The following is a 56035-nucleotide window of genomic DNA, read 5'->3' on the forward strand; positions in this document are numbered from 1 at the left end:
CTGATAAAGAAGAAATTGAAATCCTCGTCCAGGTAGCGAATTTTGATTATGCTAGTGGTGGAGGAATCGTTGGTTCCATTTATTTTGGTAATCAAGAGGGAGTTGCTGCGGTTAGCAAAAGTTCTTTATTTTATGATTGGGTAACAATTATTGCCTTTTTAACAATGTTTGTTTATTTCCTTGGGACTTACCTGCATTTTCGAAAGGACATGGAAACATTATGTTTCTCTTTATTCTGCTTGGCTGTAGTTGTTTACTACGCGTCACATGGTGAGAAGCTAATGTTATCTGTCATTCCAAATATGAGCTATGAAATATTTGAAAGAATTCAAATGCTATCAAGTGTTTGTTTTGGCGTGTTCTTACTTCTATATTTTTATAACTCTTTCAAATATTTTTCGAATAAAAAAATGGTGAAAATCCTAACTGTGCTAGGTTTATTGTTAATGGCAACATCTCTTTTACCTGTTAGGGTAAATTCACAATTACAGATGGTATATTCATCCTTTTTGTTTGTGATCATACTTTATATCTTCATTATTCAACTAAAAGCGATTAAACACAAAGCTGTTGGAGCTGTGTATCTCGTTTTAAGTTCAGTGACGATATTTGTATACTTTATTGTAGCAACCCTGAATGTTATTAGCGATTTTCAATTAAACTTATTACCGCCTGTTATGCCATTCATTCTTTTATCTATGCTATCTCTATTTATTTCCAATCGTTTCACCCATTCCTATTTGAAAAAGGAAGAGCTCTCAAATGCGCTGATTCGAGTGGATAAATTAAAAGATGAATTTTTGGCAAAGACATCTCATGAATTTCGTACTCCACTTCACGGGATTATGGCGATTTCCCAAGCATTATTAGATAAAAATGAGACAAAGATGAGTTCACAAGAAAAAGAAAAGGTATCCCTTATAATGAATATCGCTAAACGATTATCCCATCTTGTTAACGATATTTTAGATTACTCAAAACTGCAGCAAGGGGAATTGAAATTATCGATGACTCCTGTTGATTTACACGCTTTATCTCATGTAATTACGGAGATCTTTACTTTTATGATTGAAAAAGATGTTAAGCTCCATAATCATGTTCCTCGTGGTCAATATGTTTTAGCTGATGAGGGAAGACTGAGGCAGATCCTTTATAATTTATTTGACAATGCAGTAAGGTACACAGATTCAGGAACGATAGAAATAAACTCCTTTATAAATGGGGGAAAGGTAACGATTGAAGTAAAGGATACTGGAATTGGAATTCCACCGGATCATATAGATATTTTATTCGACGCTTTTCAGCAGTTTGAAAATTCTATTGGTGGGACAGGATTGGGGCTAAGCATAACAAAGCAGCTTGTTGAAGTACAGGGGGGAGAAATTGCTGTTCATTCACAAGTGGGGAAAGGTACGACCTTTTCGATATCATTGCCTGCTGCTCAACCTATAGAAAAAGAGAATTCGTTGGCGATTCCCATTCATTATGAGAAAGATCCAATTACATTATCTCTCCCATACAGGAATGAAAAAGAAGGAAAAAGGATTCTAATTGTTGATGATGATCATGTGAATTTGAAGGTATTAATAGATACTCTAGACAATGAACCTTACTCTATTATTGCAGTGGATAATGGCATGGCGGTGTTTGATGAAATAAAGAAAAATCCATCAGTGGATTTGATTCTCTTGGATATTATGATGCCAGGAATTTCAGGATATGAAGTATGTCAAAAACTTAGAAAGTCTTATACTTTATCTGAATTACCCATTCTTATGTTAACAGCTGCTATCAATCCAGAGGATATGATTGCTGCTTTTCAAGCTGGAGCGAATGACTTTTTACATAAGCCGTTTGAGGCTTCGGAGTTGAAAACAAGGATCCGAAATTTATTATTAATGAAGGAATCATCAGAAATGATTACGAAAATAGAAGTGGCTTTTTTACAGGCTCAAATAAAGCCTCATTTTATTTATAATGTGCTTAATACGATTTTGTCCCTGAGTTATACTGATTTGGAGAAATCTCGCACAATGATCACGGATTTTGCTACTTTTTTAAGAGGAAGTTTTACCTTCGAGAATACGAGCCGCTTGGTTCCCCTTGAGAAGGAGCTTTCCTTAATTAAGTCGTATGTGAATATTCATCGGACAAGATTTCCTAACCAATTGGATTTAGAAATTGATATGGATGAAAGTTTTTACTGCATGATTCCACCTTTAATACTCCAGCCTCTTGTTGAGAATGCAATCATCCATGGACTAAGAAATAAATCTAAAGGTGGGAAAGTGAAGCTAATTATAAAGGAAAGCAATAAACAAGTGATGTTCCATATAATTGATAACGGCAAAGGGATTTCTAAGGAAAATCTAGAATCTATATGGGATATGGAGAAAAGGCAAGAGCGTGGAGTAGGTCTTTTAAATATCGCGAAGAGACTCAAGCACTACGAACATACCTCTATCCAAATTAATAGTGATGAACAAGGAACTTCGGTAGAAATTAAGTTTCCATTAGTAAGTGAATCTCTATTAATCTCTTGAAAAATAGAATAATGGAATTCGGAGAGAAGAAGTATTCATCCATTTCCAGTTAAACAAAAAGGATTGACTTGAATATTATTCAAGCAATCCTTTTTTTGTTTAAGGCCGGGAAACCTCTCTTTTTCTATCTTTATGCAGGATTTCCAGATGTATATCATGAAATTAGATGAGAGACAAACTATTTAATGAAAGAGGTGGACAATCATGCAAACGTATTCATTTCAGCCAACAGTAGAATATGCCCGTCAATTAGATCAAGAAGATGTCCTTGCACATTATCGTAATGAATTTTATATAAAGCCTGATTCCATCTACATGGATGGGAATTCATTAGGTTTGCTTTCAAAAAGGGCAGAAAAATCATTGCTGGAGGTGCTAGCAGATTGGAAGGAGCTCGGCATTGATGGCTGGATGGAGGGGAAACACCCATGGTTTTTTCTACCTGAGACGTTAGCTAAGCTTAGTGCTCCGCTTGTCGGTGCTTCTGCTGAGGAGGTCATTGTCACTGGTTCTACAACTGTGAACCTGCATCAGCTTGTTGCTTCTTTTTATAAGCCTGAAGGAAAGCGGACGAAAATCCTAGCTGATGAGCTCACTTTCCCATCTGATATTTATGCATTGCAGAGCCAGCTTCGCCTTCATGGGTTTAACCCAGAAACCCATTTAATTCGTGTAAAAAGCCGAGATGGCCGCTTGTTGGAAGAAGAGGATCTTATTGCTGCTATGACTGAAGAGATTGCATTAATTATTTTACCTACTGTGCTTTATCGAAGCGGACAAATTCTTGATATGAAACGACTAACAGATGAAGCGCATGCACGAGGAATCCTCATTGGCTTTGATGGCTGTCATTCTGTAGGAGCAATTCCGCATGCTTTCAGTGAATGGGATGTTGACTTTGCATTTTGGTGTAATTATAAGCATTTGAATGGCGGCCCTGGCAGTGTTGGGAGTCTTTATGTGAATCGGAAGCATTTTGGCACATTGCCAGGCCTTGCTGGCTGGTTTGGCTCCAAAAAAGACAAGCAATTTGATATGGAGCATTTGTTAATACCAGCAGACACAGCTGGCGCTTTTCAAATTGGGACACCACATATACTAAGTCTAGCCCCATTAATCGGATCATTTGAAATGTTTCAAGAAGCGGGGATCGAAAGGATTCGTGAAAAATCACTCCAGAGCACGCAATACTTAATGGATTTAATTGATTTCGAGTTGGAAGATTATGGTTTTATAATTGGGAATCCGAGAGAAGAGAAGCGACGCGGAGGACATGTCAGTCTTGAACATAAAGAAGCTGCTCGGATTTGTAAAGCATTGAAGGAGTATGGGGTCGTACCTGATTACCGTGCACCAAACATTATTCGCTTAGCACCAATTGCTTTATATAACACATATGAAGAAGTATGGAAGGTTGTCCAAATCCTCAAAAATATTATGGCAGAAAAACTGTATGAGCAATATTCTAACGAAAGAAATGTAGTAGCCTAAGGAGGGTGTGCAAAATGGAAAAGAATAATGAGAAGAAGCTCGTGTCTAATCTTGAAAAAGAAATCCAGACAGATTTTCACCAAGAAATGTCTTATGGTGACTACTTGCAGCTTGATAAAATCTTATCAAGTCAGCATCTTTTGTCCGATCATCATGATGAAATGCTCTTTGTCATCATCCATCAAGCGAGTGAGCTATGGATGAAGCTTATCATCCATGAGCTTTCGGCAGCAACCGAATGCATTAAACGCAATGATTTAGAGCCTTCATTTAAAATGCTTTCACGTGTTTCAAGAATTCAACAGCAATTGATTCAATCCTGGAGTGTATTATCTACATTGACACCTGCTGAATATTTGGAATTCCGTGATAAGCTTGGCCATTCATCTGGCTTTCAATCGTATCAAAATCGCTTAATTGAATTCGCGCTTGGCCAAAAAAATAAGCATACATTATTAGTCTATCAGCATGAAATCGAGCTTTATGAACTTTTGAATAAGGCCTTATATGAACCGAGCATTTATGATGCGGCCATTCAGGCACTTGCAGCTCGCGGACTGTCGATTGATGAAGAAGCACTTGAACGAGATTGGTCACAAACATATAATTCTAATAAGAGCGTAGAGGATGCATGGCTAACTGTTTATCGAAATGTAAATCAGTATTGGGATTTATATGAATTAGCTGAAAAACTAGTAGATATCGGCAGCCAGCAGCAGCTATGGCGGTTCAATCATATGAGTACAGTTGAAAGAATTATTGGTCATAAGAAGGGAACAGGGGGATCCTCAGGGGTTACCTATTTAAAAAGGGTACTTGATCACCAATTTTTCCCGGAATTATGGAGCTTAAGAACAAAGCTATAGTATGGAGGAGAACAAAGTGAGTAAATGGATTGATATTTCACAGCGTCTGGATAATAATATGGTTGTTTGGCCAGGGGATACACCCTTTTCCTATAAAGTAAGCTGGGGTATGGAAGAAAGTGGATCTGTGAATGTAGGGGAAATACGAATGAGTGCACATACAGGCACACATATCGATGCTCCCTTTCATTTTGATAATGATGGGAAAAGGGTAATTGATTTAGATATTAATTTATACATAGGTCCGGCAACCGTTATCCATCTTCCGATTAGTCGTAGCATTCGTGTAGAGGATTTCCAGGGATATAATATAGAAGGTACAACACGTCTATTAATCTATACAGGTGTTTGGAAGGATCGCTCGGTATTCCCTGATTCAATTCCACATATTGACCCTGGAGTAGCGGCCTATTTAGCAGAACAAGGAGTCCAGCTAATTGGGCTAGATCTTCCATCTGTCGACCCAATAGAAAGCAAGGAATTAACTGCACACCATGAACTGACAAGCCATGGACTTCATATATTAGAAGGACTTGTCCTCGATAACATAGCCCCAGGCGCATACGAACTAGCAGCACTCCCACTCCCACTCGTAGAAGGAGACGGCAGCCCAGTACGCGCCGTGTTGAGGAAAAAAGAATAGCTTCTAAAAGAATGTTGTTTTAAATAGGTTATGTGAATTTGTGAATGAAAACTGTACCAAAAAAAGTTAGGTTGATTGGAGCGGAAGGTGCGAGACTCCTGCGGGAGTAGTGGGACAGGTGAGACCCCGCAGGAGTGTAAGCTCCGAGGAGGCTCACCGCCCACCCCGCGGAAAGCGAGTACCTGGAGCGGAAATCAACCTCTACAAACTATGATTTATTTAGCATGTAATTACAGCCAAAGGAAAAACAACTCTGAAAGGTGGAAACACAATGGATTTAGGCTTAGGTGTGTCCATTATTGATTTAATGGATTTAGGAAAAGAAAAAAGAACAGGCAGCTATATTCTTCATGCAGAAGAATTAACAATTATTGAGACATCTGCAAGCCCATCGATTCCTTATTTGCTGGAAGGGTTTAAAAAGTTAAGCATTGACCCAAAAGATATAAAAAATATCATTGTCACACATATCCATCTCGACCATGCAGGTGGAGTCGGATTATTACTGGAAAGCTGCCCAAATGCAAAAGTGATCGTCCATCCGCGAGGCAAGCGTCATCTAGCAGACCCTTCTAAACTAATTCTTGGAGCAAAAGCTGTATATAGAGAGAAATTCGATGAACTGTTTGATCCGATTATACCCGTTCCAGAGGATCGTTTAATCGTTAAAGAAGATGGGGATACATTGCAAATTGGTGAGAAACGCATCTTAACATTCCTAGATACCCCTGGGCATGCCAATCATCATTTCTCCATTCATGATTCATTTAGCAACGGTATTTTCACAGGAGATACAATCGGTGTCTTTTATCCGCAGCTGTTTGAGAAGGGGGTTGAATTGTACCTGCCTTCCACTTCGCCTAATCAATTTGATCCAGATGCAATGCTGCAGTCTATGGAGAAAATTAAAGCACTTGAAGTTGATCGGATCTACTTTGGGCATTACGGAATGACTAAGAATCCCGCTCATGTCTATGAACAAATCACAAAGTGGCTTCCGTTATTTATGGAGGATGCAGGAGAAATATGGATGAACAAACAAGACGAATCGATTGAAACAAAAAGTGAACGATTATTCCAGGCTTTATTCGAAAGAGTAAGCACTTATCTATCGGAAAAAAATATCTCATTAGATGAAAACTTGAGCGAAATTATCCAGCTCGATTTAAGTGTTGGTTCAATGGGAATTGTTGATTATTTAGCAAAGAAGTCAAGATAATAATTTTGAAGTGGTCAGGCAATATTTTTGTCTGGCCCATTTATTTCATTTTTCAAAGTCATCCGTATTATAATGGTTTAAAGTGATGTTAGGATGAAATGAGGTGAGGCAATGCAGATTCAAGAAATCATGACAAAGCTAAGTAATCGGACACCAACCATTTTAGGAAAAGAAAGGTTCTCCAAATATTCCGTTCTAGTACCTCTCATTCAAGAGAAGGGGGAACTGCATGTCCTTTTCGAAATCCGTTCTCACCAGCTTAGAAGGCAGCCCGGTGAGGTTTGTTTTCCAGGAGGAAGGCTTGATGAAACGGATAGGGATGAGCTGCATACGGCTTTTCGTGAAACCTCTGAGGAACTTGGAATCAGTGAAAAAAACATTCAGCTGATTTCTCCCCTTGATTACATGATTTCTCCTTTTGGAACGATTATTTATCCGTTTGCAGGCTTTATTGAAAATCATGAAGAGATTAGGCCGAACGTAAGTGAAGTGGATCAAGTTTTTACTGTCCCTCTTTCCTTTCTAAAAGAAACAAAGCCAGAGATTTTTCAGGTGCATTTCAAGGCGGAGCCTGAGAAGGACTTTCCTCTAAATCAAATTCCAGGAGGAGAAAATTACAATTGGCAGACGAGAAAGATGGACGAGTGTTTTTATTATTATGAAGATAAGGTAATATGGGGAATGACCGCTAGGATTCTTAAGCATTTTATCGAGATTATTTGACAGATTTTTAAGGATGCATATTGTGAGATTAAATGTTACAAAGAAGCAAAAAACAAGAGGAGCAGACAAAAAGTCTGCTCCTCTTGTTTTTGGTTCCGCTAATTTTTTATTAAAGTTTGATTAAGTCCAGTATATAAATCTTTCATATGCACAGTAACGATTTTGGCACCAATCTGGACGTGAACCATGTTGTCAAAAACAGCAGTTACAAGGCCGTTTAATGAAACATTCATTCCAATATTTAAATCCTTTTTTACGTTCTTGTCTTTTTTGTTTTCTGCCATCTTTACACCATCCCATCCATATTTATAGACATATAATCATATAAAGAATATATCCTTTTAATTGTAAAATAAACATGATTAAAATAAAAGTCTAATCTTAGCACTTTTATCGACAAATATCCTTTTTGCAAACATAGTTGCTAATCAATATTAGTTGGTAGAGGTTGATTTCCGCTCCAGGTTACTCGCTTTCCGCGGGGTGGGCGGTGAGCCTCCTCGCCGCTAAAGCGCCTGTGGGGTCTCACCTGTCCCACTACTCCCGCAGGAGTCTCGCAACCTTCCGCTCCAATCAACAAGTTTTTTGAGAAATAGAAAATTTATTCAAAAACAGCAAGGTATTAGAAAGAACCTTTAGAAAAGATACTTAAACTTTCATATTAGATGAGTATAAATTTTATGATTGAAGCATATAACCTATAAATCCTGCAAATTGAAAGGGGGGGAGCCATTTTCTAATTCCTATTTAGTTGATGGGTATACAAGCATTAGTAAGGTAAATGAATAAAGAATGGGAGGGAAATGAATGAATATGTGGTTAGTTATATTGAATATTGCCATTTTGTTATTACTTCTTATTGGATTATTTTATATGCAGAAGAAACATATATCCTTTTCAAAACGAGTATTTGCTGCATTAGGTTTAGGAATTGTGTTTGGTTTTGCTTTACAGTTTATCTATGGACCTACTTCTGAAGTTGTATCTGAATCTGCGGGTTGGATTCATTTGGTTGGCGGCGGTTATGTTAAGTTTCTGCAAATGATTGTTATGCCGCTTGTTTTTATTTCTATTCTAGCTGCTTTTACAAAAATAAAATTAAAGCATAATATTGGAAAAATCAGTACCCTAATTCTTGGGCTGCTCGTCGGTACGACGGCGATCGCGGCTGCTGTCGGGATTGCTGCTGCGGTAGGATTTGATCTGGAAGCAGTGCAGATTACACAGGGAGAGGCAGAGTCGGCGAGGGGAGAACAGCTTGAACAAAGCTATCAAAATATAGAGGGAAGAACTTTTCCACAGCAAATCCTTGATTTAATACCTGCTAATCCATTTCTTGATTTTACAGGTCAACGGCCAACTTCAACAATTGCTGTAGTTATCTTTGCAGCATTTCTAGGGATCGCCTATTTGGGTGTTAGGAGAAAAACACCGGAGCAAGCCGAAATGTTTTCGAAGATTGTTGATGCCATTTACGCCGTTATTATGCGGGTAGTGATGCTTATTTTGCGCTTAACGCCATATGGAGTACTTGCCATTATGACTCGTACAGTGGCAATGAGTGATGTGGATTCAATTTTGAAGCTGGGCAAATTTGTAATAGCGTCCTATGTTGCACTGACCGTGATGTTCATTATTCATTTAGTATTGCTTGCTTTTGCTGGGCTCAATCCAGTAACGTACATGAAAAAGGCATTTCCTGTATTAACCTTTGCCTTCACCTCTCGTACAAGTGCAGGTGCACTTCCGTTAAATATTAAGACACAAAAATCACTTGGTGTACCGGATGGGATTGCTAATTTCTCAGGTTCGTTTGGATTATCCATTGGTCAAAATGGCTGTGCTGGGATTTACCCTGCTATGCTTGCTGTCATGATTGCGCCAACAGTCGGCATTAATCCTTTAACACCTTCCTTTATTCTTACTGTTATTGCGATTGTGGCAATTAGCTCATTTGGCGTTGCTGGTGTTGGTGGCGGGGCAACATTTGCAGCGATCATCGTTCTTGCGGCTTTAGATCTTCCGGTTGCATTAGCGGGATTACTCATTTCTATTGAGCCATTAATTGACATGGGACGTACAGCAGTAAATGTGAGCGGTGCGATGACTTCGGGAATCCTGACAAGTCGGATAACTGGTGAAATTGACAGCAGCGTTTACAATGATATGAACGAGAAAATTGAAGCAGAAGTATAAAAAAGAATCGACAGGTACAAAAGTACCTGTCGATTTTTGTTAAAATATAAGAAAGTTAACATTTGAGTCAGAGAATTGTCTAGCTCCAGCGCCTATCGCCTATCAAACTTCAGGTCTCCTCCGCAACGATTGCGTCAACATCGGTTCGCTAGCGCAAACCGTGTTTCCTTTATCGAAAGGAAGAGCCCTTCCAGTTTGTACGGCGATGATCAAGGCGCTTGCGCTTTTCTTATTCCATCATTTGAACAAGTTTTTTCGAAATGGCTAGTAATATTAATCCGAGAACAATAGCCATTAAACCAATGATGCTAAAGATTTCGAAATAACCTAGTGTTTGTGTAAAGGCAGCAAGCTGTCCAGCTAAAATGTTAGCTACACCCGAACTTGCAAGCCATACACCCATTAATAATGATGCTAGCTTGACAGGAGCAATTTTACTTACAAGAGAAAGTCCAACAGGTGATAGCATTAATTCACCCATTGTATGCATGAGATAAGTTAAAACAATAAACATAATGTTTGCCTTCATTTGAATATTTGCTTCAACACTACCTGTCTGGAATACAGCAATGAGAAGGATCATATATCCAAGACCGAGAAGAATCATCCCTAAGCCCATTTTCGTTGGAACTTTAATATCTCCTCTTTTCGATGAACCTAGCTTAATCCAAAACATTGAGAAAATTGGTGCTAGAATAACGATAAATACAGGGTTGATTGATTGGAACCAAGCAGTTGGAACTTCCCAACCGAATATTTGTCTGTCCACAAAGCGTTCTGTATAAAGTGTTAATGAGCTTCCAGCTTGTTCAAAACCAGCCCAGAAGAAAATAACGAAACAAGTTAAGATAATGATAACTGTTGTTCTTTGTTTTTCTTTCTTCGTAAGTGGTTTCGTTTTTGCATTAGCATCAACGGATTTGTCAGGAGCACCAGTTGGTTTCTTACCGATATCTCCAAGATAGCGGTTACCAAGGAGATTAAAAATTAATTGACCAATAACCATTCCAATTGCCGCTGCTAAAAATCCGTATTTAAATCCATATTGAATGATTCCATCAATTGTTGTTGTTTTGAAAAGATCATTGTATAAGTAACCGATTAATAGTGGGGAGAAAAAGGCCCCAACGTTAATTCCCATATAGAAAATGGTAAAGGCAGCATCTCTGCGTGGGTCATTCGTTCCATACAATTCACCAACAATAGTTGAGATATTTGGTTTGAAGAAACCATTTCCAATAATTAATAAGACTAAACCTAAGTATAAAGCACCTGCACTTTGATGCGCGAACAATACGAGGTTACCAATAACCATCGTAACACCACCGATGGTGACTGCACGGCGCTGACCTAAGAACCGGTCTGATAAATACCCGCCGATCATTGGAGTGATATACACGGCACCAGTGAAGAATCCGTATAACATCATGGCATAACTGTCACTAAACCCTAGACCACCACTTACAAAAGAGGTTGTTAAGTAAAGGACAAGAATAGCCCGCATTCCATAATAACTAAAACGTTCCCACATTTCAGTTAAGAATAGTAAGTATAAACCAGGGGGATGCTTTTTACTGGTTTTGCCTTGTTGATTGTTATCCATTGTTGCATCCATATTCTAAGCCTCCATTTACTAAAAATAAAGTTAACTTTATTATTGTAGATTAATGATATTTATGTGGCAATAGAATCAAAAAAAGTGGTAAAACTTAATATATTAGCAATTCATCAAATATTATTATTTGTTTTATTAAAGATATACATACAGGAAAGTTTTTTTAAAATAATTTTTGGCGGAGGATTTAGAAGTGGGAAGATAAATGTTTAAAAATTGAACCAAGTAATAAATAGCCATTACTTGGTTCAACCTCTGATTTTTAATGTGGCAGAAATGCCAATTGATAGAAGAATAACACGGCAAATAGATACACAAGCGGATGAACCTCACGCCATTTTCCTTTGACAACTTTAAGGATTGGGTAGGAGATAAAACCAAGTGCAATCCCAGTTGCAATACTTGAAGTTAGCGGCATGCTTAAAATAATTAAGAAAGCAGGGAATGACTCATCAAGTTCTCCCCATTTAATATGTGAAATACTGCTCATCATTAAGCTTCCTACAATAATTAGTGCAGGTGCAGTAATGGCAGAAAGTCCTGAAACAGCACTGACTAAAGGGCCAAAGAAAGCAGCTAGGATGAATAGGCCAGCAACAGTCAAGGAAGTTAATCCCGTCCGGCCGCCTGCCGCAACGCCTGCTGTAGATTCAATATATGCAGTAGTTGGACTTGTACCAAACATGGCCCCAACAGTAGTAGCAATGGAATCAGATAGTAATGCTTCCTTCGCACGCGGCATCGTCTTTCCTTTCATTAAACCAGCCTGCTCAGCAACACCGATCATTGTACCAGTCGTATCAAAGATGGTTACAAGTAAGAAGGAAAAAACGACTGCATATAGGCTATGTTGAATTACTTGCCCAATAGCATCAAGTGGGTTAAAAATAATCAATCCATCAGGAAGGGAAGGGAATGACATAAACCCTTGATCGAAAGCAAGATTTCCAGTGAAAAAGGCAATGAGTCCAGTAATAATCATTCCAAAAAATAAAGCGCCATTGATGTTTAAGACCATCAAAATTAATGTGATGGCTAGACCAACTAAAGCTAAGATAGCAGAAGGCTGGTGTAAATCACCTAGTGCTACTAGATTTGTTGGATGACTTGTAATTAAACCCGTTAAACGCAAGCCAATAAATGCAATGAATAAGCCAATACCTGCTGTAATACCGTGTTTTAGATTCTCTGGAATAGCTTCAATTAATTTTTTACGAAAAGAGGTAAGTGACAAGATAATGAAAATAAGTCCAGCAACAAGAACAGCTGCAAAGGCTGTTTGATAATCGATATTTCCATGTGTTCCTACAACTGAATAGGCAAAATATGCATTAAGCCCCATGCCGGGTGCAATGGCAATTGGATAGTTAGCGAATAAAGCCATCCAGAGTGTTCCGACAACAGAAGCAATAATTGTAGCGGTGAATACTTGCTCAAAAGGCATGCCAGCATCAGCTAAAATCACTGGATTGACGACAACAATATAAACCATTGTTAAAAAGGTTGTAATCCCAGCAATTACTTCTGTTTTGGCATTTGTTTGATTTTCTTTTAATTTAAACATAAATAAGTCCCCCAAATACGAACATTAAAAAGCACATCTTATATAATATTCGTTTATAAAACAAAATACAAGTACTTATTAGCTAGTATTCAACGTTAAAATCGAAATCATGCATTTAGAACCTTTAAGTACAAAAGAAATAAGGCCCCAATAGCTGGCGCCTTAAAGTATTCAAGCTTATCATAGGTATTTGTTCAATTTAGGTTCTAGAATATTGCATTTAATAGCAAATAGATAAGTCCTGCTATCGTTGCCGAGATTGGCAGTGTAATGACCCATGTAATGAGCATTCTTTGTGCGGTTCCCCACTTAACACCTTTGAGACGATGTGCTGAACCAACACCAAGAATAGAAGATGAAATTACATGTGTTGTACTAACAGGTAAATGAATTAATGTTGATCCAAAAATAATCATTGCACCCGTCAGGTCAGCTGCTACGCCATTGACAGGTCTAATTTTCATAATTTTCCCACCAACGGTTTTAATGATTTTCCATCCGCCCACAGATGTACCTAGTCCCATTGCAAGTGCACAGGAGAATTGTACCCAGAAAGGAATATCCGTATCTGTTACATAGTTATTTGCGATGAGAGCCATTGTAATAATTCCCATTGCTTTTTGTGCATCATTTGTACCATGTGTGTAAGACTGCAGGGCAGCTGTGAAAATTTGAATGATCCGGAAGTTTCGGTTGGTTTTTGTTAAATTATTATGTTTAAATACGACCTTAAAGATACTGTATACAATAAATCCAACAGTAAAGGCAATTAAAGGTGAAAATATAAGCGCCTGAATGATTTTCAAAAAGCCTTGGTAATTAAGGGCTGCAAATCCAGCAGCAGCGATAGCAGCACCGGCAATTGAACCAATAATTGCATGCGATGAACTGCTTGGAATGCCATAATACCAAGTAAGTAAATTCCAGAAAACAGCAGAGATGAGTGCAGCCAAGATAACAAGTGACCCATTTTCCAATGTGAAGGGGTCAACGATATCCTTTGTAATCGTCTTTGCAACGCCAGTAAAGGTCATTGCACCAACAAAGTTCATCACGGCTGCAAGTATGATTGCATGTCTAGGCTTTAAAGCTTTCGTTGATACAGCGGTTGCAATCGCGTTTGCGGTATCATGGAAGCCGTTGATAAAGTCGAAAGTCAAAGCCATAACTACAATTAAGATCGTTATTATTAAAAATCCATCCATTTGTTAAGGCTCCTTACGCATTTTTCATAATAATGGTTTCCAGAGTATTTGCTACACCTTGGCAGCTGTCAGCAATTTCCTCTAGGTTCTCGTAGATTTCTTTAAATTGGATAATACGTACAGGATCCTTTTCAACAGTGAAAAGATGTTTAATGGATTGGCGAAGTACACCATCACATTGAGATTCATAATCCTTTATTTTGATCGCATGTTCACGAATTTGAAGCAACTTTTTGTTTGAAAGAAGTTCGATTGATTTTTCAATTTCGTAAGCACAATTTTTAATAGCATCCACAAACTTAAGCATATAGTCATCTGCTTGTGTGATGGAGTACATTTCAAAAAGTGCTGCACAATGCTCAATTCCGTCAATAACATCATCTAAACTCATGGCAAGTGCAAGAATATCTTCACGCTCGATTGGGGTAATAAAGGCATTATTTAATTCCTTTATTACTTCATGAACAAAGGTGTCCCCTTTTGATTCATACTCTTTCATTGTTTCTGCAAATATTTTAAGATCACTAATATTCTTAAGTTTATAATCTGCAAAGTAGTTTGCGCCCTCTTTCACATTCAATGCGATACTGTTGAGCAAAGTGTTGAATTTGTCCTTCTTTTTAAAAACCATTTTTTTACCTCCAAGGGAAAAATATCTTCCAAACGAACTAATTTTATACGAAAAATGGCGAATTAGAAAGGTTTATGCTGAAAAAAGTTGAAAAAAGTAATGGTTATAACAAATTTCTTATATTATTAGCTGTTTTTCGAAGAATTATGTTTTCAATATAAGGAGTAGGTAAAACTTAGTTTGTGATTAATGTCACAAACTTTTCGAAAATGATACGTAAATAAGAATAAATTTAATTATATAATTACTATAAAGTTAATTGGAAGAATTGGTTTCAATTTCCACTATCTTCCCTTAACTTACAAAATAAATAGGGGGAGCTATTTATGAAGAAAATGGGATTAGTTATGATGCTGATTTTTGTACTATCCATTCTTGGTGCATGTAGTGAGAAAGAGGATGCATCAGCACCTGTTGCAAACAATGAAAATGAACCAGAAAATGAAGTGAAAATTGATCAAGAATTAGAAGATGCAAAAGCCAAATTTGAACCACTTGGTGAAATTCCAGTACCAGCAGATAATCCAATGACAGATGAAAAAGTAGAATTAGGAAAGACTCTATACTTTGATCCACGTCTTTCAGGGAATAATGTTCAAAGCTGTATGTCATGCCATGCACCTGGAGCAGGGTTTGGGGATGGAATGGCGAAGTTTATAGGATTTGAAGGCTTTAATGGTCCAAGAAATAGTCCAACAATCATTAATTCTGGCTATTACCCAACAAATTTCTGGGATGGCCGAGCAGGAAGTTTAGAGGAGCAAGCATTAGGACCTATTCAATCAGAAGCTGAAATGAATCAAAGTTTAGATGAATTAGTCATCGAGTTGAATGGTGTTCCTACATATGTTGAGCAGTTTAACACCATTTTTAATGATCAAATTTCTGCTGACAATATTGCAAAAGCAATTGCAGCTTTTGAAAGAACCATTGTTATAGCTGATACTGCTTTTGACCGGTATCTTCAAGGAGATGAAGATGCAATCAGTGCAGATGCAAAAGACGGCATGAAGTTATTCGCAGGGAAGGCCGGCTGTATATCTTGTCATGCAGGTCCACTTTTATCTGATTACAGTTATCATAACTTAGGGATGAGTGGAGATGACGGACGTTTTGGTGTGACTGGTAAGGAAGAAGATAAAGGGAAATTTAGAACAGCTGGTTTAAGAGGTGTAGCACATACAGCGCCATTTATGCATGATGGCAGTCTAGAAACATTAAAAGATGTTGTTATGTACTATAATGAAGGCGGCGGCGATCATGGTAATAAGAGCGTCTTAGTAAAGCCGCTTAATTTAACTGATAAAGAAATCAATTCTTTAGTCGCTTTTCTTGATAGCTTAAGCGGAGAACTGCCAGTAATAGAAACACCAGAAATACCTAAGAATTAATAATTAAATCTTAAATGAACATGCCTGTTGGGGATGTATGCAAGAATGTTGATTCACGATGTGGATCACACTCTGCATACATTTCCACAGGCTTTTTTTGTTTAGGACAGTTTTGAAGGGGGTAGAAAATCATTAACAACTCCGGCATTGGCCGTCTATATAGATAGCGATTGCAATCACTTGCAATCGCTTTTACTCTAATACATGCCATTACATAACAAATCCTATAATTTGGAAAATGGCTTTTTGTATTAAATCATGTGAAATGAAGAAAACTATTTCAAAACAGCAAGGAGTGATATAATGTTTACCTTTTTATGGGCATTAATTATTGGCGGAATCATTGGGTGGATTGCAGGTATGGTTGTAGGAAAAGACATTCCTGGTGGAGTGTTTGGCAATATTATTGCGGGGTTTGTTGGAGCTTGGTTAGGTTCATTGATTTTTGGAAATTGGGGACCAGTAATTGCTGATTTTGCAATCATTCCTGCATTGATAGGTTCAGTATTACTTGTATTCCTGCTAAGCCTAGTAATGAGAGCATTTAGAAAATCGACTGATTGATTAATTAAGTATAATCGAAAGACCTTCCGGCATTTGGAAGGTCTTTCGATATTTCAATCCTACACTTTCACCATTTATCCTGTTCAAGAAATGGAAACGTAGGAGAGGCAGTTATACATAATTTTTCGTTTGTAAAAGGATGAAGAAATTCCAGTTTTGCAGCATGCAGGGCTTGCCTATCGAATACAGGCTGTCCACCATATATGCTGTCACCTGCTAGTGGGTGGCCAATATGGCTTAAATGAACACGGATTTGATGTGTTCTTCCTGTATCAAGCTGACATTTAATTAGAGATAAGTCTTGTTTTGGATCGTATTCAATTAATTCATAATGGGTGATGGCTGACTGTCCTGTTGGGGACACACGTCTTCTTGTAGGGTGATGACGGTCACGTCCAATTGGTTCTTGAATCGTATTTTTCTTTGAGCGAATCTTGCCATGAACAAGCGCTAGATAGGTTCGTTTAATGAGTCTCTCTTCAAGCATTCGATCGAGAATGGAGCCCGCGAGTGAATGCTTGGCAAATAGTACAACTCCAGTCGTATCACGATCTAGACGATGAATATGCTTCACTTTACGCTGTTCACCTTTTGCTTGAAGATAAAAGGCGGCTGCATTAGCCAATGTATTCACTTGTTCGGGTGAATTTGGATGCGTATCCATATGAGCTGGTTTATTAAAGACAATTAGATGATCATCCTCATATGCGACGTCTACTTCGAAATAGGTTGGAATAACATTGAATTCTTCTTCTATAAAAAGGCGTAATTGTAAGCGATCTCCTGCTTTTAACGGATGATTCCAGCTGATTAGCTCTCCATTAACCTTCACCTGTTTCTCCATTCTCATGGTATGAACTTGTTTTTTGGGTGCTTTCCATATTTGTTTAAATATATCATCAATAGTCAATCCTACCCATTCAGAAGGGAGAGTTATTTCGTACCATTCACCAAATTTTTTCGTATATACCATCATTTTCTCCTTCTCTAACAGCCAATTTTTCACAATAGGGTTATTTTCTTAGAATAACTGTATTTTAACCGGATCTTGGTTTTAATTACCACCCTAAAATAAGCAGTAAGTATGATATTCTTGTTTTATATATTACGAACTGGTTACAGGGATTATAGAGGTGGGTTAGCGGTGAAGGTTGTATTTGCATCAACTCCTGAACAAGAAGAGAAGATTAGAGAACTTATTCAAAAAATGTATACGCATATTTTTCCGCTTTATTTTCCAGATGAGGATATTATGGAATTTGAGCAAATGAATGTGTTACATACTTCAACTAGGCATTTTGAATATTTTGGCACATTAAAGGAAGCATATCAAGTCATTGTCAGTCTTCAAACAATCTCTGCTATTCTGGAGTTATCGAAGCTTGAAGACAGCTATGAACAGATTTTCAATAAAAATGTCGAAATTATACAAGGATTCGGATTGTTCTTTCCATTTGTATTTAGTAATTTCTATCAAGGGAAAATGATGAAGAACGATCTATTCAGCATGTATACGAAAGCGGCAAATGAATTACTTATTTAATTAGAAAACGCCTGTTATTAAATGCAGGCGTTTTTTGTGTTGAAAAGACTATGCTTTTTTTATTTGCTATTTTCATTAAACCACTTTTCAAAAACTTCTTTCTCTCTATAACCGGAAATACGATTGACTTCTTCGCCCTTTTTATACTGAACAATAGTAGGGGTCTGCTCAATGCCATATTGATCCCAGCCTTCTTCATATTCTAGCAGGTTGAATTGAAGCAGATCAAGATTCATCTCTTTTGCTAAAGGTGAAACGACTGGTGTTGTTCGTTGACAGTGGGAGCATGTTGGACTGTAAAAGTAAACAGTCACATCTTCCTTGCTAGCAATCATTTCTTCTAATTTCTCTGGAAGAACTAAATTTTGATAATTTGGATCATCAAGCTGAGAGATAGTCGCAGGATCGAGTGTGTCTTTATCGTATGGGTTTCCTCCTGCCATCTTTTTTTCATTTTGCATCTTAGAGACAAATGCTAAAGCTCCGAATAAAATAATGATAACGGCTAGAAAAATGATAATCTTCTTCATTCTATGCAGCCTCCTTTGATTTTTTCCATAATAGATAACTACAGATGAAAATAATGATAAATGCGACTAATGCTAAAAAAGGAATCGTGATAAACCCAAACCAATTAATATACTGGCCAGTGCATGGTACTCTTCCGCAAGATGCTGCATGATCGGCTAAAACGGAAATCTTCTGAATGGAATAATGGTAAAGTGAGATGCATGTCCCAATCGCAGAAAGAACCATTGTATATATCCCAATTCGGTAATCCTTTTTAATGACTGCAATGCCTAAAATGATCACAAAAGGATACATAAGAATTCTTTGGTACCAGCAAAGCAAACACGGTTCATATTGACGAATTTCTGAAAAGTAGAGGCTTCCAAACATCGCAATAACGGATGCCGCCCATGAAACAAATAGCAAGGTCTCCCTCGAGTCTTTATTTGTATTCTCCATATTGTACTCCTTTTTTAGGTAATTACGATCAAATTATGACCTACTATTCCATGATTGTAAATTACTTAATGATAAAGTCCAAGTTTGTTCTAAGTTCTGTCATATTTTTGACATTCATTTGATTAGTAAGGAACATAAATATCTTATAGCAAAATAGAATCAAAAAACAACAGATAATAAGGGAGTATGTCCATTACAATATGAATTTTATGTAAGTTGTATATTTTGCGAAAAATTGTCAAAATAACACTAATGTTAATAAAAGGAGTATGATTATTTTTAGAGAAATGTTTTAATGTGATGGACTGCTTTGGGAGGGATAAACATGAATTGGAAGATAAAAGCTGATCGCTGGGTTCAATATGAGAACTTAGATCAACAATTAGCAAAAGAGCTAGAAAAATTACAATTGGATAAAACTAAGCTGGAAGATGCCTTTTATAAAGACTTAGAGTTTGGAACAGGTGGTATGCGTGGAGAAATTGGTGTAGGTACAAATCGAATGAATATTTATACAGTAAGAAAGGCTTCTGCTGGTTTAGCCGCATACATAGAAGAAGCTGGTTTGGAAGCGAAGAAGCAAGGTGTAGTTATTGCCTATGATTCTCGCCATATGTCTTTCGAGTTTGCCATGGAGGCGGCAAAAACATTAGCATCTAGAGGAATTCAGACTTATGTGTTCAAGGAATTAAGACCAACACCTGAGTTATCCTTTGCAGTTCGACATTTGCAAGCTTTTTCGGGGATCGTTGTAACGGCAAGCCATAATCCGCCGGAATATAACGGCTATAAGGTGTATGGTTCAGATGGTGCGCAGCTTCCGCCAGTAACGGCAGATGTCGTTATTTCGAAAGTGAATGAAATTGAAAATGAGTTATTGATTGATGTAATGGATGAAGAGACATTGAAAGAACAAGGATTAATACAAATGATTGGTGAAGAGGTGGATCGTCAATACATAGAAAAGCTTGTAACTATCTCTGAAAATCCACAATTAAGTTCCGAGGTCGATCTTTCCATTGTCTTTACCCCATTACATGGAACGGCAAATAAGCCTGTGATGGATGCTTTTCGGGCATTAAATTATACAAACGTTCAGGTAGTTAAAGAGCAGGAGCTGCCGGATCCTGAATTTTCAACGGTGAGCAGTCCAAATCCAGAGGAGAAATCTGCTTTTGAACTGGCGATTAAATTGGGAGAGAAAACAAATGCGGATTTATTGATTGCAACAGACCCTGATGCAGATCGATTAGGAATTGCTGTCAAAGATCAAGCAGGCGAATACATTCTCTTAACTGGTAATCAGACGGGTGCTTTACTGCTACACTATATTTTGTCACAGAAAAAGGAAAAAGGGACTCTTCCGGTAAACGGTATTGTACTAAAAACAATTGTGACTTCAGAGTTAGGAAGAAAGATTGCTTCGTCCTTTCAGGTAGAAACGGCAGATGTGTTAACTGGATTCAAATTTATTGCCGAGAAGATGAAGGGTTATGATGAAACAGGGAAATACGAGTTTTTATTTGGCTATGAGGAAAGCTATGGCTATTTGATCGGTGATTTTGCCCGTGATAAGGATGCTGTTCAAGCTGCCATTCTTGCAGCTGAAGTTGCTGCTTTTTATAAGAAAAAGGGCTTATCCCTATACGATGCTTTATTGTCACTATTTAATCAATATGGCTACTATGTTGAAGGTCTAAAATCGTTAACGTTGAAAGGAAAGGAAGGAGCGGAAAAGATTCAGAAGACATTGACTTCCTTCCGTACAAATCCGATTCAACAGCTTGGCCATTTGAAGATTGTAGCGGTAGAGGATTACTTAACAGGCATTCGAAAAGACAATAATGGTAAAGAACACGTAATTGATTTGCCTAAATCCAATGTGATTAAATATATTTTTGAAGATGGCACATGGATCTGTCTGCGTCCATCTGGAACAGAACCGAAAATCAAATTTTACTTTGGCATCCAAGGCAATTCATTAGAGGAAAGTAAGCAAAAGCTTGCTGATATTGAAAATGAATTCATGAAGATTATCGAGCAGACATTAAATTCTTTGTCAGTCAATTAGGGAGTTTCTAAGATACTCCCTTTCCAGTTATGGCATCATGATATACGAGAGGAAGAGATTATATGTTAAAAGGACAAGTTGCAATTGTAACTGGTGCATCAAGAGGAATAGGTAAAGAAATTGCAGCAAAGCTTGCCGAGCTAGGAATGAAGCTTGCGATTGTAGGAAGTTCAGCCGATATTCATGAGACAGCAAAAGAACTAAAAAAGAGTGGATTTGAAGATGTACTAGCGATTCAAGCGGATGTTTCCAGTGAGGGACAGGTCCAATCCATGATTGAAAAAACACTTCAACAATACAAACAAGTAGATCTTTTAGTAAATAATGCTGGACTAGGATTATTTAAATCGATTGAAGATACGACATTTGACGATTGGAAGAGACTATTTGAGGTGAATGTTCAAGGCGTATTTCTCGGTGTAAAGTCAGTACTTCCTCATATGAAGGAACGTAAGTCAGGCACAATCATTACGATTTCATCTGATGTGGCAAGGTATACCATTCCTAACGGATCAGCTTACACAGCAACGAAATATGCTGTACAAGGTTTTATCGGTTCGATCGCACAGGAAGTAAGAGAATACGGCATTAAGGTTGGAACAATTAACCCAGGTATGGTGGACACATATATTGCAGGTTCCCAACAAGGATTAGAGGAGAAGAAAGACTGGCTACAAGTTGAAGACGTTGCAAATGCAGTTGTCTACATGGCCTCTGCTCCAAAGCATATGCTGATTGATGAAATCATCCTTCATCCATTTGTCCAAAACTACCCAATCGCGTAAAGAGGCTGGGACATAACTAATTTAGCTGCGTCCAAAGCCGAATGATAAATTCTTTATTTTATTATCTAAATACAGAAAGCCGATCTATTGCAGAATGCTGTGTTAGCATTTCTAATAATGGTTCGGCTTTTTTAGTTGCTGAAAACCTTTTGTCCAGCCTCTTTTTTAGGTTGTTTGTCTAAAAGCTTGTTCTTTATAAATAAGTTTTCTACCGATAAAAAAATAAGTTGATTGGAGCGGAAGGCATGAGACTCCTGCGGGAGTAGTGGGACAGCTGAGACCCCGCAGGCGCTTTAGCGCCGAGGAGGCTCAGCGCCCACCCCGCGGAAAGCGAATGCCTGGAGCGGAAATCAACCTCTACCAACTATTTTTTTATGCCACAATGTTTGCGAAAAAACTTCCTTTTTAAAAGAGATACACCTGTTTGTATCACTATCAGGTGTATCTGCAACTTTAGTAGGAATTCGTCTCATCCTAATTCCTAAGGTTTGTTCTATAGAAAAGGATTATAATGGGGGGAGAGAAAAACCTTTGAGAGGTGAAATAGTGGAGAAACGTCATTCGGAAATTCGAATATTAAAAGAAATTGCAGAATTATTAAATGAAGGTACTGAAATAACAGGAATATTATCAGAGGTTCTCACTAAACTGCTTCATGTGACAGGCCTTTCTATTGGGTGGATTTTTATGATTGGGCCAGATGGAAAACATCTATTGGCTGCTAAGGAGAACTTGCCTCCCGCTCTTTCTCACAGTGATTACGAGCCGATGTGCAAGGGAGACTGCTGGTGCCTTGATCGCTATAATAATGGAAGACTGCAAAAAGCGATCAATATTATTGAATGCAAAAGAATTGAGGATGCACTTGCTGCAAGAAGAGAAGACACGAACGGTTTAACCCATCATGCAACGATTCCTCTTCGTGCAGGCAGCGAAAAGTTCGGTATTCTTAATGTAGGTGCACCAAATAAAACACATTTTGAACCTGAAGAGCTGGCATTATTGGAATCCATCGCTTTTCAAATAGGAACGGCACTAAAACGGATTAAATTAACAGAGCTAGAACAAGAAACAGCTCTAACAGCCGAAAGAAATCGTTTAGCAAGAGACTTGCATGATTCTGTCAATCAGCTTCTTTTCTCCTTAAGTTTAACAGCTAGAGGTGGAGCAGAAATGACTAAAGAAATTGACACGAAAGAAACCTTTACTTATATCCAAGATCTAGCTCAAGAAGCCTTAAGTGAAATGAGAGCATTGATATGGCAGCTGCGCCCCCGTGGTCTCGAGAACGGAATTATGAGCGCTTTAGTCGGCTATGGCCAGATGCTTGGTTTGCAAGTTCAATCAGAAGTAAATGGAGTTGTTTCTCTGCCGGGAAAAGTAGAAGAAGCATTATGGAGAATCGGACAGGAAGCATTGGCAAACTGCAAAAAGCATTCAGGGCAAACAAATGCTGCCATTCAACTTTCAATTGAGAAGCATAAAGTAATCATGATTATTTCTGACTGTGGTTCTGGCTTTCATTATAATGAGGAACTAGGGAGTATTCCTTCACTTGGTTTACAAAGTATGCGAAGTCGGACCGAGAACCTTAATGGACAGTTTTCCCTTCAAAGCTCTCCTCAAAACGGAACGGAAATTCAAATTATCATACCCATTTAAGGAGGACTAAAAATGGCTATTCGTATCCTCATAGCGGATGATCATCATGTAGTAAGACGTGGTCTAGTCTTTTTTCTCAAAACACAACCTGGCATTGAAATTGTTGGCGAAGCAAAGGATGGGAAAGAAGCCGTAGAACTAACACAAAAGATCCTGCCTGATATTGTATTAATGGATTTAGAAATGCCAATTATGAATGGAATTGAGGCAACTCGAGAGATAAAAGCCATTTGTCCAGAAGTGAAAGTCATGATGCTGACCAGCTTCTCTGACCAAGATCACGTCATTCCTGCTCTCGAAGCAGGTGCTTCTGGCTATCAGCTAAAAGATATTGAACCAGATGAGCTTGTCCGCGCAATTGTCCATTTGATGCAAGGGGAAAACCAGCTGCATCCAAAAGCTACTTCACAGCTTCTAACCCATTTATCGGGTAAAAACAATCTAGAAAGAAAGCCATTAGATGAACTGACCAAAAGGGAACTAGAAGTTTTGAAGGAAATTGCAAAAGGAAAAAGCAATAAAGAAATTGCCTCTGATCTATTTATATCAGAAAAAACAGTGAAAACGCATGTATCCAATCTTCTATCCAAACTGGAGCTGGCAGATCGAACACAAGCAGCACTTTATGCTGTGAAAAATGGTTTAATGGAATGAGGAGAATATCAAAAACACGACCCACTTTCTAAGTAGATCGTGCAATTATGAAGCACCTGTTTCTTTGCTTAGGGTAACTGATAAAGGGTTTCTGGCAGTTCATCCATCGCAAATTCATTGGCATGGTCGATGTATCTGAGTAAAGAATATAAATGTTTCTCTATGATGGAGTAGTCTTTTTCAAAGTTATACGCGTGAAGGAAATGTTCAATTTTTTTCGAAAGAAATTGATCTTCTGTTCTCACCATCAAAATCAACAAATTATCCCATTCAGAACGATGTGTATAGTATAACGCTCTGTCATAATCAAGCTTATTCATTTGTCCTTGCCTCCTCTTTCAGGAGTTGATAATAGTTTGTGTTCTCTTACAGAAAAATTTCACTGTAAATGTTGGTCATGTTGATTCTATTGAGTTTTCATCATTTACCTGTATAAAGTTCAGATGAATAAATATGAATCGTACCGTGGAAAATAGGGGTAGTACACTTACTATTTGGAGGGACATGATGAAAAAGCTCTTGTTCATTTTTATCATTATAAGTTTATTTTTGAATGTAGACATATTAGCCCCAGCCGCAAAGGAAAGACCGGATTATGAAAAATATGGGCGGATTGCAACAGCAGTTGTTAAAGAGGATTTTCCGGGTGAAGAGGTTGTTGAATACCAATATACGGGAAGACAAAAAATATCCGAAACTGATGTGGTTGATTCCTTTACGTTCCAAGTAAATGATGATGGCAAACAGTTAACCTTAGTCGTAAAAGTTTCCCACAGTCTTGACAATAAAAAGACACTTAGCTTGACTGTTGAGGAAAAGAAAGAGTAAAGCGAATGATAATAAATTGCTTAGCGGGAGTCACTGGCTCCCGTTTTTTGCTGTCTGCTGCTGCTTTTAAGGCCTTAAGATGATAAGTCGGTAAAGTCATTTCCCACATTTCAAGTTAAATCCTTGCAAGATTGACCCCATGATACATCATTCCCGAATTTTTCTCATAGATTGTGATAAGACGAAAAAGGGGGAGTAGTGAATGCGTGAGGATGAAAACAAGGCACTAAACTATGCCATTCAAGAAATTACGGAAATTGCTAACGGCTTCGGGTTAGATTATTATCCGATGCGTTATGAAATTTGTCCTGCTGATATCATTTATACATTCGGTGCGTACGGAATGCCAACGCGCTTTTCCCACTGGAGTTTCGGAAAACAGTTTCACAAAATGAAGCTCCACTACGATCTAGGCCTTTCAAAAATTTATGAACTAGTTATTAATTCAAATCCCTGCTATGCCTTTTTACTTGATTCCAATTCGTTAATTCAGAATAAATTAATCGTTGCCCATGTCTTGGCTCATTGTGATTTCTTTAAAAATAATGTGCGGTTTCAGAACACAAAACGGGATATGGTAGAAAGCATGGCTGCCACGGCTGAACGCATTAGGAAATACGAAATCGAGCATGGAAAAAAAGAGGTGGAAACGTTTCTTGATGCGGTGTTGGCGATTGAGGAGCATATCGATCCCTCTCTGATGAGACCAAAGCTACCTTGGAATTTGAGTGATATTGAATACGAAGAGGAAGAAGATATAGCAGCAACTTCCCCTTATGATGATCTATGGAATCTCGATGAAAGAAATAAACCAAAATCTGTGCAAAAAAAGAAAAAGAAATTTCCTCCGAAGCCAGAGAAAGACCTGCTTCTATTTATTGAGAGCTATAGCAGAGAATTAACTGACTGGCAGCGAGATATTCTAACGATGATGCGGGAGGAGATGCTCTATTTCTGGCCGCAGCTGGAAACAAAAATTATGAATGAAGGCTGGGCATCCTACTGGCATCAAAGAATTCTTAGGGAAATGGATTTAACGAGTGGAGAGGCACTTGAATTTGCGAAGTTAAATGCAGGAGTGGTTCAGCCATCGAAAACAAGTATTAACCCCTATTACCTAGGCTTGAAAATCTTCGAAGATATTGAAGAAAGATATGATCATCCAACTGAAGAAATGAAAAGGCGTGGGGTGGTGCCGGGATCTGGCCGGGAAAAAATGTTTGAGGTCCGTGAAATTGAGTCAGATATCTCCTTCTTAAGGAATTATTTAACAAAAGACCTTGTTATGAGGGAGGATATGTATTTATTCCAAAAACAAGGCAAGGACTATAAGGTCGTTGATAAGAAATGGGAAAATGTTCGTGATCAGTTAGTTAGTATGCGTGTTAATGGAGGGTTCCCTTATTTGACCGTGAATGACGGAGATTATCTGAAAAATGGCGAGCTATACTTAAAGCACTGGTTCGAAGGCATTGAACTTGACCTAAAGTATTTGGAGAAAGTTCTCCCATACGTCCAGCAGCTCTGGGGCAGAAGTGTCCATATAGAAACGATCGTTGAAGGGAAAAATATGCTGTTTACGTATGATGGGAAAAGCATTCATCGGAAGTATTTATAATTCTTGAGGAAGCCTTTTTCTTTTTGAATGGTTGCAGTAGGTTATTGAGATCAGTTTAAGCAAATATTGAAGGATTGCGGTAGCCAATAGAGGGTATTGAATCCCGAATAAGCAAATATTGAAGGATTGCAGTAGCCAATAGGAGGTATTGGATCCCGAATAAGCAAATATTGAAGGATTGCGGTAGCCAATAGGAGGTATTGGGTCCCGATTAGGCAAATATTGAAGGGCTTCGGTAGCCAATCGAAGGTATTAATCCAGTTTAAGCAATTTAAAGTGTTAGGGTCGTCAATAAGTAAAAAAAGCAATGGAGATTGTTTGCTCCATTGCTTTTTTACTTTTCGGAATCAGCATCAACTGGTTCCAGCCAAGTCTGTGACCATTTTTCAATATCTTTCATTAGTGGCTCTAATGATAATCCTTTTTCTGTTAATGAGTATTCAATTCGGACAGGGGTTTCAGGATATACCTCTCGTTTTACAATTCCTTCTTGCTCTAAATCCTTTAGCCGTTCAGAAAGCACTCTTCCGCTTATCCCGATTGCAGATTCAATCGTACTGAAGCGCTGCGGGCCAGTTAACAGCTGATAGATTACTAATCCGGTCCATCTTTGGCTAATAATACTCATTGCTTTTTCAAATCTAGGGCATATTTGAGATTTATTCATCTTGCATCACTCCTTCTTACATTATAACCTTCATTACAGCAAATAATAAAGTTACTTGACATATATAGTTTATAAAAATATAATTACTTACATAAAGTAACTAACTTACATTATTTCAAGGAGGAATACGACTATGAACTTTCACAGTGAGCCAAACGTTTTTGTTAGTCATGTTTATTTGAAGGTAGCGGACCTACAGCGATCGATAAATTTTTATCAACAAGTCATTGGATTTCAAGTAATAGAGCAAACAGAGAATAAAGCGAGTTTATCAGCAGATGGAAGAACACCATTATTAACAATTGAACAGCCTGAAAATATTCATCCGAAACAACCACGTACGACAGGCTTATATCATTTTGCCCTTTTGCTTCCTTCTCGCTCAGATTTAGCTAAAGTGATTGAACACTTTATTAAAATTGGCTATCCATTACAGGGGGCGTCAGATCATCTTGTCAGTGAAGCGCTATATTTAGCTGACCCAGATGGGAATGGAATAGAGATCTATGCAGATCGTCCAGCTTCAACATGGAAATGGAATCATGATGAAGTAGTTATGTCAACGGAACGTTTGGATATTGAAAGCATTCTTGCTGAAGGGGATGGCATGTCTTGGGGTGGATTGCCGGCAGGAACCTTAATGGGACATATTCATTTACATGTTTCAGATTTACAAAAAACAGAGGAATTTTATAGTAAAGGGCTTGGATTTGATATTGTAACGAGATATGGCGGACAGGCGCTGTTTATTTCTACTGGCCGCTATCACCACCATATCGGATTAAATACATGGAATGGAACAGGTGCTCCTGCACCATCTGAGAACAGTGTCGGTTTGAAGAATTATACTCTTGTTTACCCTAATGAAGAAGCTAGAAAGGGTACTGTTGCAAATTTAAATCAAATAGGTGCAGCTGTGACTCAAGAAAATGGTCAATTTATTGTGAAAGATCCCTCTGGAAATCAGATATTGCTGAGTATCTAGATTGAAATCAGATAAATAAAGGTTCATTTTACACAATCTCTTCAAAATGTTATTTTAACAAATGGGGGGAATTAAAATGAACATTACAAATGAAGCTCGGGATTTGCTAAAGCAAGTGTTGCTGGATCAAAACTCTACGGGCATAAGAATATACTTTGCAGGCTTTGGCTGAGGCGGACCACAAATGGGAATGGCTCTGGATGAGCCTGAGGCAGATGACTTAGTTTTAATGATAAATGAAATTCAAGTTGCCATTGAACCACAATTGGAAGCTGATGTGGAGGAACTTGTCATTGAGTATGATCGTGGAAGACATGCGTTTGTTCTTAGAGGCAATGAAGGGGAATGCACCTAATTAAAAGGAACACACCCTTAAATAGTAAAATTTGAATAGTAATAAAAAACAGTCCAATTTCGTAAAAATTGGACTGTTTTTTATTATTACCTTGAGCTAAATAAATTAAGGAAACTGTCCTATAGAAGAAGTCTATGGGACAGTTCTGTATGGTGGAAAAAGAAAACAGTCTCATAGAAAAGTTTAATGGGACAAAATAAGCTGATGAGCAAGGAATTTGTTCCATAGTAGTCGGGGAATTACGATTCTTATCCCAATTGGTGATGGGATGTCCATGTCAAAAGTAAAGAAATAATGGTTAAAAAAATGCTCAGAGTAAGAACTCTAAGCATTTTTGTGTTCCAAACTTTAGTGTATTGCTGATTTAAACTTACTTCCATGTGCTTCTTGTGTATCCATAATCGTTGTAAAGGCATTTTCATCAATTTCATTAACGATCGTTTTTAGTTTAGATATTTCTAATCGAGTAATAACGACATAAATGACTTCCTTTTCGTTATCTTTAAATCCGCCTTTGCCTTTAAGCTTTGTAACGGTTCGTCCTAAGCGATCAATAATAGCATCGGAAATTTCCTCATAATGGTCAGAAACGATAATGACTGCCTTTGTATCACCCTCTAAGCCTTGGACGACAGAATCAATCATTTTGGAAGCAATATAATACGTAATGATGGAATACATCGCTTGCTCCCAGCCCAAAACAAAGCCTGCCCAGCCGAATACGAATACATTAAAGAACATGACAAATTCCCCGATTGAAAAAGGAAGCTTCTTCGTCAATAAAATCCCTAGTATTTCAGTTCCATCTAAAGCACCGCCATGACGGATAACTAATCCGACCCCAGTTCCTAATAATAGTCCTCCGAAAACAGTCGCTAATAATGGTTCAGTTGTAAAAGGAGAAATATGGTGTAATTGAGGCTCAATGATAGCTAATGCCACAATACCGAAAAGGGAGGAAAAGGCAAAATTCTTTCCGATATTTTTATATCCTGAATAGATAAAAGGGATATTAAATACAAACACAAGAATACCAAAGCTAATATCTGTCAGATGATTAATAAGTAGTGAGATCCCGATAATTCCGCCATCAATAATTTGATTGGGGATTAAAAAAAGTTCAATTGCTAATGCTGCAAGCGTTGCTCCGATTAGTAACATGATGTAACGATAAATAATATGTAGCTTACTTTCAGATCGATGTTTCTTTTCCATCTTTCACCATCCTAGTTTTTGACTCGAAAAAAATCATACCGTTTTGGGAAATAAATTTCAAATGATAACTACTAATGACAAGAGATTCTTTTCATCTCGTACGTATAGTTTTCCAATTCCAGCATTTAAAAATCGATAAATCCGAATATTAAATGCGTATACTGGAAAAATACAGCCGAGGTGATTTTTTGAAAAAAAATTGGTGCGTATCCATTCTAACCATGTTTTTCTTAATTCTTGCGAATGTCAGTGTAGTCTATGGAGTAGAAGAAAAAAATGAAAAAGTGGAATGTGAGCGAAAAAAGGATATTCGTAATAAAGAATTTAATGAATTGGTGATGGATGATATCTTTTCTAGCTTTGGACATAAGTACGAAGAGATTATCGATCAAAGCATGTATTTAAATATGATCGATTTAATGAAGTATACTGTACTTACAAATAAAAAGGATGCCCATCTAGAAAGCTTGAAGGAACATTTAACGGGTGAAGCGATTGGAGAAAAAAGAATTTATTTCTTTCACGGTGATCCCAATACGGCTTATATTTTCTTTAAGGGCATTGATAATCAAAATACGGCTGTTTATTTAAAGAAAAATGAAGAACAATGGAATGCCTTAGACAAACAAGTGAAGAAGGGGAAAAAGATCGGAAATATTCGTGAAACATGCAAAGACGATTATTTCATGAAAAGAATGTTTAATAACTTATATCCAGAATAGTAAAGGGTGCCCCAATATTGGGGCACCTATTTCTAATCTAATACACTCTTAATGAATGGATTTCTTCTTAAAGCGGCCGCCTCTAACCTCGGAAATATTGGCGACTGCTAAGAAAGCGCCAGGATCGAGTTCTTCGACAATTGTTTTTAACTTGGCTTCTTCCAGACGGGTAATTACACAAAAGATCACCTTTTTATCATCTCCTGTGTAGGCACCTTCTCCATTTAAATAGGTAACGCCACGCCCTAGCCTTGCTAGAATAGCGTCCCCGATTAATTTATGTTCCTCACTGATAATCCATGCAGATTTTGACTCATCAAGTCCTTGTATCACGATATCAATTGTTTTAAAAGCGATAAAATAGGCGAGTACGGAATACATGGCCCGATTCCAGCCAAACACAAACCCTGCTGAAGCAAAAATGAAAATGTTAAAAAACATTATGATTTCGCCTACGGAAAAGGGGATTCTTTTGTTGACGATGATAGCGAGTATTTCGGTTCCATCTAAGGATCCGCCATAGCGGATGACAATCCCAACGCCTGCTCCAAGCACAATTCCGCCAAATACAGTGGCGAGTAAGGGATCCTTCGTGAAAACGGGAACATCATGTAGAAGAATCGTGGATACAGATAAGACTGAAATCCCTAATAAAGTGGAAAGGGCGAAAGTCTTGCCAATCTGTTTGTACCCGATATAGAAAAAGGGGATGTTTAATAGGAAGATAAACAAGCCAAGCTTTACGTGAGTTAAATGAGATAAAATAATGGAAATACCAACAATACCACCATCTAATATTTTGTTCGGAACCAAAAACTCCTCAATGCCCACTCCCATCAACACGGAGCCGATAATAATAAAAAATATACTTTTTATCAGTTTTGTTTTCGATAAACCTTTATGAATCGTTTGAATGTTTATTTGTTCTGTGGTCGGTTCAATCATACGGTTTCCCCCAATTTAGCCTCTTGAAATAAGAACTACACTACATTTTTGACATCTACTCTATCTATTATAACATTTTTTTGATTAATGAAAGAAATCTGGGAAATAAAAAATAATCAAAAAAGTCTGATGTAAAAGGATTATATTTTCTGTAATAAGAAGGGATTTTGTAGTAAAATGTAGAACTTTTAACCTATATGTAATTAATGACTAGGAGTGAGGTATGGTGCAAAAGCATTTGAAGGTATTAATTTGTGATGACTCTATGTTAATCAGAAAAAAACTTAAAAATATATTAGAAGTTTGTAAATGCAATCCGATTTGGGAAGCAGAAGATGGTGTGGATGCGATCCAAAAAGCGAGTGAACTTAAACCAGACCTAATATTTATGGATATTGTTATGCCAGGAAAAGATGGAATTGAGGCTTTGGAAGAAATCATTAAAGAAAATCCGGCATTAAAAGTAGTCATGGCTTCTTCAGCCGGAACTCAACTGCATCTGAAAAAAGCACTAGATTTGGGCGCTTATGATTTTATTCAGAAGCCGATCACACTTGAAGCAGTTACAGCCATTATTGAGAAAGTTATCAAAGAGGAGAAGGAGGAAAGCAGCCATGTTTAGTCAATACTTTGGCCATTATTTATTGAATAAGGGACTCATTAATGCAGAGCAGCTGAAACATGCGCTTGAACTTCAAAAAACGACATATGTAAAGTTTGGTGTGATTGCAGTTGATGAAGGTTTGCTAACATCCGCTCAAGTCGAAGAAATTCATGAGAAACAAAAGCAGCAAGACAAAAGATTCGGTGAAATTGCAGTTGAACTTGGACTTCTCACGAATGAGCAAGTGGACTATATGTTGTCAGCACAGAAGAAAAATCATTTATTCTTAGCCCAGGCGATCGTTGATCAGAACTATATGACGATGGATGCCTTTACAAATGCATTAAATGAGTACAAACAATTATATAGCCTATCTGATGAGAAATTTGAAGCAATCAAAAATGGCGATATTGATGCAATTGTAGGCAGCCTTCTTCATATGAATCAACCGGAAAAAGAAGGATACGCACAATATTTATCCTTATTTGTGAAAAATGTGATTCGGTTCATCGATGATCAAGTGTATGTAGAAGAACATTCATTAACAGGAAGTGTAAAAGCAGATTGGTTAGTTTCACAAGGAATTACAGGTGAAAAACCATTATGGACAGCAATTGCTGCCGATGAGTTGGTATTTCTAGAAATAGCTTCGGTCTTTGCGGAAGAGGAATTGACTGTTGTAAATGAGCTGGCTCAAGCATCTGTCAGTGAGTTCTTAAATCTCCATAACGGTATATTTTTGGTGAATATGTCTAATAAGGGGATCGAATTAAACATGAAGCCACAAAGAGTGGATGAAGCTTCAGCTGTTTCATTGCTTGAGGACAATGGCTTATGTGTGACAATCCATACATCAAAAGGCGATTTCCAACTAATCCTTACACATTTGCCTGAGCTTATTGCTATTTCTAACGAACAAAGAGAAAATCAAGTTGTATAAAACGATTAAAGACTGTTCATTTGAGCAGTCTTTTTATTTACTAAAAAGCATAGTTGATTGGAGCGGAAGGTGCGAGACTCCAGCGGGAGTAGTGGGATAGGTGAGACCCCGCAGGCGCAATAGCGCCGAGGAGGCTCACCGCCCACCCCGCGGAAAGCGAGCAACCTGGAGCGGAAATCAACTTCTACCCATTCTTTTATTTTGCAACAATATTCAAAGAAACAGAATAAATGATCAAATTGACTGCCCTCTACACCTTTGCTAAAATGATTCCATTATATAAGAATAATAATTTACCTGTATATGTTCAGTAATATGGACTGGACGTTTCTACCGAGCTGCCGTAAATAGCTTGACTACATGGGAATGACTATTTTGCTATTCTAGTAAACTAGAAAGTAATCTATTCTCCTATGCATTTTAGGCAGCTTCGCTCATAGCGGAGCTTTTTTTTATTTTGCCAGTTTTGGTAAACAATAAGGAAAAGCCTACGGGTATTATTTCAGAAGGGGATATAACGATGTCACAATTCTTTCAGTTCCAATTTCGAGGAACAACCTATAAACAAGAAACGATTGCTGGATTAACAACGTTTTTATCTATGGCCTACATATTAATCGTTAATCCAATTATTTTGAGTCAGGCAGGCATGGACAAGGGAGCTGTATTCACAGCAACTGCCCTATCAGCGATTATTGGTTCTTTATTAATTGGCTTGTTAGCTAATTATCCAATCGGTATCGCACCAAGTATGGGCTTGAATTCCTTCTTTACCTTTTCCGTGTGTATTGGAATGGGCATTCCTTGGCAAACTGCTTTAACAGGGGTTTTTGTATCTGGTATTTTATTCGTGATTTTAAGCTTATTAAAGATTCGTGAAAAAATAATTAATGTTATTCCTAAAGATTTAAAGCATGCGATTGGGGCTGGAATTGGCTTTTTTATTGCTTTTATTGGCTTGAAGAATGCAGGACTGATTGTTGGCAATGAAGCTACATTTGTAGCGATTGGAAACTTGAAATCCTCTGCGACTTTATTGGCTGTTTTCTGCTTTATCCTAACGGTTATTTTGATGGTAAGAAATATAAAAGGGGCAATTTTCTTTGGGATGGCTATTTCTGCTTTTGTTGGAATGCTTGCAGGGATTATTGATAAGCCTGAGAAAATCATTGGTGCAATCCCGAGTGTAGCACCGACATTTGGTGAAGTTTTTTCTCATCTAGACCAAATATTTACCCCAGAAATGATTGCGGTTATCTTTACATTTCTATTTGTCGCCTTTTTTGATACAGCTGGTGCTTTGATTGCGATTGCGAGTCAGGCTGGGCTAATGAAAAATAATGAGATTCCAAATGCAGGGAAGGCATTACTGGCAGATTCAAGTGCCACAGTAGTCGGAGCCGTTCTTGGTACTTCAACGACTGCATCGATGATTGAATCAACGGCAGGGATTGCGGCAGGGGGAAGAACGGGATTTACCTCCATCATTATTTCAGCTTGTTTCACTGTTGCCCTATTCTTTTCACCATTACTGAGTGTTGTTACAGCAGAGGTCACCTCTCCGGCACTTATCATAGTGGGTGCCTTGATGGCGATGGAAGTAAAGCAAATCGACTGGAGTAAGATTGAAATTGCCATACCTGCTTTTGTAACGATTTTAATGATGCCACTCACATTTAGTGTAGCTACGGGAATTGCTTTAGGGTTTATCCTTTATCCGGTTACAATGCTTGCTTTAGGAAAAACAAAAGCGATTCACCCGCTTATGTACGGTTTATGTATTGCTTTTATTGGTTATTTTGTTTATCTTTCATAGAAGTGGACAGACTGCCTGGGTTAATAGGCAGTCTTTTTTTTACATAGAAAGAAACCACCAAAGTGGTTTCTTAGAAATGGAGAATTATTTCTTGATATCTTCTTTTATCATTTTCATTAATACTTTCATTTCTGTATGCATTTTTTCTTTATCGAGGTTGAGGCTATTCTTGATATCCTTAAAAGATTGACCGGCCTGCTTTAGCTTGACGAGTTCAGCTAAGTCCTTGTTGCTTGCCTTTGCCATTGCAGAGCCTCCAACGATGAATCGTAAAGGCACGCCTTTATCGAGCCAAGATTGAATCTGTGCTTCTGTTTTTCCTGAGTACTCTGCTACATTTTTAATAACATCTTCTTTATGTTCTTCAAGGAATTTTTCCTTGTGTTCATGGCATTTCTTTTTTAAATCCTTTAGGTCGAGACCATAGTGTGCAGCTGTTTTTTCCCAGGAAGAATCGTTATCCTTATATGTTTTCAATACATCATCAATTTTTTTATCGGCAAATTTGGCAATATGGGCTGCTTTCAAAATCTCTTTTTTCGTATATCCTTGATTTGTGAGACGCTTGAAATCAGCTTCGTCCATAAAAGAATGATGATGTTCTTTATCTTTATGTCTTTCCTGTGGAATACTTTCTTCAGCATAGGTTGCATTAGGTGTTATCGTAAATACGGAACCTAATAGTAGTAGAGTGAATGCACTTAAAATAATCCAAGGTTTCTTCATTTTTACACGCTCCTTTATTTTGTTGAAACTTGGCCACGGTTATTAGCATGTCCAGAAATAGAAAACAAATGAGGGAAAAATTGGCTAATTTATAATGAGTAAGTGGTTTTTATTGAAAAATAGTCGTTTGTTCGCTTAAATAAAAGAAATAGTAGTTCATAATAGGGATGGTGTAAGATGAAAATTCTTGTTGTTGAAGATAATGAAAGTGTTTGCTCCATGCTAGAAATGTTTTTTATGAAAGAGGGATATGAAGGAGTATTTGTTCATAACGGTCAGGATGGATTTGATCGATTTAATAAAGGGAAATGGGATTTAATGATTGTTGATTGGATGCTTCCAATCATGGATGGAGTAACACTCTGCCGGAAAATTAGGGAATTAAGCCAAGTGCCAATTATTATGCTTACTGCAAAGGATAGTGAATCAGACCAAGTGCTTGGGCTTGAAATGGGTGCTGATGATTATGTGACAAAGCCATTTAGTCCGTTAACTCTGATGGCAAGAATTAAAGCTGTGACAAGACGCTACCAAATGGAAGCGGCAGAGAAGGAAGATGGACATGTCATTACGAGTCAATACTTTCGAATCAGTAAGGAATCAAGAGAAGTTAGCTATAAAGGACAAGTTCTTGCCAATTTAACGCCAAAGGAATTTGACTTATTGTATTATTTTGTAAAGAATCCAAAGCAGGTTTTTTCTCGGGAGCAGCTATTAGATCGCGTGTGGGGATACGAGTTTTATGGCGATGAGAGGACAGTGGATGTGCATATTAAGCGTTTAAGAAGAAAGATTGGCACACCTGAGCAGCCATTTATTCAAACGGTATGGGGAATTGGCTATAAATTTGATGAAACGGAAGTTACAAATGAGAATTAAATTCTTTTATCAGCTGCTTGTTAGCCAGATCAGCATTCTCGTTCTAGCCTTTCTCATTTTAAGCCTTTCTTTTTCACAGTTTGTCGAAAATTATATTTTTCAGAATAAAGTAGAGGAATTAAATGATTATGGTGAGCAAATATTAACCGATTTAACGGTAAGGCTTGAAGGAACGGAAAGCTTTTTAGAGGAATATAGCCAGATTCTTGATACGAGGCATATTCAATATATCCTGTTTAACTATGAAGGGAAAGTCATCTATCCACAATTACAAAGCGCTCCGCTTATTCAGCTGACAAAGTCAGAGTGGGAGAAGATCTCCTCAGGCAGTTCAGTATCAGTGAAACATGATATTAAACGGTTTGGACAGGAAGTGACACTTGTTGCCATGCCGTTCATGCAAGGAGATAAATTAGCTGGTGGAATCTTGTTACTATCGCCTATTACTGGGGCGATGGATATGATTAGGCAATTAAATCGATTCTTATTATATACGATTGTTATTTCTTTATCGGCATCTATTTTGATCAGTCTTATTTTCTCAAAAAGTTTAATAAAGAGGATTAGGAATATTCGCAATGCAACTTCGATGATTACTGCTGGAAATTATGATGTTCATGTTCCAGATACATATCAGGATGAAATTGGTCAACTAGCAACAGATTTTAATAAAATGGCAGAGAAATTAAATGAATCGAATGAAGAAATTGAGCGACTAGAAAATCGAAGAAGAAAGTTTATTGCAGATGTTTCTCATGAAATGAGGACACCTTTAACGACAATTAGTGGCCTTGCAGAAGGAATAAAGGATCATTTAATTCCTGAAGATGGAATTGAAAAAGGGATGATCTTAATTGATCGGGAAGCAAAGAGACTGATTCGCCTTGTAAATGAAAACCTTGATTATGAGAAGATTCGCTCCAATCAGCTAAAGTTAAATAAGATAGAAATGGAATTAACGGAAGTATTGGAAGTAGTGGAGGAACAACTTCACTTACAGGCAAGCGAAAAAAATAATCAGCTAGTTGTGCAATGTGATGAGGAGATTACGGTTTTTGCTGATTATGATCGGCTGATTCAAATCATCGTAAATATTGTCAAGAATGCGATTCAATTTACAGAAAATGGCCAAATTATGCTTAAAGGTAAAGAAGAAGGATCTGCTATTATAATTGAAATCGAAGATACGGGTGTAGGGATCGATCCATTGGAAATTGAATCGATTTGGCTGCGATTCTATAAAGCCGATCTATCACGGACAAACCAAGCATATGGAGAATTTGGCATTGGCTTGTCTATTGTTAAACAGCTCGTTCAGCTACATGATGGAGAAATTGAGGTTAGCAGTGAGAAGGGGGAAGGAACAACATTTACAATTCGCCTTCCAAAAAAGGAAAAAGAGCAGTAAAAAACTGCTCACAACCAAGTATGTAAATATCGGTCTGCCTCATTTCACTGCGCTGGTTATTACTTCGTACATAAAGGCTTGTTCAATGAATCAAACCGACAATTTTTCACAAAAAAAGAAATCGGCAAGCTCGCCAATTTCTTTTTTTATAGCATCTATACTGCTTGTGTTTTAGTCAAGGGAAGTGGTTGCTGGAGTTTCTCCTGTTCCTGTATATGCTGAACCTCGATATATTTAATATGATGCTCTTCCATATCGATAATTTTAAAGGCAAAGGAATCCAGGTGAATGATATCTCCTTGTTTCGCTTCGTAATTTTCAGTTAGAATCCAGCCGCCGATTGTATCGACATCGTCGTCATTAATATCAATTCCAAGTAAATCACTGACTTCACTTACAAGCATTTTTGAATCGATAATATAGTGGCCATCTGTTATCTTACGGACTTCTGGCACTTCATCCATATCGAATTCATCTCGAATTTCTCCAACAATTTCTTCAAGGATATCTTCAACTGTTACAAGTCCAGATGTCCCGCCATACTCATCCATCAATATCGCCATATGAATTCTTTCCTTTTGCATTTTCAGGAGAAGGTCATGAATGGGAATGGTGTCAATTACCCGAATAATTGGGCGAGTGTATGAGTGTAGCGTATTGGATGTGACTTCTCTATTTTTGATCAGGTCTGTCATCACTTCTTTAATATTGACGATCCCAATAATATGGTCTTTATCTCCGTCAATGATTGGATAACGAGTGAATTTCTCTTCGTAAACGGTCTGTAAAAAGTTTTCTAATGTATCTTCTTTTGAGAATGAAACAATCTCTGTTCTTGGAACCATAATTTCCTTTGCAATTCGGTTATCAAACTCAAAAATTTTATTTACATACTTAAACTCTGATTGGTTGATTTCGCCACTTTCATAGCTTTCCGACAAAATGATGCGAAGTTCTTCTTCAGAATGGGCCAATTCGTGTTCAGAAGCAGGCTTTAATCCAAATAATCCTGTAAGGAATCGTGCAGATCCATTTAACGCCCAGATGAACGGGTACATAACTCGGTAGAACCAAATTAATGGGCGTGCAGTTAGTAAGGTTACAAACTCAGCTTTCTGAATCGCAAGTGTTTTTGGTGCCAATTCTCCAACGACCACGTGAAGAAAAGTAATAAAAGCAAAAGCAATACCAATGGAAAGAACATGTGATGCAGAACTTGGAATGTTAAGTTTATCAAAAACCGGATGAAGCATATGAGCAATTGTCGGTTCTCCAAGCCACCCAATTCCGAGGGCAGTTATTGTAATCCCTAATTGACAAGCAGATAAATATTCATCCAAATGACTGATCACTTTCTTCGCTGGTATCGCACTTTTATTGCCTTCTTCAATTAACTGATCAATTCTTGAACTTCGTATCTTTACAATAGCAAATTCTGAAGTTACAAAAAATGCCGTCAAAGCAATTAAAATGGCTATAATAACCAAGTTTAATATGTCCAAATAAGTTCCCTTATCCCGAGTAACGGGTAAGGTGTCACCTCCTGATAATTTAAAAAATTAGTTTAACTTGTTAAGCTGACAAGGGATTTAATTAATGTGGAACTTTCTGTATTCATCTTTTGAGAAAGGTCACTTATCTGTTTCTTATCCAGATGGTTAATAAGCGGCAAGAGTACAGCTATTTCATTATGAAGCTGCTTGATTTGCTTTGTCACCACATCGATTTGTTTCTCTACATCCCCTGTATGCATACTGATTTTGGACTTTAATTCTAGCTTTCTCTTAATCTCATCTAATGGACAATGCATATTTTTGCATTCTTCAATAAATCGAAGATCAGAAAGTACTTCTTCTGAATAGATTCGATAGTTGGATTTTGTACGTTCTGCTTGAATAAGCCCTAAATTTGTATAATAATCAATGGTTCTCTTGGATAGATTCGCAATTGCTGCTAATTCGCCAATACGATAAACTGCCCCATCCTATCACCCCAATTTAATGTACTTATATTTATATTATATGTTAGTTAAAACCATACAGTCAAACGTAGCAGTTTAACTGTATAGATTACTTCTATTTTATTAGAAAATTGCATAGATATGTGACGGAATTTTCGGAAAACTAAAAAAGATATTGGTGTTTTCTAAAAGATTGTTGTTTATTGAATAAATTGTGTGAATGAAAACAGTTGATAAAAAAAGGTTGGTTGATTGGAGCGGAAGGTGCGAGACTCCTCGAAAATGCATCCGCATTTCCTCGTGCGGTGTCCATTCAAGAAGGCTATTCAACGTCCTGCGGGAGAAGTGGGACAGGTGAGACCCCACAGGTGCTTTAGCACCGAGGAGGCTCAGCGCCCACCCCGCGGAAAGGGAGCATCCTGGAGCGGAAATCAACCTCTACTCACTACCGGCGCCATTATTGCTTTTCTTTCTTAACTTCAATATAGGAAATATGATGACCATCGATTTCCTTTATGATAAATTGATATCCATCCATTATAATGGAGTCCCCAGTTTCTAAATCGAATTGTCGTGTGAGAATCCATCCTCCAAGTGTATCAACTTCATCCTCATTTAAGTTCGTCCCAAGTAAATCGTTTGTTTCTGAAATAAGAAACTTTGCATCCAAAATATAATGATCCGTATCAATTTTTTGAACGAGAGGAAGCTCATCCATATCGAATTCATCACGGATTTCCCCGACTATTTCTTCAAGAATATCCTCAACGGTGACTAATCCAGCAGTTCCGCCATATTCATCAAATAATATGGCCATATGTGTGCGTTCCTTCTGCATTTTCAAAAGGAGATCATGAATGGGAATCGTTTCAATGACTCGGATAACTGGTTTAATATACTGTACAACGGGTTTTTCTTCCTCACATTGATTACGAATACAATCTGTTAGAATTTCTTTTACATTAATTAAGCCAAGTATATTGTCTTTATCCTCACCAATAACGGGGTATCTGGTGTATCTTTCATTCATAATGATTTCTAGAACTTCAGAGAGTGTCGCATTCTCATCAAGACTAATAATTTCTGTTCGCGGGACCATAACTTCCTTGGCAATTCGGTTATCAAATTCAAAAATCCGATTGACGTACTTATATTCTGATTGATTTATTTCCCCGCTCTTTAAGCTTTCTGAGAGGATAATTCGTAATTCTTCTTCAGAAAGAGCCATTTCGTGTTCAGAAACGAGCTTTAACCCAAATAATCCAGTGACAAATCGTGCAGACCCATTTAAAACCCAAATAAACGGAAACATTATTTTGTAAAACCAAATTAAAGGCTTTGAAAAATTTAATGTGATTTCCTCTGCCTTTTGAATGGCAAATGTCTTTGGAGCAAGTTCACCAATGACTACATGCAAAAAAGTAACGAGTGAAAAGGCAATGATAAAAGAAAGAAAATGGGTAATGGATGGCTGGAGATCCAGTTTGGCAAATAAGGGCTTTAAGATGCTTTCCACCGTTGGTTCTCCAAGCCAGCCAAGACCTAAAGCCGTAACTGTAATACCAAGCTGACTAGCTGATAAATACTCATCAAGATTAGATATAACCTTTTTCGCAGAGTGAGCTTGTACGTTTCCTTCTGCAATTAGTTGATCGATTCGTGATGAACGAACTTTTACCATTGCGAATTCGGAGGCAACAAAAAAAGCTGTTAATGCGATTAAAAGGACAATAAGAAAAAGATTAAGTATCATTCGTTCTATCCTCACAACAAATGTAAGGTGCGCACCTCCTTTTAAAGGTACTTTTCCCTTAAAAATAAATTTTTAGTAATTGGAACTTTTCCAATCTCGTGCAAGCATGCCGTAGACAACTAAATCATGGTAATGATTATATAGAAACTCACCATCACGAATAATGCCTTCTTGCACAAAGCCTAATCGTTCAGGTACTGCGCGGCTCTTCTGATTCCCAACACCACAGCGAATTTCAACACGATTAAAATTAAGGTCAAAAAAAGCATAGTTGAGAAGGGACTGAACAGATCTTGTCATTATTCCATTCCCTTCAAAGCCTTCAGCAAGATAGTAGCCAATACTTGTTTGCTTATTATTCCAATCGAGTTGATGAAAACCAATGGAACCGACTAGTACCCCGTTATATCGGATGCCTGTATTAAATCCATTATTATCAGCAAATTGTTTAAGCCAAGAAGGAATAATCGAATGATATTGAATGGGTGAAGACATACTATCTACCCATGGCAGCCATTTTCTTAAATGATTTCGATTGTTATCTATTAGATGATAAAGCTCTTCTGCGTGCTGTAATTGAAATAGCTGTAATTCAATTTCCTGATCGACTTTTAAAGTAAACACAGTCCAATCCCCTCTTTTCTCTTGAATATTTCTATATAATAAATGGAATTACTTGTGAAGTATACAGAATCTTTGCAAAAGATAAAAGAAAACAAGGCTGACTCAATGGAGGAGGGAGTCAGCCTTGTTTTCCTTTTGAGAAGCAATAGGCAAGGTGATACTGAAAACTGTCAGATCTGATTGTGTTTCACAATCGAGGATTCCTTTATGCTTTTCAATGATTTCCCTACAAACAAATAGGCCAAGGCCTGTTCCAAGTTTTTTTGTTGTTACAAATGGTTCAAATATAGATTGGATAAGATGTTCTGGAATCATTGGGCCGTTATTAGCAATTTCGAGTTTTACATGGCCATTTGCTTGGGAATAGCATTTAATTTCAATTAAAGGCTCTATCGTATTTGTATTCAGTTCATCAATAGCATTAAAGATTATATTAATTAGAACCTGGCGAATTTCATCAGCATAGCCTAGAAGTTTAACTTCCTCTTCTAAATTTTTTATTATCCTCACTTTTCCATCTAGAATACTTGGGTATAAGAAAATTAACACTTCTTCAATCATTTCATTTAAGGAAAAAATGATCTTCTCTTTGCCGATTAATTCCTTTTTTGATAAAAGGAGAAATTGAGAAATGCGAAAATTCAATTGCTCCAATTCGATTGAAATGATATCTAAATATTTCATGTTTGGATTTTCAGATTTAAGTAGCTGAATAAAACCTTGTACAGAAGTAAGAGGATTCCGAAACTCGTGTATAAAACTAGAGGTCATTTGCCCGAGCAATGTCAGTCTATCTTTATGACTTGTATCAATAAATTTCGTTTTTTCCTCAATGATTTGATTTTTAGCATCACTGTAATAGGTAACAGAATAATAGAGGAACTGGTCTAGACAATGATGAATTCGCTCTGAAACCGTTTGAATTTCCTGCCAGTCTAAATTTATTTTTTTTATATATTTTTGAAAGATAGAACGACCTAAATTTACGTTATAGACAAACTCTCCAATATTCATTCCCGCTTTTACCCGTTGATCTGCAATGGAGATAGAGAATTTCCGAATAACTCCATCTAATCTTTCCTCTGTATTCGTAAGACTTTGTATCACAAGATAAAAGATGACTTCTCCATTTTCTTTCATTCGGTCTTTAAAAGGATCCTCAGGAGAGATGAGAATATTTTCTTCCCATTCCTTCAATAATTGCTTTTTCTCGCCTTGTAAAAACTCAACAATAGTGACATTTTTTCTTGTTACCATATTAACCTCCAGACTTCATATACCTTCTACTATATAAACTTCGATTCTTTTTGCGAATTTCCTTTGTCGAAAACGCTCAAATATAAAAACAGTACTTCGAGACTACCTATTTCATGTCGAAAAAGAAAATGTTTGGAGATTCATTTGTTAATGTGATTTAAATCATAGATTATTCAAATAAAACTCAGTATAAATAAAGATAATCATTCTCAATTAAAACTTTAGGAAGAAATCAGGTGAGCATCGTGCTTGGGAAATTAAAAAAAGGTGAAAAGGCTAGGATTCTTGATATATCTCGGATCGATTTTTTCGTCCGCAGAAGATTGCTTGATCTTGGAATTACAGAAGGATCTGAGGTAAGTGTTAAATGCTTTATGCCGTTCGGTGGTCCTATCATGGTCGAGTACTGTGGTCAATGTATAGGGATTCGTAGAATAGAAGCAATCCAAATTGAAGTGGAGAGATTATAATGGATATTGCTTTAATTGGAAACCCCAATACAGGAAAAACATCTCTTTTCAATAAGCTTACAGGTTCATATGAATATGTAGGGAACTGGAGCGGCGTTACAGTTGAAAAGAAAGTCGGTTTGTTCAAGAATAAAAAAGATAAATTAATTGATCTGCCTGGAATTTACTCATTAAATCCACTATCTAAGGATGAAGGTGTGGTTACACAATTTCTACTTTCAGATCATGTAGATCAAATGATCAATATATTAGATGCATCCCAATTGGAACGCAATCTGCATTTAACGATACAGCTGTTGGAGTATGGAAAACCAATTGTTATAGGTCTTAATATGATTGATGTTGCTTTAAACCGCGGAGTTCAAGTGGAGTCTGAGCAGCTTGAAAAGCAATTAGGAGTTCCCATCACTTCTGTTATTGCCAGAACAGGAAAGGGCTGTGATCTGTTAGCTCAAGCGGCTACAGGTGAATTGCTGCCTGAACCTAATGGAAGAATTGTTAACTATGGGGGAGAAATTGAAGAGGCGATTTTAACCTTTGAACAGTTAATTGGCAATAAATCTGAAAAGTCTTCAAGATGGCTAGCTTTGCAGTTATTTGAAGGAAATGAATACGTGAAAAAGTATGTACAGGGGCTTGTTGAATCGGAGAGCCTTAATCAATTTCTACAAGAAATTAAGCTCACAGTAAAAACAAGGCATGGCATGAATCTGGATCAATTCATTTTTCACAAAAGAAAAGAGAGAATTGAGAAAATCATAACGGATGCAGCCATTAAAAGAAATCAAATCAGCATGCCTTTATCTGAAAAGATTGATATTATTGTTACCAATAAATTTCTTGGCTTGCCGATCTTTTTCCTGCTTATGTATTTCATGTTCATGCTAACCTTTGATTGGCTTGGTTTTCCGCTATCTGATTGGCTCGACGGTTTCTTAACAGGTGCATTCTCTCAAACCATTGATGGCTGGTTAAATGCCGCAGGAGCTTCTGCTTTTATCCATTCTTTAATACTAGACGGAATTATTGCTGGAGTTGGAGGCGTTCTTGTCTTCGTTCCACAAATATTTATCCTATTCTTTTTCATTTCTGTGCTTGAAGATTCAGGGTATATGGCTCGGGTTGCACTTGTCATGGATCGCTTGATGGAATCAGTAGGGTTGAATGGAAAGGCATTTATTCCAATGATGATTGGTTTCGGCTGTAACGTTCCAGGCATTATGGCTGCACGAACGATTGAAACGCCGAAAGAGCGGCTCTTAACGATCCTCTTAACTCCATTAATGTCGTGTTCTGCACGTTTACCTGTTTATGCATTATTTGTTGGTGCATTCTTTGTTCAACAAAAGGCTTTGGTTGTTTTATCATTATATATTTTAGGCATTGCTGTTGCTCTTATATTAGCGAAGATTTTCTCTTCAACCATTTTAAAAGGGGAGACTTCCTTTTTTGTAATTGAGTTGCCCCCTTATCGCTTGCCACAGTTTCAAGCTCTTTGGAAAAGCACATGGGATAAGGGAAAGGGTTTTGTTAAAAAAGCAGGAACGTTCATTTTTGCAGGTTCTGTATTTATCTGGCTCTTATCCTATGTAGGTCCAGCTGGTTTAGATGTAGCATTGGATGATAGTTATTTAGCTGCAATTGGCGGGTTCATTGCTCCGATCTTTGAACCAATTGGTTTTAATACATGGCAAGCTGGAGCATCTCTGATTACAGGATTTTTGGCTAAAGAAGCGATTATTTCTACAATGAATATTATCTATTTTGTTCCAGATGAAGCGAGTTTGCAGGGGTTACTAGCTGATTATTTCACCCCTTTAGCGGGCTATAGCTTTATGGTCTTTATCCTTTTATACATTCCATGTCTTGCAACAGTTGCAACGATTTATAAAGAGACTGGATCGAAGAAATGGACCATATTTTCAATGGGCTATGCATTTTTTATCGCTTATCTGCTCACTCTTATTATTTACCAAGGTGGAAAGCTTTTAGGATTTGTTTAACTTAATCTGGAATGGAAGTGGACGGATATGCTGTTCAATCTGTTAATTGGCGGACTAATATTTGGATATGCCAGCTGGTCTTTATTTAAATTTATTAAGAAATCGAAACAAGGGAAATGTGCAGGCTGCTCGCAGCGGAATTCCTGCACAAGTGCCTGTGATCCAATTTCTGAAAGAACATTAGATAAATAAATGATTGTTAAAAAACTGTTGTCCTTATCGATAACAGTTTTTTAAATTTGATCTGTTAAATGACATTCTATTATAATGAAAGTATTAGTGTAATAATACACAAAAAGAATAAAAGGGATGAAGCTAATCTTGACACGTGATGAAATAATTTCTAAAGTATCCGAAAAAATGCGCCTTATTCGTACGGAAGCTGGTTACACACAAGATAAAATGGCTGAGATTATCGGCCTTTCAAAAAAAACCCTTGTTCAAATCGAAAAAGGGCGAGTTGATGCAGGATGGTCTACTGTTGTTGCAGTATGTGCCCTATTTCGGGAAACAGAGACTGTACGATTTTTGTTCGGGAATGAACCATTAGAAGTATTGGAAACAATTGCAAGAGAAGGAATTGATTATCGAAGAGAAAAAACAATGGGAGGGAAAATCTGGTGGAAAGAGATTGATAGAAAGAATGGACTGCTATTACAGCAAAATGTGATCAGTCAGCACTATCGAATTATTGATGAGGATCACTTCCGCATCTACAGCAGCTTTGATGAAAGCTCATCAAAAGAACGATTTTCAGAATTAGTTCTTGGAAAATAATAAGTTTAATAATTGTTTTATTTGAATGGCTTTGTTAAATAATGTTGTTGGTGCACAAAATCGCCATTGGTGTACCCGCTCATTAAGTTATTCATTCGAATAAAACGCATTCGCGTGCACACCAATGGCTCTTAATCAACAATCAACGCTAACATAGCTATTTGAATAAATGTGAGAATGAGAATTGTAGACAAAATAGGTTGGTTGATTGGAGCGGAAGGCGTGAGACTCCTGCGGGAGGAGGCTCAGCGCCCACCCCGCGGAAAGCGAACGCCTGGAGCGGAAATCAACCTTTACTCATTCTTGATATTTTTGCGAAAACAGCCAAAAATTATGAACGAAATCTGCACGTTGTCCGTCTTACTATAGAAACCAATAATCAAAGAATGGGATGATGAGAAAGAGAGGAATAGAAGTCTTGGAAGAGAGAGATCTCATTAAAGCTGCAAAACGTGGAGAAACACGCGCATTTGCTATGCTTTTTCATAATAATTATTCCTTCTTGGTCAAATATTTAATAAAAGTAACGATGAATCCTGATACAGCTGAAGAACTTGCACAGGAAACAATGGCAAGATGTATGGAGAAAATTCATTTATATCAGGGCAAGGCGAAATTTTCTACATGGCTTATCTCAATCGCAACCAACTTATTTATCGACCAGCGGAGAAAGAGGAAGAGAGAACAGGATTGGCATCAGCAAGAAGAGATTAACAGAAAACTGAAATGGCATATGGAAAGCAGAAATGAAGAATGGACGGATGCATTAACAGCCTTAGGTAAATTACGGGAGGATGTTCGCATACCGATTATCTTAAAGCATTATTATGGCTATTCCTATGAAGAGATTGGTGAGATGATGAAGCTTTCTTCAGGGACGATCAAGTCAAGAGTTCATAATGGGATTTTGGCTGTTAGAAAGGAGCTGAAGGGAAATGAATAAACAAAAAGGCGGAGCGGAAAACGAACATTTAAATGAAGAGATGCTGGCAGTTGTTAAAGAAATCGAAAAGGGCATGCATTCTGTTGAGCAAGCTACGCCAGTCTATACACCCAATCTAGAATGGTTTGAACAAATGGTTGTTGAACAGAAACATCAATCTAGAAAAAAACTTATTATCGATATCTTGCTTTTTTCAATTATTGCCTTTCTACTATTAACGGCCGTGCTATTTACTTTATACAGCCTTCCGGTGGTTTTCTTTGCCCTACAGGGATTTGTGGCTATTATGATCGTTGGCTACTTTCTGCTTAAGCGTATAAAGCAGGTGAGAGAAACATGAAGGAAGAAATATCGATCCCTTTACTCATCGTTGTTGCTATCATCCTTATTAGCCAGAGCTTCTTTCTTTTCATCCATGCAAGAAGAAAGGGTCATAATTATTGGTTTTGGGGAATCATAGGCCTTATTCAAGCACCAATGCCAACTCTTGCTTATCTCATTTTTGTACGGAAAGTTTTTCATAAAAACAATGTTGAAGGAACGAAAGAATAATGGGGAAATTAAAACGGATTGTTCTTCTCCTTGCTGGTGCTGGACAATTACTAGCTATTGTCTTGCTATTTATTGACCTGAAGACAGCGATATTATTTTATCTTGTTTATGCTGTGCTTATCCTTGTTATTTTTGTCATATTATTGATTGAACGTAAGAAAGAGAAAGAGGAGGATGATCGCAATGATTATCGTAACTACTGAGAATATATTCGGAAAAGAGATCCGAGAATTGAAAGGTTTTGTCAGGGGCAGCACGGTGCAAACAAAGCATATTGGGAAAGATATTCTAGCTGGTTTAAAGACGATTGTCGGTGGAGAGATCAATGAGTATACAGAAATGATGGATGAGGCAAGACAAAAAGCAATTGGGCGAATGGTTGAAGATGCACAGGGAAAAGGTGCAAATGCGATTATTGGGATGCGCTTACAAACTTCTTCTGTTATGCAGAATGCAGCTGAAATCATTGCATACGGAACTGCAGTTGTTGTAGATTAATTATATATAATGAAATGTTCATAAAATCTTCACTTTCTTGTCACAAAGTAGAAGGAGCATCTATGAAATTGTATGCTATTTTTAATGTATGAATACAGTTCATTAGGAGGCTTCATCATGGAGTTATTATCAGTTACTTTTGTCATCGCTAGTGTAATCGTACTCGGCTACTTTATTGGTTATACAATTACTAATTCTTAAAACTGCTTGCTTTATGCAATGCAGTTTTTTTTTGTCTAGGAAATTATAAATTTGGATGTTGTGGATAACTTTGTGACAAGTTTGTCTGCATCCAGCTCCAGCGCCTACCCCCTCGAGGTCACAAGCCAATCCTCCCAGAAAGGTAAAGGACACCTTTCCGTGAGGCTCGTCTTGTGCTTGTCGGGGGTGATCAAGGCGCTTGCGCATTTGTTCGTCGTTTTGCCCTATTTATTTTACAAGCTGGATCAATAATTGTTTGCGATTAAGGGAATAGAATATAGAGGAGACAATGGTTAGCTATGGAGGGATTAAATGACTAAATATCGGATTGAAAAAGACACGCTAGGGGAGATTCAAGTACCCGCTGAGAAATATTGGGGAGCACAAACAGAAAGGAGCAGGCAAAACTTCCAAATTGGGATAGAAAAGATGCCGATTGAGGTAATTTATGCATTGGCAAAAATAAAAAGAGCTGCCGCAATTGTGAACCATAAACTTGGAAAAATGCCAGAAGCCAAGAAAAAGGCGATTGTAGAAACAACGGAAGACATGCTAAGTGGGAAGTTTGATGATCATTTTCCTTTATATGTATGGCAAACAGGGAGCGGTACACAAACAAATATGAATGTGAATGAGGTCATTGCGAGAAAAGCGAATGAGCGTTTACAAGATCAGAACATGAAAGTTCACCCTAATGATGATGTTAATATGTCGCAAAGCTCCAATGATACTTTCCCAACTGCTATGCATTTGGCTGCATATGTCGAATTAGCTAAAAAGCTCATTCCCACTCTTCAGGAATTGAAAAAAACAATAAAAATTAAAGAAGAAGCATTTAAGGATATCATTAAAATTGGCAGAACCCATCTTCAAGATGCAACGCCATTAACATTAGGACAAGAAATAAGTGGATGGCATGCCATGCTTGATAAAAATGAACGAATGATAACAGATGCGATTAGTTATTTACTGGACCTTGCTATTGGCGGAACAGCAGTAGGTACTGGAATTAATGCACACGAAACTTTTGGAGATGAGGCAGCAGGTGAGCTTGCTAAACAGACAGGATATAATTTTCGTTCAGCGAAGAATAAATTTCAAGCGTTAACAAGTCATAATGAACTCGTTCATGTGCATGGATCACTAAGGGCATTGGCGGCTGATCTTATGAAGATTGCTAATGATGTCAGATGGCTTGCAAGTGGTCCGAGAAGTGGAATCGGAGAGCTTTCTATTCCGGCTAATGAACCGGGTAGTTCAATTATGCCTGGGAAAGTGAATCCTACACAGAGTGAAGCGATCACAATGATTGCTTGTCAAGTATTTGGGAATGATGCAACCATTGGTTTTGCTGCTAGCCAAGGGAATTTCGAGTTGAACGTTTTCAAGCCGGTTATTATTTATAATTTCATTCAAAGTGTTCGATTGCTAACAGATGGAATGGAATCTTTTAATAAAAATTGTATGGTAGGGCTGGAGGCCAATCATGCAGTGATTAATGAACATGTGAATCGATCGCTCATGCTTGTTACTGCATTAAATCCACATATTGGTTATGAAAAAGCAGCTGAAATTGCTAAGCTTGCGTTTAAAGAAAATATGACATTGAAAGAAGCTGCTTTGAAATCAGGCTATATTACAAATGAACAGTATGATGAATGGGTAGATCCTAGAAAGATGGTATAAGTAAAGTGGCCCCCTATAAAGGGGGCCAAGCCATATTTATTTAATTGTTTATTTCAGATGTTTTTATTTGAAGCCGCCTAATTGTTGTTCAGCCATTTGAACAAGACGCTTCGTAATTTCTCCACCAACAGATCCATTGGCACGAGAGGTTGTATCTGCACCTAAATTTACACCAAATTCATTTGCAATTTCATATTTCATTTGGTCAAGTGCTTGTGATACTCCTGGTACTAATAATTGATTTGAGGAACCGCTGTTTGATTGGTTTGCCATTATTGTTCATCTCCTCATAATTTGTTTGGAATATGGTTGGGTTATCCGGAATTGCACCGGTACAAGATTTCTTGCTACCTCTTTTTGGTCTAACCCATCGGTGAAAATGTTGCTTGAACTTGTGTTGCTGTGTGTACTCTCTATTATGGTTATTTTTCAGGTGAGTATTCTTTAAATTCGGTGGGAATTGTTTCCTACCAAACATTACATAACGAAAGAAAAAGAAACGAACACTATGCGTATCTATGAATGAATGGGGCTGTTAGGATGGCTATTTGTCCGATTTGTAATGGATTTGAGGAAATGAAGGCCAAATGTAGTTTATGTGGGAGGGAATTAACTGATAAGGGGAGAATTATGGATTTTTATGATGAATATAGTGCCTATATGCCGATTGATCAGTTAAAGATGGAGGATGGTTATGGGCATGATTTTGAAAATAAGGAATGTCCACATTTATTAACATGCAATACTTGTGGTCATGATGAAGTAAGATTGATTAAAGAATAAAAAAGAAACCCGTCTTTTCATATGAATAAACGGGTTTCTTGAATGTAATTTTAGTTATTTTTCTGTATGATATGGAGGTTCTTCTTCCGTAAGTTCTCTTGCTTCTTCTATATTTGTCTGATTTCCCCGCATATGAACCGTGCCTCCAGACATTCCCTCATTAATCATTCGGTCGATGTCTAAATAGGCATTTTCTCTGCCTTCATACAGTGAGTCTTCTGATTTCTTTCCCATACTTGATGCCTCCTTTTTATTGTTACTTTACCCAAGGAGACTTTTTATCATGTGAATAAACATTAATGGTCATAGACATGATAAAGCATCAATTCATGAATTTGCTCCATTAGCTTGATTTCATCCTCTGCACTTGGAGAGGTGGAAGTCCACTCGACTTTCCCGTTTTGATGGTAGATCCCATTGTATTTTTGCTTGTTAAAATAGAATGAAATGTTCCAGCCAGGTATCTGCGTATTTTTATATAATTGGTTGTATTGAAAGTGTGTTAACATCTCTTTTCCCCCTTGTTTTTATTTTACCCGTTTTTAATTAATAACCCAACAAAATCCATCATTGATTAGCATGAATTCACTCGTGTTTTTTCTGCTAGGTGGGGGTAAGATATATACCGTTATACATTAAGGAGGAGATTTAAATGAAACGAAACAATATAGCGATGACAGCTTTAGCATTGGGCGCTGCTTATTTAATGAGAAATGAAAAGTCCCGCAATAAATTAAAAAAACAATTTCTATCGCTTGGAGGCACCTCTAAGAGAAGATAAATAATAAGCCCGATATTCATTAATACTTGATATCGGGCTTAACTAACTTTCTTTTTAATGATTACTAGCCATTTTTATGAACATTTGGGAAAGTGTGCGAAGTCTTTTTTCTTCGATCTCCGGCTCATCGAAGCGCATTGGCTTCGAGTTGATTTCATAAAGCACATATTTTCCATCTACAGATATACCAGCATCAATCGAAAACTCAGCGAAAAAGCCTTTCTCTTTTGATAGAAGCTCCCCAGCTCGCTTGACAATCATAGCAAAGAAAAGATCATGTTCTGCAGACTGAATTCCCTCATATGGAATCAGGCATCCTCCGTTCGGGATATGGGTTGTAATTTCCTGATCTCCAGCTTGGCGGACACCTATTCCTGTCACTTGATAGCAAGCTTCCGAAAAATGGGCAAGAACGCGAAAGTCATAGCGTTTTCCTTGGAAGAGAGAGGGTTCAATAGCTTCTTGAGCAATATATATTTTTTTTAAAAGTGATTCTCCCCATTCTTTCCAAAAGGCATGGAAGTCTTTAAATGTTTGCTCAAATGTTATGGCATTTAATCGTATTGTCTGGTCTTTACTCAAACGAATCATATAAATTCCTTTTCCTTTTGCTCCATAAATAGGCTTCAAGTAAATTCTTTGATGTTTTTCTAGAAAGGACTGAAGAGATGTGTCTTCATTGATTGCGGTTGTATCCGGCAAGAAAGATTGAAGAATGGGATCCATGGATAGTATCTGAAATAGTTCATACTTATTGAGGAAACTTGGATTAAAGAAAGGAATTCTATGTCTCTGGAAATAATGATAGGCATCTCTAAAAGAATCAGTCGATTCTAAACTTCGAAAAGGAACACGATTGAATACGACATGTGGGAGCGGGCATGTGACAAGCGACCATTGATCTTGTTCAGGTGAATAGACAAATCCCTTAATTTCCTTTTCTCTCTCATTAATATCTATAGGGGTGAAAACGACAGAAAGACCGCCATCCTTTAAAATCTCTTTCTGAAGTTCCTTGAAAAATGGACCATTTCCAACAACAGAACGATTTTTCCCATTGCCTGCTAGTATTCCTATCAGGGGACCCGGATGATTTTGTAAATCATATGTCTTCATTTAAAAATATCCTCTGGGCTGCTGATTGCTCTTTCTGTGAGATAGACGGAAAAGGCGAGTGACAGTTTTCTAGTGAGAAAATCAAAATCCTTTAGCTGAGGGTTTTTGAAAATAGATCTGCCAGGTTTGGAATTTGCTTCAAACAGCCATACATTTCCTTTTCGATCAATACCAAAGTCAAATCCAATTTCTCCAATGATTCCCTCCATATTTTCTTCTAATCTTTTGCTTAATTTTAGCGCTGCTAATGTGAGTTTTTCTTCGATTTCTTTTCTCTCTTCTGTTGAGGGGAATACTTCAGCGATTGTCTTGATTACGCCGCCATTGTTCACATGTGTAGTCACACTTCCAGCACCTGCAACCTTGGCAGCTATTGCCGATGTGATCCAGTTGCCGTTGTCATCCTTATTCGTATGAATACGGAAATCAATGGGACGCTTATTGGTGCGGAGTAAATGAATTCCTTGTTGGACAAGCATACGATTTAAATTTTTTCCGGCAAAGATATGATGCATTAATGATTCTAAACTGTTATATTTAATTAATTTATTTTCTCCATTCTGCTCACGATAGCGGCAAAAGTAGGTATCTTCGACTTTATCATATAGTATTTGATGTATGCCAAGACCAAGGCTGCCGTTGATTGGTTTAATGAAAACATGCCCGTAATCAGATAGCATTCGTTCAATTTCTGAAAAAGAACTGAAGGTATGTGTTTCAGGCAAGTATTCTGCAATATCATCATTCTGCTGCAGTCTTTCATATACATCAATTTTATTGAAGAAGCCAGGATTATACCACGGGATCATATAGTCAGTTTGCAAGCGTTCCTTAACAAGCTTTAATTCTGTTTGCCTTTCACTTTTGCGGTTTGGAAGCCGATCATATATGACATTTGGAAAAGGAACTTCAAATGTTTTCCAACCGTCAAGATGGTAGAACAAGCCGTTGATTGTCCCGCGTTCCCAATTAATATGTTGCTCACCAAAAACAAATGGCAATGCCCCAACTGATTTTTTGACAGAGAGGAGCTTGGCAAAGAATAAACTCCTTTCCCCAATTGGGCGTATTGGAAAAGGGGTGAATCCGGAAGTGAAAATACCAACAAGTGGACCAATCAATAATGTATCATTGTCAATAAACAGATGCATGGGTACCGATATATCTGGGTATTTAAGTTGGATGGCAATATCTTTACTTATTATGAGTATATTACGTTCATGGTGTTCAATCGTCGTTTCAAGGGAATGTGTTCCAAAAGCAACTTTAGTTAATTTTGATTTGGCTCTTAAATCATTTGGGATATAGACTTTTGCTGAGATATCATCAAGAATTTCGACTTGATAATGTTTTCTCATTGGTAAGACTCCTTTCCTTGCAAAACTAAGTTCTTTCCATATAGGAGTGGGGCGGAATATAATTGATCGCTTAGTTCTGGGTTGATGGATAGAGCAACTTTCCTCCCTGGCTTGGAATTGATATCAAGGATCCAGATTGCTCCATTCTTGCAGACTCCTATATCTACACCTAATTCGAATAAGGGAGGGAATATTTGTTCCAAAATGATTGGTAAATGTAAGAGAATATCCGCGATTTCTGCGCAAATATATTCCTGTTGAGAAATGGGCAGCAGTTCTTTCCATGATTCGAAGGTTGTAATGATTCCACCGGCATGTAAATTAGAAAGAATCCCCTCTTTTTTTCCTGTGCGAATCCCTTTACAAATTTCCTGCCAATTCCCAGCCTCATCTTTTTGCAGCAATGTCCGTATATCAAAGGGATGATTGTTTTCATCAAGAAGTTCCTTATATGGCTGCACAAGATAGTGGTGTTGCTTAATAAGCTTATTCACCCAATCTGCAGCTCTTTGATAATCAGGAAATATATGTGATATCTTTTTATCGGGCTTATCTATTTGGACAATGATTTCCCTTTGACTTTTTTCAAGATAGTAGATGCCTCTGCCTTGTGATCCGCTTACTGGTTTTATCAAGACAGGATCCTGCTGCACCAGTCCGTTAATAAAGCTTTCTCCAGAGGTAATGGGCTTTGAATGCAATAAATAAGGAGCTAATTCAGATTGGGAAAGTGCTTCATATAGTTCGAGCTTGTTAGGGAGACCGTGCCCTAGAAACAAGAGATCCTTCCTAGTTTTCAGCCATTTAACAATAGCTTTACACTGGTTAGAATGGGGGGTATCTCTGTAAAAGCAGCGATCATAGAGAATATCGGGCAGGGGAAATTCGGCAAGCTCCCAGTTATTTGTTGTTGGGTTGAATCTTTCACCAGTCACCTTTTCAGTTAAAGGATGAATGGCTGAAGGGGTAAAGCGATAGCATACTATGTCGAGAGCATATGCACGTTTGGCAACTTCAGAAAAATAGGTTTCTTCGCTGCTTAAGTTTAAAGTCATCAGTCCGAATGACAGCATTACTCATTCCTCCTTGCACCAAAAGATAAGAAAGTACAATATTCCAGCAGGGCCTTTGCGGATGGGCGAATTTTCTTTGATCCTTCTTCTATGTTCTTGGAAGGCTTTGAATTTACTTCGATAATCCAGAGCTTCCCGTCTTCGTCAACACCGATAT

General features: G+C 37.5%; 63 protein-coding genes and 1 riboswitch (2 of these 64 running past the window's edge). Of the genes, 37 read left to right on the forward strand and 26 right to left on the reverse strand.

What is annotated here, in order from left to right; genetic code table 11:
- The 6 genes from ACFYKT_RS07500 to ACFYKT_RS07525 all read left to right on the forward strand — a co-directional run.
- Nucleotides 1-2543: the 3' portion of an ATP-binding protein gene (locus tag ACFYKT_RS07500; RefSeq protein WP_389217706.1), read on the forward strand. The gene continues 490 nt to the left of window position 1, outside the view; 2543 of the gene's 3033 nt are visible here — the last part of the coding sequence; its start codon lies off the left edge, out of view; its stop codon occupies nt 2541-2543.
- A 204-nt stretch (nt 2544-2747) separates the two neighbouring features.
- Nucleotides 2748-4034, forward strand: coding sequence for a kynureninase (gene kynU / locus ACFYKT_RS07505; RefSeq protein WP_389217709.1), 1287 nt, complete (start codon nt 2748-2750; stop codon nt 4032-4034).
- Between the two features lie 14 nt (nt 4035-4048).
- Nucleotides 4049-4900, forward strand: coding sequence for a tryptophan 2,3-dioxygenase (gene kynA, locus ACFYKT_RS07510; protein WP_389217712.1), 852 nt, complete (start codon nt 4049-4051; stop codon nt 4898-4900).
- Between the two features lie 16 nt (nt 4901-4916).
- Entirely contained in the window at nt 4917-5543 is a 627-nt protein-coding gene (gene kynB, locus ACFYKT_RS07515) for an arylformamidase (protein WP_389217715.1), read from the forward strand.
- A 271-nt stretch (nt 5544-5814) separates the two neighbouring features.
- Complete coding sequence (locus tag ACFYKT_RS07520; RefSeq protein WP_389217718.1) at nt 5815-6762, forward strand: MBL fold metallo-hydrolase; 948 nt, start codon at nt 5815-5817, stop codon at nt 6760-6762.
- Between the two features lie 111 nt (nt 6763-6873).
- Nucleotides 6874-7485, forward strand: coding sequence for an NUDIX hydrolase (locus ACFYKT_RS07525; protein WP_389217721.1), 612 nt, complete (start codon nt 6874-6876; stop codon nt 7483-7485).
- 98 nt (nt 7486-7583) lie between these two features.
- Here ACFYKT_RS07525 and ACFYKT_RS07530 read toward each other — a convergent pair whose 3' ends face one another.
- Nucleotides 7584-7769: a hypothetical protein gene (locus tag ACFYKT_RS07530; protein WP_389217724.1), complete on the reverse strand. Its 186-nt coding sequence runs from the start codon at nt 7767-7769 to the stop codon at nt 7584-7586.
- A 523-nt stretch (nt 7770-8292) separates the two neighbouring features.
- On the opposite strand from ACFYKT_RS07530, the gene ACFYKT_RS07535 reads away from it, so the two are divergent.
- On the forward strand, nt 8293-9681 hold the full coding sequence (locus ACFYKT_RS07535) for an L-cystine transporter (RefSeq protein WP_389217727.1): 1389 nt from the start codon (nt 8293-8295) through the stop codon (nt 9679-9681).
- Nucleotides 9682-9910: 229 nt separating this feature from the next.
- Here ACFYKT_RS07535 and ACFYKT_RS07540 read toward each other — a convergent pair whose 3' ends face one another.
- The 4 genes from ACFYKT_RS07540 to ACFYKT_RS07555 all read right to left on the reverse strand — a co-directional run bounded on the left by ACFYKT_RS07540 (nt 9911) and on the right by ACFYKT_RS07555 (nt 14696).
- Nucleotides 9911-11296: a peptide MFS transporter gene (locus ACFYKT_RS07540; protein ID WP_389217730.1), complete on the reverse strand. Its 1386-nt coding sequence runs from the start codon at nt 11294-11296 to the stop codon at nt 9911-9913.
- 262 nt (nt 11297-11558) lie between these two features.
- Entirely contained in the window at nt 11559-12860 is a 1302-nt protein-coding gene (locus ACFYKT_RS07545) for an NCS2 family permease (RefSeq protein ID WP_389217732.1), read from the reverse strand.
- Nucleotides 12861-13066: 206 nt separating this feature from the next.
- On the reverse strand, nt 13067-14065 hold the full coding sequence (locus tag ACFYKT_RS07550; RefSeq protein ID WP_389217734.1) for an inorganic phosphate transporter: 999 nt from the start codon (nt 14063-14065) through the stop codon (nt 13067-13069).
- 13 nt (nt 14066-14078) lie between these two features.
- A complete protein-coding gene (locus ACFYKT_RS07555; protein ID WP_389217736.1) occupies nt 14079-14696 on the reverse strand; it encodes a DUF47 domain-containing protein in 618 nt (205 codons plus the stop codon).
- Between the two features lie 326 nt (nt 14697-15022).
- Here ACFYKT_RS07555 and ACFYKT_RS07560 point away from each other — a divergent pair, with 326 nt between their 5' ends.
- On the forward strand, nt 15023-16087 hold the full coding sequence (locus ACFYKT_RS07560) for a cytochrome-c peroxidase (protein WP_389217739.1): 1065 nt from the start codon (nt 15023-15025) through the stop codon (nt 16085-16087).
- Nucleotides 16088-16097: 10 nt separating this feature from the next.
- Here the strand turns inward: ACFYKT_RS07560 and ACFYKT_RS07565 are convergent, their stop codons facing one another.
- Nucleotides 16098-16298, reverse strand: coding sequence for a hypothetical protein (locus tag ACFYKT_RS07565; protein ID WP_389217742.1), 201 nt, complete (start codon nt 16296-16298; stop codon nt 16098-16100).
- Nucleotides 16299-16390: 92 nt separating this feature from the next.
- Between ACFYKT_RS07565 and ACFYKT_RS07570 the strand changes: the two genes are divergently transcribed.
- Nucleotides 16391-16651 (forward strand): GlsB/YeaQ/YmgE family stress response membrane protein, encoded by a 261-nt coding sequence (locus tag ACFYKT_RS07570; protein WP_389217745.1) that lies wholly within the window; start codon nt 16391-16393, stop codon nt 16649-16651.
- 67 nt (nt 16652-16718) lie between these two features.
- Here ACFYKT_RS07570 and ACFYKT_RS07575 read toward each other — a convergent pair whose 3' ends face one another.
- Nucleotides 16719-17627 carry an RluA family pseudouridine synthase gene (locus ACFYKT_RS07575; RefSeq protein WP_389217748.1) on the reverse strand — a complete coding sequence of 303 codons (909 nt, stop codon included), beginning with the start codon at nt 17625-17627 and terminating at the stop codon, nt 16719-16721.
- Nucleotides 17628-17795: 168 nt separating this feature from the next.
- Here ACFYKT_RS07575 and ACFYKT_RS07580 point away from each other — a divergent pair, with 168 nt between their 5' ends.
- Entirely contained in the window at nt 17796-18194 is a 399-nt protein-coding gene (locus ACFYKT_RS07580; protein WP_389217751.1) for a YhcU family protein, read from the forward strand.
- 59 nt (nt 18195-18253) lie between these two features.
- Here ACFYKT_RS07580 and ACFYKT_RS07585 read toward each other — a convergent pair whose 3' ends face one another.
- Together ACFYKT_RS07585 and ACFYKT_RS07590 are read right to left on the reverse strand one after the other, a co-directional pair.
- On the reverse strand, nt 18254-18724 hold the full coding sequence (locus ACFYKT_RS07585) for a thioredoxin family protein (protein WP_389217754.1): 471 nt from the start codon (nt 18722-18724) through the stop codon (nt 18254-18256).
- 1 nt (nt 18725) lies between these two features.
- Nucleotides 18726-19163 (reverse strand): disulfide oxidoreductase, encoded by a 438-nt coding sequence (locus ACFYKT_RS07590; RefSeq protein ID WP_389217757.1) that lies wholly within the window; start codon nt 19161-19163, stop codon nt 18726-18728.
- Nucleotides 19164-19488: 325 nt separating this feature from the next.
- Between ACFYKT_RS07590 and ACFYKT_RS07595 the strand changes: the two genes are divergently transcribed.
- The 4 genes from ACFYKT_RS07595 to ACFYKT_RS07610 all read left to right on the forward strand — a co-directional run bounded on the left by ACFYKT_RS07595 (nt 19489) and on the right by ACFYKT_RS07610 (nt 24335).
- Entirely contained in the window at nt 19489-21234 is a 1746-nt protein-coding gene (locus ACFYKT_RS07595) for a phospho-sugar mutase (protein WP_389217760.1), read from the forward strand.
- Between the two features lie 62 nt (nt 21235-21296).
- Nucleotides 21297-22019, forward strand: coding sequence for an SDR family oxidoreductase (locus ACFYKT_RS07600; protein ID WP_389217763.1), 723 nt, complete (start codon nt 21297-21299; stop codon nt 22017-22019).
- Nucleotides 22020-22565: 546 nt separating this feature from the next.
- Nucleotides 22566-23681 (forward strand): GAF domain-containing sensor histidine kinase, encoded by a 1116-nt coding sequence (locus tag ACFYKT_RS07605; RefSeq protein WP_389217766.1) that lies wholly within the window; start codon nt 22566-22568, stop codon nt 23679-23681.
- A gap of 12 nt (nt 23682-23693) precedes the next feature.
- Entirely contained in the window at nt 23694-24335 is a 642-nt protein-coding gene (locus ACFYKT_RS07610; RefSeq protein ID WP_389217768.1) for a response regulator, read from the forward strand.
- A 68-nt stretch (nt 24336-24403) separates the two neighbouring features.
- Here ACFYKT_RS07610 and ACFYKT_RS07615 read toward each other — a convergent pair whose 3' ends face one another.
- A complete protein-coding gene (locus ACFYKT_RS07615) occupies nt 24404-24655 on the reverse strand; it encodes a YhdB family protein (RefSeq protein ID WP_389217770.1) in 252 nt (83 codons plus the stop codon).
- A 187-nt stretch (nt 24656-24842) separates the two neighbouring features.
- Between ACFYKT_RS07615 and ACFYKT_RS07620 the strand changes: the two genes are divergently transcribed.
- Both ACFYKT_RS07620 and ACFYKT_RS07625 read left to right on the forward strand, forming a co-directional pair.
- Nucleotides 24843-25163, forward strand: a complete 321-nt coding sequence (locus ACFYKT_RS07620) for a DUF3889 domain-containing protein (RefSeq protein ID WP_389217773.1) — start codon at nt 24843-24845, stop codon at nt 25161-25163.
- Nucleotides 25164-25365: 202 nt separating this feature from the next.
- On the forward strand, nt 25366-26781 hold the full coding sequence (locus ACFYKT_RS07625; RefSeq protein ID WP_389217775.1) for a SpoVR family protein: 1416 nt from the start codon (nt 25366-25368) through the stop codon (nt 26779-26781).
- A gap of 334 nt (nt 26782-27115) precedes the next feature.
- Here the strand turns inward: ACFYKT_RS07625 and ACFYKT_RS07630 are convergent, their stop codons facing one another.
- The gene (locus ACFYKT_RS07630) at nt 27116-27448 is read right to left on the reverse strand and encodes a winged helix-turn-helix transcriptional regulator (protein WP_389217778.1); all 333 of its coding nucleotides are present in this window, start codon (nt 27446-27448) and stop codon (nt 27116-27118) included.
- Nucleotides 27449-27581: 133 nt separating this feature from the next.
- On the opposite strand from ACFYKT_RS07630, the gene ACFYKT_RS07635 reads away from it, so the two are divergent.
- Nucleotides 27582-28433 carry a VOC family protein gene (locus tag ACFYKT_RS07635; RefSeq protein ID WP_389217781.1) on the forward strand — a complete coding sequence of 284 codons (852 nt, stop codon included), beginning with the start codon at nt 27582-27584 and terminating at the stop codon, nt 28431-28433.
- 184 nt (nt 28434-28617) lie between these two features.
- Nucleotides 28618-28788 (forward strand): hypothetical protein, encoded by a 171-nt coding sequence (locus tag ACFYKT_RS07640; protein ID WP_389217784.1) that lies wholly within the window; start codon nt 28618-28620, stop codon nt 28786-28788.
- 348 nt (nt 28789-29136) lie between these two features.
- On the opposite strand, the gene ACFYKT_RS07645 is transcribed toward ACFYKT_RS07640, so the two are convergent.
- On the reverse strand, nt 29137-30003 hold the full coding sequence (locus ACFYKT_RS07645; RefSeq protein ID WP_389217787.1) for a YitT family protein: 867 nt from the start codon (nt 30001-30003) through the stop codon (nt 29137-29139).
- A 188-nt stretch (nt 30004-30191) separates the two neighbouring features.
- Here ACFYKT_RS07645 and ACFYKT_RS07650 point away from each other — a divergent pair, with 188 nt between their 5' ends.
- Nucleotides 30192-30725 carry a hypothetical protein gene (locus ACFYKT_RS07650; protein WP_389217790.1) on the forward strand — a complete coding sequence of 178 codons (534 nt, stop codon included), beginning with the start codon at nt 30192-30194 and terminating at the stop codon, nt 30723-30725.
- Nucleotides 30726-30773: 48 nt separating this feature from the next.
- On the opposite strand, the gene ACFYKT_RS07655 is transcribed toward ACFYKT_RS07650, so the two are convergent.
- On the reverse strand, nt 30774-31670 hold the full coding sequence (locus ACFYKT_RS07655) for a YitT family protein (RefSeq protein ID WP_389217793.1): 897 nt from the start codon (nt 31668-31670) through the stop codon (nt 30774-30776).
- Nucleotides 31671-31893: 223 nt separating this feature from the next.
- On the opposite strand from ACFYKT_RS07655, the gene ACFYKT_RS07660 reads away from it, so the two are divergent.
- From ACFYKT_RS07660 to ACFYKT_RS07670, 3 genes are all read left to right on the forward strand, one after another.
- Nucleotides 31894-32292, forward strand: a complete 399-nt coding sequence (locus ACFYKT_RS07660; protein ID WP_389217795.1) for a response regulator — start codon at nt 31894-31896, stop codon at nt 32290-32292.
- Nucleotides 32285-33214 (forward strand): hypothetical protein, encoded by a 930-nt coding sequence (locus tag ACFYKT_RS07665; RefSeq protein WP_389217798.1) that lies wholly within the window; start codon nt 32285-32287, stop codon nt 33212-33214. The genes ACFYKT_RS07660 and ACFYKT_RS07665 overlap by 8 nt, the downstream gene beginning before the upstream one ends.
- Before the next feature lie 277 nt (nt 33215-33491).
- Nucleotides 33492-33593: riboswitch (purine riboswitch) on the forward strand.
- A 141-nt stretch (nt 33594-33734) separates the two neighbouring features.
- On the forward strand, nt 33735-35030 hold the full coding sequence (locus tag ACFYKT_RS07670) for an NCS2 family permease (RefSeq protein ID WP_389217801.1): 1296 nt from the start codon (nt 33735-33737) through the stop codon (nt 35028-35030).
- A gap of 84 nt (nt 35031-35114) precedes the next feature.
- Here the strand turns inward: ACFYKT_RS07670 and ACFYKT_RS07675 are convergent, their stop codons facing one another.
- On the reverse strand, nt 35115-35756 hold the full coding sequence (locus tag ACFYKT_RS07675; RefSeq protein WP_389217804.1) for a hypothetical protein: 642 nt from the start codon (nt 35754-35756) through the stop codon (nt 35115-35117).
- A 177-nt stretch (nt 35757-35933) separates the two neighbouring features.
- Between ACFYKT_RS07675 and ACFYKT_RS07680 the strand changes: the two genes are divergently transcribed.
- Together ACFYKT_RS07680 and ACFYKT_RS07685 are read left to right on the forward strand one after the other, a co-directional pair.
- The gene (locus ACFYKT_RS07680) at nt 35934-36635 is read left to right on the forward strand and encodes a winged helix-turn-helix domain-containing protein (protein WP_389217807.1); all 702 of its coding nucleotides are present in this window, start codon (nt 35934-35936) and stop codon (nt 36633-36635) included.
- The gene (locus ACFYKT_RS07685; protein ID WP_389217810.1) at nt 36625-38043 is read left to right on the forward strand and encodes an ATP-binding protein; all 1419 of its coding nucleotides are present in this window, start codon (nt 36625-36627) and stop codon (nt 38041-38043) included. The genes ACFYKT_RS07680 and ACFYKT_RS07685 overlap by 11 nt, the downstream gene beginning before the upstream one ends.
- A gap of 155 nt (nt 38044-38198) precedes the next feature.
- Here the strand turns inward: ACFYKT_RS07685 and ACFYKT_RS07690 are convergent, their stop codons facing one another.
- From ACFYKT_RS07690 to ACFYKT_RS07710, 5 genes are all read right to left on the reverse strand, one after another.
- Complete coding sequence (locus tag ACFYKT_RS07690; RefSeq protein WP_389217812.1) at nt 38199-39545, reverse strand: hemolysin family protein; 1347 nt, start codon at nt 39543-39545, stop codon at nt 38199-38201.
- A gap of 62 nt (nt 39546-39607) precedes the next feature.
- Nucleotides 39608-40009: a MerR family transcriptional regulator gene (locus ACFYKT_RS07695; protein WP_389218305.1), complete on the reverse strand. Its 402-nt coding sequence runs from the start codon at nt 40007-40009 to the stop codon at nt 39608-39610.
- 451 nt (nt 40010-40460) lie between these two features.
- The gene (locus ACFYKT_RS07700) at nt 40461-41756 is read right to left on the reverse strand and encodes a hemolysin family protein (RefSeq protein ID WP_389217815.1); all 1296 of its coding nucleotides are present in this window, start codon (nt 41754-41756) and stop codon (nt 40461-40463) included.
- A 72-nt stretch (nt 41757-41828) separates the two neighbouring features.
- Nucleotides 41829-42380, reverse strand: a complete 552-nt coding sequence (locus ACFYKT_RS07705; protein ID WP_389217818.1) for a GNAT family N-acetyltransferase — start codon at nt 42378-42380, stop codon at nt 41829-41831.
- A 102-nt stretch (nt 42381-42482) separates the two neighbouring features.
- A complete protein-coding gene (locus ACFYKT_RS07710; protein ID WP_389217821.1) occupies nt 42483-43637 on the reverse strand; it encodes a histidine kinase N-terminal domain-containing protein in 1155 nt (384 codons plus the stop codon).
- Nucleotides 43638-43882: 245 nt separating this feature from the next.
- On the opposite strand from ACFYKT_RS07710, the gene ACFYKT_RS07715 reads away from it, so the two are divergent.
- The 11 genes from ACFYKT_RS07715 (at nt 43883) to fumC (ending at nt 50767) form a co-directional block, all read left to right on the forward strand.
- Entirely contained in the window at nt 43883-44107 is a 225-nt protein-coding gene (locus ACFYKT_RS07715) for a FeoA family protein (protein ID WP_389218307.1), read from the forward strand.
- On the forward strand, nt 44107-46110 hold the full coding sequence (feoB, locus tag ACFYKT_RS07720; RefSeq protein WP_389217824.1) for a ferrous iron transport protein B: 2004 nt from the start codon (nt 44107-44109) through the stop codon (nt 46108-46110). Before ACFYKT_RS07715 ends, feoB begins: the two co-directional genes overlap by 1 nt.
- A gap of 27 nt (nt 46111-46137) precedes the next feature.
- Nucleotides 46138-46302 (forward strand): FeoB-associated Cys-rich membrane protein, encoded by a 165-nt coding sequence (locus ACFYKT_RS07725; RefSeq protein ID WP_389217826.1) that lies wholly within the window; start codon nt 46138-46140, stop codon nt 46300-46302.
- A gap of 129 nt (nt 46303-46431) precedes the next feature.
- Entirely contained in the window at nt 46432-46887 is a 456-nt protein-coding gene (locus ACFYKT_RS07730; RefSeq protein ID WP_389217829.1) for a helix-turn-helix transcriptional regulator, read from the forward strand.
- Nucleotides 46888-47278: 391 nt separating this feature from the next.
- Nucleotides 47279-47830: an RNA polymerase sigma factor SigY gene (gene sigY / locus ACFYKT_RS07735; protein WP_389217832.1), complete on the forward strand. Its 552-nt coding sequence runs from the start codon at nt 47279-47281 to the stop codon at nt 47828-47830.
- Nucleotides 47823-48170 carry a YxlC family protein gene (locus ACFYKT_RS07740; protein ID WP_389217834.1) on the forward strand — a complete coding sequence of 116 codons (348 nt, stop codon included), beginning with the start codon at nt 47823-47825 and terminating at the stop codon, nt 48168-48170. The genes sigY and ACFYKT_RS07740 overlap by 8 nt, the downstream gene beginning before the upstream one ends.
- Entirely contained in the window at nt 48167-48382 is a 216-nt protein-coding gene (locus ACFYKT_RS07745) for a sigma-Y antisigma factor component (protein ID WP_389217836.1), read from the forward strand. Before ACFYKT_RS07740 ends, ACFYKT_RS07745 begins: the two co-directional genes overlap by 4 nt.
- Nucleotides 48382-48585, forward strand: coding sequence for a hypothetical protein (locus ACFYKT_RS07750; RefSeq protein WP_389217838.1), 204 nt, complete (start codon nt 48382-48384; stop codon nt 48583-48585). Before ACFYKT_RS07745 ends, ACFYKT_RS07750 begins: the two co-directional genes overlap by 1 nt.
- Nucleotides 48566-48880: a YbjQ family protein gene (locus ACFYKT_RS07755; RefSeq protein WP_389217841.1), complete on the forward strand. Its 315-nt coding sequence runs from the start codon at nt 48566-48568 to the stop codon at nt 48878-48880. The genes ACFYKT_RS07750 and ACFYKT_RS07755 overlap by 20 nt, the downstream gene beginning before the upstream one ends.
- Before the next feature lie 72 nt (nt 48881-48952).
- Nucleotides 48953-49081, forward strand: a complete 129-nt coding sequence (locus ACFYKT_RS07760; RefSeq protein WP_389217844.1) for a hypothetical protein — start codon at nt 48953-48955, stop codon at nt 49079-49081.
- A 312-nt stretch (nt 49082-49393) separates the two neighbouring features.
- The gene (gene fumC, locus ACFYKT_RS07765; RefSeq protein WP_389217847.1) at nt 49394-50767 is read left to right on the forward strand and encodes a class II fumarate hydratase; all 1374 of its coding nucleotides are present in this window, start codon (nt 49394-49396) and stop codon (nt 50765-50767) included.
- 63 nt (nt 50768-50830) lie between these two features.
- On the opposite strand, the gene ACFYKT_RS07770 is transcribed toward fumC, so the two are convergent.
- Nucleotides 50831-51040, reverse strand: a complete 210-nt coding sequence (locus tag ACFYKT_RS07770; RefSeq protein ID WP_389217850.1) for a small, acid-soluble spore protein, alpha/beta type — start codon at nt 51038-51040, stop codon at nt 50831-50833.
- A gap of 357 nt (nt 51041-51397) precedes the next feature.
- Between ACFYKT_RS07770 and ACFYKT_RS07775 the strand changes: the two genes are divergently transcribed.
- Nucleotides 51398-51550, forward strand: a complete 153-nt coding sequence (locus tag ACFYKT_RS07775; RefSeq protein ID WP_389217852.1) for a hypothetical protein — start codon at nt 51398-51400, stop codon at nt 51548-51550.
- 54 nt (nt 51551-51604) lie between these two features.
- On the opposite strand, the gene ACFYKT_RS07780 is transcribed toward ACFYKT_RS07775, so the two are convergent.
- Together ACFYKT_RS07780 and ACFYKT_RS07785 are read right to left on the reverse strand one after the other, a co-directional pair.
- Nucleotides 51605-51784, reverse strand: a complete 180-nt coding sequence (locus ACFYKT_RS07780) for a hypothetical protein (RefSeq protein ID WP_389217855.1) — start codon at nt 51782-51784, stop codon at nt 51605-51607.
- A 62-nt stretch (nt 51785-51846) separates the two neighbouring features.
- Complete coding sequence (locus tag ACFYKT_RS07785) at nt 51847-52059, reverse strand: YheE family protein (RefSeq protein WP_389217858.1); 213 nt, start codon at nt 52057-52059, stop codon at nt 51847-51849.
- Nucleotides 52060-52202: 143 nt separating this feature from the next.
- On the opposite strand from ACFYKT_RS07785, the gene ACFYKT_RS07790 reads away from it, so the two are divergent.
- Complete coding sequence (locus tag ACFYKT_RS07790) at nt 52203-52331, forward strand: hypothetical protein (RefSeq protein ID WP_389217861.1); 129 nt, start codon at nt 52203-52205, stop codon at nt 52329-52331.
- A 54-nt stretch (nt 52332-52385) separates the two neighbouring features.
- Here the strand turns inward: ACFYKT_RS07790 and ACFYKT_RS07795 are convergent, their stop codons facing one another.
- The 4 genes in view from ACFYKT_RS07795 to ACFYKT_RS07810 are tightly spaced (each overlapping or abutting the next) and all read right to left on the reverse strand, a layout consistent with a single transcriptional unit that may run on beyond the window.
- A complete protein-coding gene (locus ACFYKT_RS07795; RefSeq protein ID WP_389217864.1) occupies nt 52386-53447 on the reverse strand; it encodes a YheC/YheD family endospore coat-associated protein in 1062 nt (353 codons plus the stop codon).
- The gene (locus ACFYKT_RS07800; RefSeq protein ID WP_389217867.1) at nt 53444-54805 is read right to left on the reverse strand and encodes a YheC/YheD family endospore coat-associated protein; all 1362 of its coding nucleotides are present in this window, start codon (nt 54803-54805) and stop codon (nt 53444-53446) included. The genes ACFYKT_RS07795 and ACFYKT_RS07800 overlap by 4 nt, the downstream gene beginning before the upstream one ends.
- A complete protein-coding gene (locus tag ACFYKT_RS07805; protein WP_389217870.1) occupies nt 54802-55878 on the reverse strand; it encodes a YheC/YheD family endospore coat-associated protein in 1077 nt (358 codons plus the stop codon). The genes ACFYKT_RS07800 and ACFYKT_RS07805 overlap by 4 nt, the downstream gene beginning before the upstream one ends.
- A protein-coding gene (locus ACFYKT_RS07810; protein ID WP_389217873.1) for a YheC/YheD family endospore coat-associated protein crosses the window boundary here: on the reverse strand, nt 55878-56035 show its 3' portion. The gene runs 1216 nt beyond the window's last position; the window shows 158 of its 1374 coding nt (coding positions 1217-1374); its start codon lies off the right edge, out of view; the stop codon is at nt 55878-55880. The genes ACFYKT_RS07805 and ACFYKT_RS07810 overlap by 1 nt, the downstream gene beginning before the upstream one ends.

Source organism: Cytobacillus mangrovibacter (assembly GCF_042865275.1).
Lineage (GTDB): Bacteria > Bacillota > Bacilli > Bacillales > Cytobacillaceae > Cytobacillus > Cytobacillus mangrovibacter.

Coding starts and splice junctions, on each gene's coding strand:
- kynU (WP_389217709.1), top strand. CDS start 2,748: ATGCAAACGTATTCATTTCAGCCAACAGTAGAATATGCCCGTCAATTA.
- kynA (WP_389217712.1), top strand. CDS start 4,049: ATGGAAAAGAATAATGAGAAGAAGCTCGTGTCTAATCTTGAAAAAGAA.
- ACFYKT_RS07520 (WP_389217718.1), top strand. CDS start 5,815: ATGGATTTAGGCTTAGGTGTGTCCATTATTGATTTAATGGATTTAGGA.
- ACFYKT_RS07525 (WP_389217721.1), top strand. CDS start 6,874: ATGCAGATTCAAGAAATCATGACAAAGCTAAGTAATCGGACACCAACC.
- ACFYKT_RS07530 (WP_389217724.1), bottom strand. CDS start 7,769: ATGGCAGAAAACAAAAAAGACAAGAACGTAAAAAAGGATTTAAATATT.
- ACFYKT_RS07535 (WP_389217727.1), top strand. CDS start 8,293: ATGAATATGTGGTTAGTTATATTGAATATTGCCATTTTGTTATTACTT.
- ACFYKT_RS07540 (WP_389217730.1), bottom strand. CDS start 11,296: ATGGATGCAACAATGGATAACAATCAACAAGGCAAAACCAGTAAAAAG.
- ACFYKT_RS07545 (WP_389217732.1), bottom strand. CDS start 12,860: ATGTTTAAATTAAAAGAAAATCAAACAAATGCCAAAACAGAAGTAATT.
- ACFYKT_RS07550 (WP_389217734.1), bottom strand. CDS start 14,065: ATGGATGGATTTTTAATAATAACGATCTTAATTGTAGTTATGGCTTTG.
- ACFYKT_RS07555 (WP_389217736.1), bottom strand. CDS start 14,696: ATGGTTTTTAAAAAGAAGGACAAATTCAACACTTTGCTCAACAGTATC.
- ACFYKT_RS07560 (WP_389217739.1), top strand. CDS start 15,023: ATGAAGAAAATGGGATTAGTTATGATGCTGATTTTTGTACTATCCATT.
- ACFYKT_RS07565 (WP_389217742.1), bottom strand. CDS start 16,298: ATGGCATGTATTAGAGTAAAAGCGATTGCAAGTGATTGCAATCGCTAT.
- ACFYKT_RS07570 (WP_389217745.1), top strand. CDS start 16,391: ATGTTTACCTTTTTATGGGCATTAATTATTGGCGGAATCATTGGGTGG.
- ACFYKT_RS07575 (WP_389217748.1), bottom strand. CDS start 17,627: ATGATGGTATATACGAAAAAATTTGGTGAATGGTACGAAATAACTCTC.
- ACFYKT_RS07585 (WP_389217754.1), bottom strand. CDS start 18,724: ATGAAGAAGATTATCATTTTTCTAGCCGTTATCATTATTTTATTCGGA.
- ACFYKT_RS07590 (WP_389217757.1), bottom strand. CDS start 19,163: ATGGAGAATACAAATAAAGACTCGAGGGAGACCTTGCTATTTGTTTCA.
- ACFYKT_RS07595 (WP_389217760.1), top strand. CDS start 19,489: ATGAATTGGAAGATAAAAGCTGATCGCTGGGTTCAATATGAGAACTTA.
- ACFYKT_RS07600 (WP_389217763.1), top strand. CDS start 21,297: ATGTTAAAAGGACAAGTTGCAATTGTAACTGGTGCATCAAGAGGAATA.
- ACFYKT_RS07610 (WP_389217768.1), top strand. CDS start 23,694: ATGGCTATTCGTATCCTCATAGCGGATGATCATCATGTAGTAAGACGT.
- ACFYKT_RS07615 (WP_389217770.1), bottom strand. CDS start 24,655: ATGAATAAGCTTGATTATGACAGAGCGTTATACTATACACATCGTTCT.
- ACFYKT_RS07620 (WP_389217773.1), top strand. CDS start 24,843: ATGAAAAAGCTCTTGTTCATTTTTATCATTATAAGTTTATTTTTGAAT.
- ACFYKT_RS07625 (WP_389217775.1), top strand. CDS start 25,366: ATGCGTGAGGATGAAAACAAGGCACTAAACTATGCCATTCAAGAAATT.
- ACFYKT_RS07630 (WP_389217778.1), bottom strand. CDS start 27,448: ATGAATAAATCTCAAATATGCCCTAGATTTGAAAAAGCAATGAGTATT.
- ACFYKT_RS07635 (WP_389217781.1), top strand. CDS start 27,582: ATGAACTTTCACAGTGAGCCAAACGTTTTTGTTAGTCATGTTTATTTG.
- ACFYKT_RS07640 (WP_389217784.1), top strand. CDS start 28,618: ATGGGAATGGCTCTGGATGAGCCTGAGGCAGATGACTTAGTTTTAATG.
- ACFYKT_RS07645 (WP_389217787.1), bottom strand. CDS start 30,003: ATGGAAAAGAAACATCGATCTGAAAGTAAGCTACATATTATTTATCGT.
- ACFYKT_RS07655 (WP_389217793.1), bottom strand. CDS start 31,670: ATGATTGAACCGACCACAGAACAAATAAACATTCAAACGATTCATAAA.
- ACFYKT_RS07660 (WP_389217795.1), top strand. CDS start 31,894: ATGGTGCAAAAGCATTTGAAGGTATTAATTTGTGATGACTCTATGTTA.
- ACFYKT_RS07665 (WP_389217798.1), top strand. CDS start 32,285: ATGTTTAGTCAATACTTTGGCCATTATTTATTGAATAAGGGACTCATT.
- ACFYKT_RS07670 (WP_389217801.1), top strand. CDS start 33,735: ATGTCACAATTCTTTCAGTTCCAATTTCGAGGAACAACCTATAAACAA.
- ACFYKT_RS07675 (WP_389217804.1), bottom strand. CDS start 35,756: ATGAAGAAACCTTGGATTATTTTAAGTGCATTCACTCTACTACTATTA.
- ACFYKT_RS07680 (WP_389217807.1), top strand. CDS start 35,934: ATGAAAATTCTTGTTGTTGAAGATAATGAAAGTGTTTGCTCCATGCTA.
- ACFYKT_RS07685 (WP_389217810.1), top strand. CDS start 36,625: ATGAGAATTAAATTCTTTTATCAGCTGCTTGTTAGCCAGATCAGCATT.
- ACFYKT_RS07700 (WP_389217815.1), bottom strand. CDS start 41,756: ATGATACTTAATCTTTTTCTTATTGTCCTTTTAATCGCATTAACAGCT.
- ACFYKT_RS07710 (WP_389217821.1), bottom strand. CDS start 43,637: ATGGTAACAAGAAAAAATGTCACTATTGTTGAGTTTTTACAAGGCGAG.
- feoB (WP_389217824.1), top strand. CDS start 44,107: ATGGATATTGCTTTAATTGGAAACCCCAATACAGGAAAAACATCTCTT.
- ACFYKT_RS07725 (WP_389217826.1), top strand. CDS start 46,138: ATGCTGTTCAATCTGTTAATTGGCGGACTAATATTTGGATATGCCAGC.
- sigY (WP_389217832.1), top strand. CDS start 47,279: ATGATGAGAAAGAGAGGAATAGAAGTCTTGGAAGAGAGAGATCTCATT.
- ACFYKT_RS07740 (WP_389217834.1), top strand. CDS start 47,823: ATGAATAAACAAAAAGGCGGAGCGGAAAACGAACATTTAAATGAAGAG.
- ACFYKT_RS07745 (WP_389217836.1), top strand. CDS start 48,167: ATGAAGGAAGAAATATCGATCCCTTTACTCATCGTTGTTGCTATCATC.
- ACFYKT_RS07750 (WP_389217838.1), top strand. CDS start 48,382: ATGGGGAAATTAAAACGGATTGTTCTTCTCCTTGCTGGTGCTGGACAA.
- ACFYKT_RS07755 (WP_389217841.1), top strand. CDS start 48,566: ATGATTATCGTAACTACTGAGAATATATTCGGAAAAGAGATCCGAGAA.
- ACFYKT_RS07760 (WP_389217844.1), top strand. CDS start 48,953: ATGCTATTTTTAATGTATGAATACAGTTCATTAGGAGGCTTCATCATG.
- fumC (WP_389217847.1), top strand. CDS start 49,394: ATGACTAAATATCGGATTGAAAAAGACACGCTAGGGGAGATTCAAGTA.
- ACFYKT_RS07770 (WP_389217850.1), bottom strand. CDS start 51,040: ATGGCAAACCAATCAAACAGCGGTTCCTCAAATCAATTATTAGTACCA.
- ACFYKT_RS07775 (WP_389217852.1), top strand. CDS start 51,398: ATGGATTTTTATGATGAATATAGTGCCTATATGCCGATTGATCAGTTA.
- ACFYKT_RS07780 (WP_389217855.1), bottom strand. CDS start 51,784: ATGGGAAAGAAATCAGAAGACTCACTGTATGAAGGCAGAGAAAATGCC.
- ACFYKT_RS07785 (WP_389217858.1), bottom strand. CDS start 52,059: ATGTTAACACACTTTCAATACAACCAATTATATAAAAATACGCAGATA.
- ACFYKT_RS07790 (WP_389217861.1), top strand. CDS start 52,203: ATGAAACGAAACAATATAGCGATGACAGCTTTAGCATTGGGCGCTGCT.
- ACFYKT_RS07795 (WP_389217864.1), bottom strand. CDS start 53,447: ATGAAGACATATGATTTACAAAATCATCCGGGTCCCCTGATAGGAATA.
- ACFYKT_RS07800 (WP_389217867.1), bottom strand. CDS start 54,805: ATGAGAAAACATTATCAAGTCGAAATTCTTGATGATATCTCAGCAAAA.
- ACFYKT_RS07805 (WP_389217870.1), bottom strand. CDS start 55,878: ATGCTGTCATTCGGACTGATGACTTTAAACTTAAGCAGCGAAGAAACC.